Source organism: Pseudomonas corni (assembly GCF_057128765.1).
Genome location: NZ_JBSKHW010000006.1, coordinates 57,672 through 115,342 on the forward strand (window position 1 = coordinate 57,672; position 57,671 = coordinate 115,342).

The window sequence follows — 57,671 nt, forward strand, 5'->3', positions numbered from 1 at the left end:
CACGCCAACCGCGTGCTCCACCTGGAAACCAACCCCGGCAACGCTCGGGCATTGGTCCAGAAGCACGGCGAAGTCGATGTCTGGTTCAATCCGCCACCGATTCCCATGACCACCGAAGAAATGGACTACGTGTTCGGCATGCCGTACGCACGTGTCCCGCATCCTGCGTACGGCAAGGAAAAAATCCCTGCCTACGACATGATCCGTTTCTCGGTGAACATCATGCGCGGCTGCTTCGGCGGCTGTACCTTCTGCTCGATCACTGAGCACGAAGGCCGGATCATCCAGAACCGTTCCGAAGAATCGATCATTCGCGAGATCGAAGAGATCCGCGACAAGGTTCCGGGCTTCACCGGCGTCATTTCCGACCTCGGCGGACCGACCGCGAACATGTATCGCATTGCGTGCAAGAGCCCGGAAATCGAATCCGCCTGCCGCAAGCCATCGTGCGTGTTCCCCGGCATCTGCCCGAACCTGAACACCGATCACTCGTCGTTGATTCAGTTGTACCGCAGCGCCCGTGCCTTGCCTGGGGTGAAAAAGATTCTGATCGCCTCCGGTCTGCGTTACGACCTTGCCGTCGAGTCACCGGAATACGTGAAAGAGCTGGTAACCCACCATGTTGGTGGTTACTTGAAGATCGCCCCGGAACACACCGAGGAAGGTCCGCTCAATCAGATGATGAAGCCGGGCATTGGCAGCTATGACAAGTTCAAGCGCATGTTCGAGAAGTACACCAAGGAAGCAGGCAAAGAGCAGTACCTGATTCCTTACTTCATCGCGGCCCACCCGGGTACTACCGACGAGGACATGATGAACCTCGCGCTGTGGCTCAAGGGCAATGGCTTCCGTGCTGACCAAGTGCAGGCGTTCTATCCGTCGCCGATGGCCACGGCCACTGCGATGTACCACTCGGGTAAAAACCCGCTGCGCAAGGTCACGTACAAAAGTGATTCGGTCACCATCGTCAAGAGTGAAGAGCAGCGCCGTCTGCACAAGGCTTTCCTGCGCTATCACGATCCGAAAGGCTGGCCGATGCTGCGTGAGGCTCTTGTACGCATGGGCCGTTCCGACCTGATCGGCTCGGGCAAGAATCAGCTGATCCCGCAGCATCAGCCAGAAACCGACAGCTACCAGAGCGCTCGTCGCAAGAACTCCACGCCATCCGGTAGCCACAAGGTCGGCAAGACCACGCTGATTCAAACCCAGCACACCGGCCTGCCACCGCGCGCCAGCGACGGCAGCAAACCGTGGGACAAGCGCGAAGAAGCAAAAGCTGCGGCGATGGCCCGTAACAAGCAAGCCGCCAAAGAGCGCATGGACGCGGCAAAGGGAGGCAAACCCAACGGCAAGCCTCCGCGTAAGCCGGTCTTCCCGCGCTAAACCTTCAAGCAGTAAATAAAAACGCCAACTTACGAGTTGGCGTTTTGCTTTTCGGATTTTGAAGTTGATCCAGGGCACTACAGGAAGAAGGGGAGCAATCCTACGTAGTACCGAACCTTTTCCTACAGTTCTTGGGTCGCCGACTACCTATTCTCTCTGCTCCACGATTCAGCAAGGAACAGGGATGAACTCGGTAAACGTGCAAACGGATGCGGTTGCGGTATGCGAGGCGGTGAGCCAGTCATGAGGCCGTTAGAGTACTTGTTATTCTCGCGACACTACTTCCCGACCTTCATGGGCGGGATATTTTTGACGCTTCTCTCACTAGTCACTGCCGAATCACTGGTTCTTGATGCTTATTTCATAGATGTACCTATAGAAGTCAGCGCGATTTGGCTATTCGCAGTGCTGATGGGTGTGACAGTTGTGATATGCACCTGCCATTTTTTTCTGGTGTATGGACGACCGCAGTGGGTCTGGGGCGTAATTTTCGTTTTCCTTGGTTGCCTGCTGGCGGTACTGCCAACCATTGAGCACAGGCCGCACAAAGTCCTCTATACCTTGGGTGTGCTTTTTCCGCTGCTTGGGTTGCTGAACCTAAATTCAAATCGCCATCGGGAATTCCGTAAAATTGTTGTCGTCGTCCGTTATAAACGCGAGCGTTACCTAGGAATTCGCAGAGCGCGAATACGCCGCATAAAACGTGAACGCTGCAAATAACCCCACCCGCCTCATTTCCGTGCGACCCTTGCACGGTCGGTCGCCGCTGGCGCGATTTTGGTGCTGTGCTTAGCTGAGCGGGCAGCATCTTTGCCGGAGCCGCAGGTGCTTTGCCCGGATGGCATAAGTCTTGCGCGGCTCCGTTACCGTTTAGGCTCGCAGGAGGCACGCCGTGTCGATTCATATTGCCTTGCACCACGTTACGCATTACCGCTATGAACGAGCGGTAGAACTGGGTCCGCAAATCGTACGCCTGCGTCCAGCGGCGCACAGCCGCACGCGCGTTCTGTCCTATTCGCTGAAAGTCCTGCCTGAAAACCACTTCATCAACTGGCAGCAAGACCCGCAGGGTAATTATCTGGCGCGGTTGGTCTTCCCTGAAAAGACCACCGAATTTCGGGTCGAAGTTGATTTGGTCGCCGAGATGGCGGTTTTCAATCCGTTCGACTTTTTCCTCGAGCCCTACGCCGACAAGATTCCGTTCACTTACGCCAGTGAAGAGCAGCGCGAGCTTGCGCCGTACCTGGAAAAGCTGCCGCTGACGCCTAAATTTCAGGCGTATCTGAACAGCATCGACCGCACCCCGATTCCCGCAATTGATTTCCTCGTCGGGCTCAACCAGCGTCTGGCGGCGGACATCGGCTACCTGATCCGGATGGAACCGGGCATTCAGACGCCGGAATTCACGTTGGAAAACGCCTCTGGCTCATGCCGTGACTCGGCGTGGCTGCTAGTGCAATTGCTACGGCATCTCGGGATGGCGGCGCGTTTCGTGTCAGGTTATCTGGTGCAGCTCAAAGCCGATGTTCAGGCCCTCGATGGGCCGTCCGGCACCGATGTTGACTTCACTGATCTGCACGCCTGGTGCGAAGTGTATTTGCCCGGCGCAGGCTGGGTAGGTCTTGACGCGACTTCAGGTCTGTTCGCGGGCGAGGGGCACATTCCGCTTGCCTGCAGCCCTGATCCTTCTTCTGCCGCGCCAATCAGCGGGCTGGTTGAGCCGTGCGAAACCGAGTTCAGCCATGAGATGTCGGTAGAACGGATTTGGGAAGCGCCACGCGTCACCAAGCCGTACACCGAAGAGCAATGGCTGGAAATCCAGGCCCTCGGCCGACAGATCGACAGCGATCTGGTGCGCGACGACGTGCGCCTGACCATGGGTGGCGAACCGACGTTTGTGTCCATCGATGATCGCGATGGCGACGAATGGAACACCGCCGCGCTGGGCCCGAAGAAACGCATTCTCTCTGCCGAATTGTTCCAGCGCATGCGCAAGCATTACGCGCCACAGGGGCTGGTGCATTTCGGTCAGGGCAAGTGGTACCCCGGCGAACAATTGCCGCGTTGGTCGCTGAACTGTTTCTGGCGTCGCGACGGTCAGCCGGTGTGGCGAAATACCGCGCTGATCGCTGACGAGCAGCAAGATTACGGCACCGACAGCGAGATGGCCGGGCGTTTTCTGCGCAGCGTCGCCGAGCGCCTGAAGCTGCCGTCGCGATATGTGTTCCCGGCCTTCGAAGATAACTTCTACTACTTGTGGCGCGAAGGTGCGCTGCCGGCAAACGTCAGCGCTCAGGATTCGCGTCTGGAAGACGAACTGGAGCGCGCGCGTCTGCGCAAAGTGTTCTCTCAGGGGCTGGATAAGGTCATCGGTTACGTCATGCCGTTGGCCCGCGATGCCGGTGATGAACACTGGCAAACCGGCCGCTGGTACTTGCGTGATGAGCACTGCCGTCTGGTCCCGGGCGATTCGCCGCTGGGCTATCGCCTGCCGCTGGCGTCCCAGCCGTGGGTCAAGGCTGCTGAGTATCCCTACATCCATCCGACCGATTTCAATCAGGACTTCGCTGACCTGCCCGGTCGTGATGAGCTTAACGCTCAAGTCGATGCACTGACTGAACGTACTGACACCAATGCAGACCGTACTCCGGAAATCGACGAATCTGCCGAGTGGCTGACCCGCACGGCGCTGGGCGCAGAAGTGCGTGGCGGGCGCCTGTACCTGTTCATGCCCCCTCTGGAGGGAGTTGAGGCATATCTGGAGCTGGTCGCTGCTATCGAAGCAACCGCCGAGGAACTGCACTGTCCTGTGCTGCTTGAAGGGTACGAACCGCCACATGATCCGCGCATTTCCAACTTCCGCATCACCCCGGATCCGGGCGTGATCGAAGTCAACGTGCAGCCGTCCGCGACGTGGGACGAGCTGGTTGAGCGCACCGAGTTTCTGTACGAAGAAGCGCGACTGACGCGGCTGACCACGGAAAAATTCATGATTGACGGCCGCCACACCGGCACCGGCGGCGGCAACCACTTCGTCTTGGGTGGCGCGACGCCTGGCGATTCGCCGTTTCTGCGCAGGCCCGATCTACTGCGCAGTCTGCTCAGCTACTGGCACAACCATCCTTCGCTGTCGTACCTGTTTTCCGGCTTGTTCATCGGGCCAACCTCACAGGCGCCACGGGTCGATGAGGCGCGTAACGACTCCTTGTACGAGCTGGAAATCGCCTTCTCGCAAATGCCCAAACCGGGTGAAGAATGTGCGCCTTGGTTGGTGGACCGTCTGCTGCGCAACCTGCTGATCGACGTGACGGGCAATACCCACCGCGCCGAGTTCTGCATCGACAAACTGTATTCGCCGGATGGCGCAACGGGGCGTCTGGGCTTGCTGGAGCTGCGTGCTTTCGAAATGCCGCCCCATGCGCGCATGAGTCTGGCGCAGCAGTTATTACTGCGCGCACTGGTCGCCAAATTCTGGCGCGAACCTTATGCGCCGGCCAAGCTGGCACGCTGGGGTACTGAGCTGCACGACCGCTTCATGCTGCCGCACTTCATCGATCAGGATTTCGCCGACGTCATCACTGACCTTAACGCAGCGGGTTATCCGGTGCGTGCCGAATGGTTCGCGGCGCACCTGGAATTCCGTTTCCCGAAAGTCGGCGACTACGCGGTCAGCGGCATCGAACTTGAGCTGCGTCAGGCCCTCGAGCCTTGGCACGTGCTGGGTGAGGAGGGCGCTGCGGGCGGCGCCGTGCGCTATGTGGATTCATCGCTTGAGCGTTTGCAGTTGAAGGTCAACGGCCTGCCGCCACAACGTTATCAACTGACGTGCAACGGCATTCCGGTGCCATTGCAGCCAACAGGGCGTGTCGGAGAGTTCGTGGCTGGCGTGCGATATCGCGCCTGGCAGCCAGCCAATTGTCTGCAACCGACCATTCCCGTACATGCGCCGTTGATTTTCGACATCGTTGACACCTGGATGCATCGATCTCTGGGCGGCTGCGAGTATCATGTCGCGCATCCAGGTGGTCGCAACTATGAAACGCTGCCGGTCAACGCCAACGAAGCCGAAAGCCGGCGCCTGTCGCGGTTCTTCCGCGTGGGCCACACGCCTGGCAAGTTGGTGATCGAGCCCGTTTCGATCAATGACGAGTTGCCCATGACGCTGGACATGCGTCTGCATTAAAACCGGCCCAGGCAGCCGTCTGAAGTCTTTAAGCTTCAGGCGGCGTGACCCTATGGATGCCGCAAGGAAGCGCTTGAGTCCGTATGTCATTTGCCTGCGCTAACCTGAAGTCTTAATCAGTCGTCTGCCGAGCCCTCCATGCCCGACCTGCTTGACCGCTATCCGCTTTCAGCGGGTACTTACCACGAGATGCTCGATGCCAGCGGCGCTGTCCGCCCGCATTGGCTGCGTCTGTACGAGCACTTGCAACGCAGCACCCCCTCGCAATTGATTCAACGTCAGGCGCTGTTGACCCGGCAAATCCAGGAAAACGGCGTCACTTACAACGTTTATGCCGATCCCAAGGGTGCAGACCGCCCGTGGGAACTGGACCTGCTGCCGCACATGATTCCAGCGCAGGAGTGGCAGCAAGTGTCGGCGGGCATTGCCCAGCGTGCGCGCTTGCTCAACGCCGTTCTGGCTGATCTTTACGGCCCGCAGACGCTGATCGCCGAAGGTCTGCTGCCCGCTGAGCTGGTGTTCGGACATAACAACTTTCTGTGGCCGTGTCAGGGAATGACGCCACCGGAAGGTATTTTTCTGCATATGTACGCCGTGGATCTGGCGCGCACGCCGGATGGTCGTTGGTGGGTCACCGCAGACCGCACACAGGCGCCATCGGGTGCTGGCTATGCGCTGGAGAACCGCCTGATCGTCTCCCGCGCCTTCCCTGAGCTGTATCGCGATCTGGAAGTGCAGCATTTGTCGGGCTTCTTCCGTTCTCTGCAAGAGACGCTGATTCGTCAGGCGCCGAGCAGCAACGAGGCGCCGCTGGTGGTGTTGCTGACGCCGGGGCGTTTCAACGAGAGCTATTTCGAGCATTTGTATCTCGCCGGGCAGCTAGGTTATCCCCTGGTTGAAGGCGGAGACCTGACTGTTCGCGATGCCACGGTTTATCTGAAAACCTTGAGCGGCCTGCGCCGGGTACACGCGATCATGCGCCGGCTTGACGACGACTTCTGCGACCCGCTGGAGCTGCGTACCGATTCGGCGCTCGGCGTGCCTGGCTTGCTGGAAGCCGTGCGCCAGGGCCGGGTGCTGGTGGCGAACGCGCTGGGCAGCGGGGTGCTGGAATCCCCCGGATTGCTGGGCTTCCTGCCTAAGATCAACGAATTTTTGTTCGGCGAAGAACTGATCCTGCCGTCCGTGGCGACTTGGTGGTGCGGGGAACCGCCGGTGCTGGCGCAAGCGCTGGAGAAAATGCCCGAATTGCTGATCAAGCCAGCCTTTCCGTCACAGAGTTTCGCCCCGGTGTTCGGCCGTGATTTAACGGAAGAACAACGTAAGGCGCTGGCCTCTCGCATGCAAGCACGCCCCTACGCCTACGTGGCGCAGGAACTGGCGCAGCTGTCTCAGGCGCCGATCTGGCAATCCAACGACGGCCAGTTGCAACCCCGCGCCATTGGCATGCGGGTCTATGCAGTCGCGGGCGCCGAGGGCTATCGCGTGCTGCCGGGTGGTCTAACCCGCGTGGCGGCAGAAGCTGACGCCGATGTGGTGTCGATGCAGCGAGGCGGTGCGAGTAAGGACACCTGGATTCTCGGTGAGCGTTCCGTTGGCAGCGAGCCGTGGAAGGGGCAGCGCGCACTGGGCGTTCATGATTTGATCCGCCGCGACCCCTATTTGCCGTCGCGGGTGGTGGAAAACCTGTTCTGGTTTGGTCGTTATTGCGAGCGTTGCGATGACGCCGCGCGGCTGCTGCGCATCATGCTGTCGCGCTACGTGGACGGCGACGATGCCCTGGCGCTGCAAGCGGCGGTCGAGCTCGGTGAGCGTCTGCATCTGCTGCCGATGGAAGACGAAAAAGAAGAGGGCCAAGAGCTCAGTGATCGCCTGTTGGAGGCCTTGCTGGGGGACGACTGGCCCTCGAGCTTGCGCTCCAATCTGCAACGTTTGCAGTGGGCGGCGTCGCAGGTGCGTGGCAAGTTGTCCCGGGAAAACTGGCAAGCGCTTGTCGAGCTGCAACGTGAGGCTATGGCGCTGGAAACCGAGGAGCCCGATTTCGGTGAGCTGCTGGATTTCCTCAACCGTCTGGTCATGTCTCTGGCGGCGTTGTCAGGTTTTGCGCTGGATGACATGACTCGCGACGAGGGCTGGCGCTTTTTGATGATCGGTCGGCGCATTGAGCGGCTGCAATTTCTCAGCACCAGCCTGGCGGCGTTTTTGCGCAGCGACGCCGCGCTGGATCAGGCAGGCCTTGAGTGGCTGCTTGAACTGGGCAACAGCAGCATCACCTATCGCTCGCGTTACTTAGCGGTTCCGCAACTGATTCCGGTCCTCGACCTGCTGCTGCTCGATGAGCAAAACCCCCACGCGGTGTTGTTTCAGCTCAAATTGGTGTCGCGTTCGTTGAACCGTTTGAATGAAGACTTCGGCGCGCCACGCGATGCCAGCCTCTCGACGCTGAGTCGGCGCTTGTCAGCGTTCGATCTCGGGACGCTGGAGAATCCGCTGTTTGGCGAAAGCAGTGTGAAGGCGGTACTCGAAGGCTTGGCGGACTTGCTGCAAAACATTGGTGAGGCCAGTGGCTCGGTGTCCGATCGGTTGGCCTTGCGCCACTTTGCTCATGTCGATGACATCAGCCAACGCACGGTGTCTGTCTGATGAGCGCGTATTACCAGATTCTTCACGACACCCATTACCGCTATGACAGCCCGGTTTCTCTGGCGCAGCAGTTGGCGCATCTATGGCCGCGGCAAAGTCCGTGGCAGGTGTGTACTGAGCGCCAATTGCTGATTAATCCCATGCCGACCTGCCGCCGGGATGAGCTGGATGTTTTCGGCAACCCGCTGACGCGACTTGCCTTCGAGCGCCCGCACGATGAGTTGCAGGTCAATGCGCGCATTAGGGTACAAGTGCTCGAGCGTCCGCTGCTCGACTTCAATGAATCGCAGTCCTGGAACAGCACTCAGAGCGCGCTGACGTACAGCGCAAAGCGGGTGTCGGCAGACATTCTCGAGGCGTGTCGTTATCGCTTCGAGTCGCCTTACGTGCATCTCAAACAGTCGTTCGTAGAGTTTTCCGAAAGCTGTTTTCCGCAGGGGCGGCCCGTGCTGCTATGCGCCCAGGCGTTGATGGAAAAAATCTTCAGCGAATTCACTTTCGATGATGAGGCGACCCAGGTAGCGACGCCGTTGGTGGAGGTGCTGGAAACCCGACGTGGCGTGTGTCAGGACTTCGCGCATCTGATGCTGGCCTGCCTGCGTTCGCGGGGGCTGGCGGCGCGATACATCAGCGGCTATCTGCTGACTCAGCCACCGCCCGGTCAACCACGACTGATCGGCGCCGACGCGTCCCATGCATGGGTTTCGGTATTTTGTCCGGTGTTGGGCTGGGTCGATTTCGACCCGACCAATAACATCCAGCCTGCGCTTGAGCACATCAGCCTGGCATGGGGACGGGATTTTTCGGACGTATCGCCGTTGCGGGGGGTGATTCTCGGAGGTGGCAGTCACGACCCGGAAGTGCGGGTGACGGTGATGCCTATAGCAGTATAGCGATGCACCCTTGTAGGAGCGCGCTTGCCCGCGATTGCGGTGTATCAGTCGCCAGTGATGTTGGCTGTGCTGATGTCATCGCGGGCAAGCACGCTCCTACAGTGCAATACGGCCGGTTTTAAGTTCGACCCATGAGCAAAATCAGTTAGGCGTTGTCTCGTCCGGGGTGGTTTCGACCTGACCTTCAACGGTCTCGCCTTCGACAGCCGCTTCGTCCTGCACTGCTTGCTGTTTACGCTGCAGCTTCTCTTCTTTCTTCTGCTCTTTGGCCAAATCTCTCTGACGTTTCGCGAAGGAATAGTTGGGTTTGGCCATGGGCAATCCTCTGGGCAGTAGTGAAGTGTGCTCATTCTGCCTGAGAAAGGCGTTCGGCACACTTAAACGCTGGCAAACGGCACATGGATACTGCTTCGTAAACTGTCAGACAGCCCGCGCCAGACGCCTGTATTCACTGTACGACTGAGGCTCCCTGGCGTAACTTCCGCTCGCGCCACAGGCGTAGGCTGCGAGCAAACTGCGAAAAAGACTACTAAGTTCCATGGCCACTACTCCTAAATGATGATGTCGCCATGGTAGTGCCAGCCCGTAATCTGGGCTGCTTGATTGTCTCGATGGGCCCGATAGAGCACGTCGTAAGTCGGCAATCTTAAATTAGGCGTTGGAAATTGTCTGGAGTTGAGGCAGTCTTTGTATACAAAAATCAAAAGTAACCTTTGGAGATACATGATGATTCGTAAACTGGTAGCTGCATCCCTGCTCACCCTGGTCAGTGGTCACTTGCTGGCAGCAGAATGCTCGGTCGACGTCGACTCGACGGACCAGATGACTTTCAACACCAAAGCTATCGAGATCGACAAAAGCTGCAAGACCTTCACCGTCAACCTCGGACACTCGGGCAGTCTGCCGAAAAACGTCATGGGCCATAACTGGGTCCTGAGCAAAACCGCAGACGCCCAACCCATTGCGACTGACGGTTCGTCCGCCGGGATCGAAAAAAGCTATCTGAAAGAGGGCGATACCCGCGTCATCGCTCACACCAAGATCATCGGTGCTGGGGAAAAGGATTCAGTGAGTTTCGATGTGTCGAAGCTGGAAGCGGGCCAGGATTACACGTTCTTCTGCTCGTTCCCTGGGCACATCAGCATGATGAAAGGTGCTGTGACGCTGAAGTAAAAGAGAGTTCCATTGTCACTTGTGGGAGCGGACTCGTCCGCGAATGCAATTTATCAGACGCAAGATTTGCATCGGACTCGCTGGCCTCTTCGCGGACGAGTCCGCTCCCACAGTTAGTCATAGATTGCAGGCAATCAGCGCTTTGAATCCGTCATTTTGAAAATCCCCTGCGCGTTGCTGCTGTCAAAATTCAGGTCGATCTTCCCACTCTCCGGGTCGACTTTGCGCTGAATGAACTCAACGAACGAGCCCGGCACTTGATGCGGCTGAAGGGTTCCGTTTTCGTCAGCCAATGACCGGGTGACAGTGCAGGCCTTGTACGCCGTCTGCATGACGCGGCCCGACGTCGACACCTCGATGCTGTCTTTCATGGACCGCTCAAGACGAATTTGCTCCTCCACCACGGCTTCCAGATCCACGACACGGTCGGTCAGGTGATTGAAGCTGTTGCCTTCGGTGGCGATCCACGCCATTTCCGCGCTTTCCCCCAATAGCACGCGATAGTCGGTTTCCCGCACGACGCCATGCTGACGGCCAAATGCCCAATAGACCGCCGGGAGCAAGAGCGTGGCTTCTGCCAAGCTGCAATGGCGGGTCAGTTGCAGGCGTTGGAGGATGCTCAGGTGTTCAGCGGCCAAAGGATCGCGGCTTGAGCCAACTACGCGGCTGACAGCGTTCTGGAACGATTCACTCAAGCGACCGGGATGCAGTTCGGAGACGAAGAACTGCGAGATGTCTTCCGGTAGATCCAGCTGGCGATAGCCCCAGCCGGTCATGTTGAGTTTGGTCAGTGGATAAGTGCGCACGTCGGTGAAGCCCAGCGGCTCCAGAATTCGCGAGAACGCTTGGCGACCACGGGGCAATTCGCCGTTTGCGGCCCAGTCCACGGTGCGGATGGCGCCATGATCAAACACCACTTTCCTGCCGTTCTGCGCCTGTTCATCGACATAGCGACGGCCGTCCGGCACCGCTTCAACCAGCTTGTGGAACAGACACAGGTTCAGCGCTTCGGCCAGCCACACGCGATGGATAGCGTCTTCGCTCCAGGCAAAAGAGTGCAAGCCGTCCGGGACTTCGACGTGATCGTATAGCCAATCGGCCGCAGGCTGGCCGACGGTCGATGCAACAAGAGAAAACAGGCCTTGGAAAGACGGCATGGGCAGCGGCTCTGACTATGAAAGTTAGGCCGCTATCTAAGCCCCGAAGACGAACCTCGACAAGCGAAAAAAATCGACGGGGTCATTCCAATTTCTATTGAACCGCGTGTTACCTCTGTAGGAGCGCGCTTGCCCGCGATTGCAATTGGTCAGACACCATAGATGTGACCGGCGAACCGCAATCGCGGGCAAGCGCGCTCCTACAAAAGGGAGCTCTCTTCACGGGGCGTACGGCAAATCCCGCTTGTGCTGGGTCTTGCGGTACGTATTGACGATGATGTCGAACGCTTCCTGGCGCAACGGCTCGCCATGCAGGAAGGCATCGATCTCAGCGTAGGTCACACCGTGGGAGGCTTCGTCCGGTTTGCCGGGAACCAGGTCTTCCAGGTCAGCAGTCGGAATTTTCTCAACCAGGTTCTCGGGGGCGCCAAAACTGCGAGCAATTGCGCGGACCTGGTTCTTCACCAGGCCGCTCAGTGGTGCGAGGTCGCAAGCGCCGTCACCGAACTTGGTGAAGAAGCCCATCACCGCTTCCGCTGCATGATCCGTCCCGATCACCAACCCGCCGCGTACACCCGCGATGGTGTACTGCGCGACCATGCGCGTACGCGCCTTAATATTGCCTTTGACGAAATCGACAGCAGCGTCTGACTGGCCCTCGAAAGCCTTCACCTGCTCCACCAGCCCTTTGACTGACGGCGCGATGTCCACGGTGTGGCGCTCGTCCGGGTTAATGAAGTCAACCGAAGCGGTAGCCTCATGTTCGTCGTGCTGAATGTGATACGGCAGGCGCACGGCGATGAACTGATAGCCCTTGTCGCCGGTACTCTCGCGCAGTTCGTTCACCGCACGTTGCGCCAGCAGGCCTGCGGTCAGCGAATCGACGCCGCCGCTGATGCCCAATACCAGCACCTTCAGGCGAGAAGCCTGCAGGCGCTCCTTGATGAACTGGATGCGACGTGCGACCTCGGCTTCAAGCTCGCCTGGATTGGCAAACGGCGCCTGAACGTTGAGCTCTTTTGCGATCTCGAGCTGTACGGCTTGCATGATTTACTCCTTATGCAGAAGAAGAAAAATAGGCATATCAAAAGGGTGGGCGGGGTGCTCGACTCAGGCTGGCACCTTGAACACATGACGCAGGTAAGACACGAAATTGGGATCTTTGCATTGGGTCTTGCCGGGCTCATCGGAGATTTTCGCCACCGGCTGACCCGCGCAGGCGGTCATTTTCAGCACAATGTTCATGGGCGTGACACCAGGCACGTCGGCAGTCAGATTGGTGCCGATGCCGAAGCTGACATTGATCCGACCCCGCAACGCGCGGAATATTTCCAGTGCCTTGGGTAGGTTCAGGCCGTCTGAGAACACCAGGGTCTTGCTCATCGGATCGATGCCAAGGCGTTGGTAGTGGACGATGCATTTTTCAGCCCACTGCACAGGATCACCCGAGTCGTGACGCAAGCCGTCAAAGAGCTTGGCGAAAAACAGATCGAAATCCCGCAGAAAGGCGTCGGTGGTGATGCAGTCGGTGAGCGCAATGCCCAGTAGCCCGCGGTATTCGCGAACCCAGCAATCAAGCGCGGCGATCTGGCTGTCGATCAGGCGCGGGCCGAGTTGCTGATGGGCCATGATCCATTCGTGGGCCATGGTTCCCAGCGGTTTGAGGTTGAACTTGCGCGCCAGATGCACGTTGCTGGTGCCGACGAACTGCCCGGGGAAATCAGCCTTAAGCACCGACACCACTTCTTCCTGCACAGCAAAGGAAAACCGCCTGCGCGTGCCGAAATCGGCCACTTTCAGCTCAGCCAATTCGTCGGGGGTGGCGGTGGCGGTCAGCCAGTCGAACTTGCTGTAGAGCTGGTCCCGCGCGGCGCTGAGCAGAGTGTCTGGGTGGCAGTGGCGATTGCGCACTTCGCTGACGATGGCCAGCAGAGGCACTTCAAACATGATGACGTGCAGCCACGGGCCGCGAAGGCGAATGCACAGCTGGTCATCTTCGATACTGGTCTGGACGTAGCGCATGTTGAAGCGGAACAGGCCGAGAAAGCGCAGGAAGTCGGGCTTCATGAAGGTGATGTTTTCGAGAAAACCCATCTCTTCGGTGCTCAGCGACAGTTCGCACAGTTGCTCGATCTGGTGACGGATCTCCGTGAGATAGGGGCGAAGGTCCTCGCCGTTGCGGCAGCGAAATTCCCACTCCACCTCTACGTTTGGGTAGTTGTGCAGCACAGCCTGCATCATGGTCAGTTTGTAGAGGTCGGTGTCGAGCAGGTTTTGCACGATGCGTTCGGAGAAAGCGCTCTCGCTCATGGTGTCGCTCCAGCCAGCAGCGGCCTTCAGACGTGGCCACTGGATATCAAGTCGGTGTCGCGTACGGCCTGCGTCAGAGCGGCAGCGGTACGTCCGGATTGTTTTTGACGATGCCCGACATAATGCCAGCGGAGGGCGGGTTGGGGCAGATTTGTTTGGATATCGATTTAACACCGACCCTGTAGGAGCGCGCTTGCCCGCGATTTTCGGTATGTCAGACACATAGTGGCGGCAGGCAGATGGTCATCGCGGGCAAGCGCGCTCCTACAGGTCGTCTACCTGCTCCATCATCCACGCCACAAAATCCCGAATCTTCGGCACGTCCGCCGCATGCTCGGGGAACGCCAGGTAATACGCGTCGCGACTGGGCAATGCATGCGCCCAGGGAATGACCAGCTTGCCGTCAGCTAATTCCTCTTCCACCAGGAACCTCGGCAGCAGCGCCACACCGCAACCCACTTGTGCGGCGCGAATGCACATATAGAACGTCTCAAAGCGCGGCCCGTGATAACTGTGCTCGGTCTGATAACCCTGACTTTCGAACCAGTCGTGCCACGCCTGCGGGCGCGATGCGCTCTGTAGCAACACCAAGTCGCTCAACTGCGTTGGCTCGGTGAAGGGCGTATCCGGCAGGCTACTTGGCGAACATACCGGGATCAGCTCTTCACTGAAGAGCTTCATGCTTTCGGCGCCGGGTCTGGCGCCCTGGCCGAAATAAAAGCTCATGTCGCAACGGCCCTGGGCCAGATCGTCGGTTTCCTGCTCGTCAATCAAGTCCAGATGAATGTGCGGATGGCGCAATCGCCAGCCTTTGAGACGTGGGACCAGCCAACGGGCACCAAAAGTCGATGGCGTCGACACGCGCAGGACTTCAGTCTCGCCGCCGTAGGAGCGCAGGAAGTGCGTCGACATCTCCACCTGACTCAGAATCTTGCGCACTTCGCCCAGATACAACGCGCCGGCCGGCGTCAGTTGCAAGCGACGACGCACCCGACGAAACAGCAGGTGCTGGACCAGTTCTTCCAACTGCGCCACTTGCTTGCTGACCGCGCTTTGCGTCAGATTCAGCTCCTCGGCGGCGCGGGTAAAACTCAGGTGCCGAGAGACGGCCTCAAAACATTGCAGGGCGGTGATCGAGGGCAAGTGGCGTTTGTTCAACATGTTCAGGCCAGTCCACGTCAGCATGAAAAAACGGAATGATATCTCGCCTAATGGTCGTTTGTGGCAGAGCTTGAGGCCAGCTATTACTACACGCTGACGAAATCACCCTGTTTCAGCATTCCGCATTCGCTGCTCAGCTTACGAAACTCTGGAGAAACCATGCTTACCGACCTGCTTACCCGCCTTGGTGTCGAACCCGCGATGTATCAGAACGGCGACAAGCCGGTGCATACCCCAATCGATGGCAGCAAAGTGGCGGCCGTTCATTGGGAAGGTGCCGCCGAAGTCGAGCAGCGCATCACCCGCGCCGACCACGCGTTCGAAGCCTGGCGCAAAGTGCCGGCACCGCGTCGCGGGGAGCTGATTCGTTTGTTTGGCGAAGCATTGCGTACGCACAAGGCTGACCTCGGCGAGCTGGTGTCGTGGGAAGCGGGCAAGATCACTCAGGAAGGCCTGGGTGAAGTACAAGAAATGATCGACATCTGCGACTTCGCAGTCGGTCTGTCGCGCCAGATGTACGGCTTGACCATCGCCTCCGAGCGTCCCGGCCACCACATGCGTGAAACTTGGCACCCGCTCGGCGTGGTTGGCGTGATCAGCGCGTTCAACTTCCCGGTGGCGGTCTGGTCGTGGAACACCGCGCTGGCGCTTGTCTGCGGCAACTCTGTGATCTGGAAGCCTTCTGAAAAGACCCCGCTGACCGGTCTGGCCTGCCAGGCGCTGTTCGATCGCGTCGCCAAGGGTTTTGCTGATGCGCCGCAATACCTGACCCAGGTGGTCATCGGTGGCCGCGATGCTGGCGAAGCGTTGGTCGATGACACCCGTGTCGCCCTTATCAGCGCCACCGGCAGCACGCGCATGGGCCGCGAAGTGGCGCCGAAAGTCGCTGCACGTTTTGCTCGCAGTATTCTCGAACTGGGCGGCAACAACGCGATGATTCTCGCGCCAAGTGCTGATCTGGATCTGGCTGTGCGTGGCGTTTTGTTCAGCGCCGTCGGTACGGCTGGCCAGCGTTGCACCACCCTGCGTCGCTTGATCGCGCATAACTCGGTGAAGGCCGATTTCGTCGAACGCCTGAAAACCGCTTACGCCAAAGTCCGCATCGGCCACCCGCTGGAGGGCAATCTGATCGGTCCGCTGATCGACAAAGCCAGCTTCGAGAACATGCAGGACGCGCTGGAACAGGCCCTGAGCGAAGGCGGCAAAGTGTTTGGTGGCAAGCGTCAGCTGGAAGATCAGTTCCCGAATGCTTATTACGTCTCGCCAGCCATCGTCGAGATGCCTGAGCAGAGCGATGTGGTGCGCACCGAAACCTTCGCGCCGATTCTTTACGTCGTCGGTTACGACGACTTCGCCGAAGCCGTGCGCTTGAACAACGACGTGCCGCAGGGCCTGTCTTCATGCGTCTTCACCACGGACGTGCGTGAAGCCGAGCAGTTCATCTCTGCGCTGGGCAGTGATTGCGGGATTGCCAACGTCAACATCGGCCCGAGCGGCGCGGAAATCGGCGGCGCGTTTGGCGGCGAGAAGGAAACTGGCGGTGGTCGTGAGTCCGGTTCCGACGCGTGGAAAGGCTACATGCGTCGCCAGACCGCGACCGTCAACTACTCCCGCGAGCTGCCGTTGGCGCAGGGCATTACGTTTGATTGATGTGTAAGGCAGGCGCCGTTCCCCTGTAGGAGCGCGCTTGCCCGCGAATGCGGTGTATCAGGCCCATACAAGGTGGCTGGCAGGTCGCAATCGCGGGCAAGCGCGCTCCTACAGTGTGTTGTCATGGTATTCGTCTCTTTCCGAGGTTTTGCGATGCCGCTACGCGAAGAATGTCTGTGGGAAACGCTGACACCGCAAAGGCCTGAGGCCCCAGCGTTGAACGGCGAGGTTAAAGTGGATGTCTGCGTCATCGGCGCGGGCATTACCGGATTGTCGGCGGCGATTCACTTGCTTGAACAAGGCAAAAGCGTCGCCGTTATCGAAGCCCACCGCACGGGGCAGGGCGGATCAGGGCGAAACGTGGGGCTGGTGAACGCTGGAATGTGGATTCCACCCGACGAAATCGAAGCCGGTTTCGGCGAAGCGGTCGGCAGCCAGCTCAACAAGATGCTCGGTGACGCGCCGTCGCTGGTGTTCAGCCTGATCGAAAAATACGGCATCGATTGCCAGGCCCAGCGCAAAGGCACGCTTCACATGGCGCACAACGCCCGTGGCCAAGCCGACTTGCGCAGCCGCGAAGAGCAATGGAAGCGCCGTGGCGCACCGGTTGAACTGCTCACCGGCAAAGCCTGCCAGGACGCCACCGGCACCCAAGAAATCACCTCCGCCTTGCTTGACCTGCGTGCTGGCACCATCAATCCGATGGCCTACACCAGCGGATTGGCCGAAGTCGTCACCCGGCTTGGCGGCCAACGCTACGACCACTCACCGGTACAAAAGCTCGAACGCCAAGGCGACCGCTGGTGCGTCATCACCGCGCACGGCGCTGTGTTGGCCGAGCAAGTAGTGATCGCCTCTAACGCCTACACCGAAGGCGAATGGACTGAGTTGCGTCGTCATTTCTTCCCCGGTTATTACTACCAGGTCGCCTCGGCGCCCTTGACCGAGGACGCGGCGAAACAGATCTTGCCGGGCGGTCAGGGCTCATGGGATACCCGCCAAGTGCTAAGCAGCATTCGCCGCGACGCCGATGGCCGCCTGTTGCTCGGCAGCTTGGGCAATGGCAATCAAAAGCCAGCCTGGTTCTTGAAAGCCTGGGCCGATCGCGTCCAGCAGCATTACTTCCCGTATTTGAAGAAGGTCGAGTGGGAATGCACCTGGACCGGCTGCATCGCATTTACGCCCGATCACCTGCTGCGCATGTTCGAGCCTGCCCCGGGATTGGTCGCGGTGACCGGTTACAACGGTCGTGGCAACACAACAGGCACGGTTGTGGGCAAGGCCTTCGCCGATTATCTCTGTACAGGCAACGCTAAAGCGCTTCCGATTCCCTTCGCAGACATGCAGCCGCTGTCTGCAATCAATTTGCGCAGCTCTTTATATGAGGCTGGCTTTTCGCTATACCATGCAGGCCAGTGCCTTCGCATCGTGATTTGAGGAGAAATTTCCCTCAATCCCCGGCGCTTTTTTCGCGCATCCACTAACCTCAAATGGTGCGTCCCGTAGCGTCACCGCACCGCCGGTGTGCAGTTCGGTGACGCACGCTGTAACAACAGGGTTGTACAGCTTGCGGCAGCGTGGTTGCGCACGTTCCGGGAGAGGGTTGCTCTTTTTAAGGTGCAGGGTTGCACCTTGTGCGGTTTAGACGGTTGCACGCCCAGTCAAAAAGGGCTCGAAACGGTCGAATAACAACAAGATGGCGACTTTTTTCAGAATAAAAAACCGATGGCACGCCACTTGCTCTGAGCTTCGGGTGGTCGCAGTGCTAATTAAAAAACCTAGGAGCACCAACTCATGTCGCAGACGTTTTACAGGAAAGGCTTTCTGGCACTCGCAGTGGCTAGCGCACTGGGTGCAGCTTCTTTTGCACAAGCTGATGTGAAGATCGGCGTTGCCGGCCCAATGACTGGCGCCAACGCCTCGTTCGGCGAGCAGTACATGAAGGGCGCACAGGCCGCTGCCGACGCAATCAACGCTGCGGGCGGCATCAACGGCGAAAAAATCGCACTGACCGCCTACGACGATGCTTGCGAGCCTAAACAGGCTGTCGCCGTTGCCAACAAGGCAGCGTCGGACAAAGTCGCTGGCGTGGTTGGTCACTTCTGCTCTTCCTCGACCATTCCTGCTTCGGAAGTCTATGACGAAGCCGGCATCATCGCGATCACTCCAGGCTCCACCAACCCGACCGTTACCGAGCGTGGCCTGAACGCCATGTTCCGTATGTGCGGCCGTGATGACCAGCAGGGTATCGTCGCTGGTGACTACATCGTTGACGTGCTCAAAGGCAAGAAAATCGCCGTCATCAACGACAAAGACACCTACGGCAAAGGTCTGGCTGACGCGACCTCCAAGCAACTCACCAAACGCGGCGTGAAACCAGTCCTGGAAGAAGGCCTGACCCGGGGCGAGAAAGACTTCAGTGCCCTGGTTACCAAGATCCGCTCTGTGGGCGCTGACGTCGTTTACTTCGGCGGTCTGCACCCGGAAGCCGGTCCACTGGTTCGCCAACTGCGTGAGCAAGGCCTGAAAGACGTGAAATTCATGTCTGACGATGGCGTTGTAACCGACGAGTTGGTCACCACCGCTGGCGGCGCCCAATACGTTGATGGCGTTTACATGACCTTCGGCGCTGACCCTCGCATGCTGCCAGACAGCAAGGCTGTGGTAGACCAGTTCCGCAAGTCCGGCTACGAGCCTGAAGGCTACACCTTGTACGCATACGCTTCGGTTCAGGCTCTGGCCGCCGGCTTCAACGGCGCCAAGTCGAACAAAGGCGAAGACGCTTCCAAGTTCCTTAAATCCCACCCGGTCAAAACTGTCATGGGCGAGAAATCCTGGGACAGCAAAGGCGACCTGAAAGTCTCTGACTACGTGGTTTACCAGTGGGACAAAGACGGTAAATACCACCAGCTTGAAAAGCAGAAGTAAGTTGAGCGCTTAGTCGGACAGCAGATGGCGCGAGGTTGGACTCGCGCAATCAGCCGTTCGGTTAATGGGGTTCGTCATCATGGCGGCCCCGGATTTCTTCTGTTGCCATACGCGTCCGGCCCGCCACACCTCACGAGGGTGTACGCGGGTCGGTACCACCGTGGCCTTTCAAGTTCGTGAGCGTGCGTGATGGATGGTATTTTCCTGCAACAAATGATCAACGGCCTGACCCTCGGTTCGGTCTACGGCCTGATCGCCATCGGATACACGATGGTTTACGGCATCATTGGCATGATCAACTTCGCCCACGGCGACGTGTACATGATCTCCGCTTACCTGGCGGCAATCGGCCTTGCGGTCTTGTCGTTCTTCGGTGTTGAGTCCTTCCCTTTCCTGATTCTCGGCACGCTGATATTCACCATCGTGGTGACCGGTGTGTATGGCTTTGTCATCGAGCGCGTGGCCTATAAACCGCTGCGTAACTCGACCCGTCTGGCACCGCTGATCAGTGCCATCGGTATTTCCCTGATCCTGCAGAACTACGCGCAAATCGCCCAAGGCCCACGGCAGCAGGGTGTTCCGACGATGCTCGAAGGCGCATTGCGCTTTGATATCGGCAGCGGTTTCGTGCAGATCACCTACACCAAAATCTTCATTCTCATCGCCGCGTTCGTCGGCATGGGTGTGCTGACGTACATCATCAAGTACACCAAGCTGGGCCGGATGTGCCGCGCCACGCAGCAGGACCGCAAGATGGCGTCGATCCTGGGGATCAACACTGACCGGGTCATTTCCTACGTGTTCATCATCGGCGCGGCGATGGCTGCATTGGCTGGCGTACTGATCACCATGAACTACGGCACCTTCGACTTCTTCGCTGGTTTCGTGATTGGCATCAAGGCGTTCACCGCTGCGGTACTGGGCGGGATTGGTTCGTTGCCGGGCGCTATGCTCGGGGGCTTGATTCTCGGGGTTGCCGAATCGCAATTCTCCGGCTTGATCAACTCCGATTACAAAGACGTGTTCAGTTTCGGCCTGCTGGTAGTGATCCTGATTTTCCGTCCTCAAGGCCTGCTGGGTCGCCCACTCGTGGCGAAGGTATAAGTATGTCCGCACCTATCAAACCCATCGACATCAAACAAAGCCTCATCGATGCCGTCATCGCCGGATTGCTGGCGCTGATTGTTTTCGGCCCCATCGTCGGCGTTGTGCTCGACGGCTACGGCTTCAACCTGCAACCCACCCGCGTAGCCGTGCTGGTCGGCGTGGTGATGGTCGGTCGCCTTGTGCTTAGTCTGTTCATGCAGACCCCCAAAGGCGTGGCCATCGCGCAGAGTTTCGAAAGCTCAGGCTCTGGCGTGCATGTATTGGCGCCGGATTACAAATCGCGCCTGCGCTACATCATCCCGATCATGATCGTCATCGCCATTGTGTTCCCGGTGTTTGCCGACAAGTACGTGCTGACGGTTGTGATTCTCGGGCTGATCTACGTGTTGCTGGGCCTTGGCTTGAACATCGTGGTCGGTCTGGCCGGGCTGCTCGATCTGGGTTACGTGGCTTTCTATGCCATCGGCGCTTACGGTCTGGCGCTGGGGTATCAGTATCTGGGCCTGGGTTTCTGGTCGGCATTGCCGTTGGCCGCGATTGCCGCTGCGCTCGCCGGCTGCATCCTGGGCTTTCCGGTGTTGCGCATGCATGGCGACTACCTGGCCATCGTGACCCTTGGTTTCGGTGAAATCATTCGTCTGGTGCTCAACAACTGGCTGTCGTTCACCGGTGGCCCGAACGGCGTAGCAGTGCCAGCACCGACGATCTTCGGCCTGGAATTTGGCCGTCGCGCCAAAGATGGCGGCATTCCGATTCATGAATACTTCGGCTTCGATTACAACCCGGACCTGAAATTCATCTTCATCTATGCCGTGCTGTTCCTGGTGGTATTGGCCGTGCTGTACATCAAGCATCGCCTGACCCGCATGCCGGTCGGCCGCGCCTGGGAAGCCCTGCGCGAAGATGAAATCGCCTGCCGCTCCATGGGCCTGAACCACGTGCTGGTCAAGCTTTCGGCGTTCACCATCGGCGCGTCGACGGCTGGATTGGCTGGTGTGTTTTTCGCCAGCTACCAGGGTTTCATCAACCCGACCTCGTTCACCTTTTTCGAATCGGCACTGATTCTCGCCATCGTCGTGCTCGGCGGCATGGGCTCGACAGTGGGCGTGGTCATCGCAGCGTTCGTGCTGACCGTAGCGCCTGAATTGTTGCGCAGCTTCGCCGAATACCGCGTGTTGCTGTTCGGCATTCTGATGGTGTTGATGATGATCTGGCGCCCACGTGGCTTGATCCGCATCAGCCGTACCGGCGTGCGTCCACGCAAAGGCGTGCTGGTCAAAGCGGAGGGCGTGCAATGAGCGAAGAAATCGTTCTGTCTGTCGAGAAACTGGCGATGCACTTCGGGGGCATCAAGGCCCTGAGCGACGTCAGCCTGAAAGTGCGTCGTAACTCGATCTTTGCGTTGATCGGCCCTAACGGCGCGGGCAAGACCACGGTCTTCAACTGCTTGACCGGGTTTTACAAAGCCACGGGCGGCCGCATCAATCTGCACACTCGCGGCACCACCACAAACGTGATCAAGCTGTTGGGTGAGCCGTTTCAAGCCACTGACTTTGTGTCCCCGCGCAGCTTTGCTAGCCGGGTGTTCTACAAAATGTTCGGTGGCACGCACCTGGTGAACCGGGCAGGGCTGGCGCGCACGTTCCAGAACATTCGTCTGTTCAAGGAAATGTCCGTCATCGAGAACCTGCTGGTGGCGCAGCACATGTGGGTCAACCGCAACATGCTCGCCGGCATCCTCAACACCAAGGGCTATCGCAAGGCCGAAGAAGACGCCATGAGCACAGCCTTCTACTGGCTGGAAGTGGTGGACCTGGTGGACTGCGCCAACCGTCTGGCCGGAGAACTGTCTTACGGCCAGCAACGCCGTCTGGAAATCGCTCGCGCCATGTGTACGCGTCCGCAGGTGATCTGCCTGGACGAACCGGCGGCAGGTCTGAACCCGCAGGAAACCGAAGCGCTGAGCGGCATGATCCGCCTGCTTCGCGACGAACATGACATGACCATCGTGCTGATCGAGCACGACATGGGCATGGTCATGGGCATTTCCGACGATATCGTCGTGCTCGATCACGGCAACGTTATCGCCATGGGCGGGCCGGAGCAGATTCGCAACGATCCAAAGGTGATCGCCGCGTACCTGGGCGCTGATGAAGAGGAGTTGGTATGAGTAAGCCGATCCTCGAATTGAAAGAGATCGACGTGTATTACGGGCCGATCCAGGCCCTGAAGAAAGTCTCGCTGCACATTGATGAAGGCGAAACCGTCAGCCTGATCGGCTCCAACGGCGCGGGCAAATCCACGCTGCTGATGTCGATCTTCGGCCAGCCGCGCGCGGCCAGCGGGCAAATCATCTACCAGGGCATCGACATCACCCAGAAGTCGTCGCACTACATCGCGTCAAACGGCATTGCGCAGTCGCCTGAAGGGCGCCGCGTGTTCCCCGACATGTCGGTGGAAGAAAACCTGTTGATGGGCACCATTCCGATCGGTGACAAGTTTGCCAGCGAAGACATGCAGCGCATGTTCGACCTGTTCCCGCGCCTCAAGGAGCGTCGCAATCAGCGCGCCATGACCATGTCGGGCGGCGAGCAGCAAATGCTGGCCATCGCACGCGCGCTGATGAGTCGCCCCAAGCTGCTGTTGCTGGACGAACCGAGCCTGGGCCTGGCGCCGATCATCGTGAAGCAGATCTTCTCGACGCTGCGCGAGCTGGCCAAGAGCGGGATGACCATCTTCCTCGTCGAGCAGAACGCCAACCACGCCCTCAAGCTGTCGGACCGCGCCTACGTGATGGTCAACGGCGAGATTCGTCTCACAGGCACTGGTCAGGAACTGCTGACCAACGATGAAGTAAGGAACGCGTACCTAGGCGGGCATTGATACTCCGAACCTTCGATTGCGGCATTGGCGCCCCGGGTGTTTTTCACTCGGGGCGCCTTGATTTGGAATTGTGGAAAACAATTTTGAAGAGGTGCCAAAGCGCGACATAAAGTCGCTGCAAATGGTTGTTTTGTCACGGTTTTGACTTGTTCAGTTTTACTGTGGAACTGGCTGTGAGTAAGTTGGGAGTACTTGGCTGAAGCCCTTGTAAAACGTGGCCTGTAGCGTGTTGGTCAAATCTTGATCAGTGGTTTTGGCCGTTATTTTCCATAGGTTTGTCAACGTGTCTCGGGCTGGTTTTTTATACAGGCTCCGGCCTTCTTGATCCTGTGGATAACTCTGTGTGCAACCGTTGGAAAGACCTCCGCAGGTAGCGCAATCTCTGGTGTCTCAGGGCAGATCCTGTCCAACCGAACAACTGCTCGGGCGATTTCCTTACAGATACGTTTCGGCAGGTCAAGCGATATCGGCAAATAACGCGCTGCAAAGCCCCGTATGGCGCGGCCTGCGCTTTTTTGAGTTGCCCCCAGAGATTGTGGGTCTGACTGTGGATAACGTGGGCAAAAGTACCTACAACCCTGATGGCATAAGGCTTTAAGCGAGCTGTGCATTTTTTGAACAGGCGCAGCAGGTTTCTGCGGTGTTCTTACAACTACTTGCCCCTTGATGCCGTGCGCGGGCATTCTCCAGAACTTTCCTAGGCGTGACTTCGGTCGCATCACCTTTCATTGCGAACAAAGTGCTTATTTCCATAAGCCCGCAGCCCTTAGTCAGGAGAACGAGATGACTTCTACCGTGTTCATTACCGGCGCAACGTCCGGATTTGGCGAAGCCTGCGCACGTCGTTTTGCCGAGGCCGGCTGGTCGCTGGTACTGACGGGCCGTCGTGAAGACCGCCTGAATGCCCTCAGCGCTGAATTGTCCAAGCAAACGAAGGTGCACACGCTGGTGCTGGACGTGCGCGATCGCGCAGCCATGGAGAGCGCGATTGATAGCCTGCCTGAGGAGTTCGCGAAGATTCGTGGCCTGATCAATAACGCAGGCTTGGCGCTTGGCATCGATCCAGCGCCTAAATGCGATCTGGACGATTGGGACACCATGATCGACACCAACGTCAAAGGGCTGGTCTACACCACGCGTTTGCTGCTTTCGCGCCTGATTGCTCATGGTCGCGGCGCCAGCATCGTCAACCTCGGTTCGGTGGCGGGCAACTATCCGTATCCGGGCGGTAACGTGTATGGCGGCACCAAGGCGTTTGTCGGTCAGTTCTCGCTGAACCTGCGCAACGACCTGGTCGGCACCGGCGTGCGCGTGACCAACCTGGAGCCAGGCTTGTGCGAAAGCGAGTTTTCACTGGTGCGCTTCGGTGGGGACAAGTCTAAGTACGACGCGACCTACGCCGGCGCCGAGCCTATCCAGCCACAAGACATCGCCGACACGATCTTCTGGATCATGAACACCCCGGCGCACGTCAACATCAACAGCCTGGAGCTGATGCCGGTAAGTCAGACCTGGGCCGGGTTTGCGATTGATCGTAGCCGCGGTTGATCCACCGCACTGCGTTCGCGGCTTGCGCCTCCACTGTAGGAGCGCGCTTACCCGCGATAGCGTTCTGTCATTCATCACATCTATCGCAGATGCACCGCGATCGCGGGCAAGCGCGCTCCTACAAGGGATGCTGCGTCAACGATAACGGCGGCTCGCGAACAAGTTCGCTCCTACAGGCCGTGCAAAGCTGTTGGAGCGAGGCTTGCCCGCGAAGCTGTGGTTGCGGCGTGTCAGGTTCACCGCGATCGCGGGCAAGCGCGCTCCTACAAGGGATGCTGCGTCAACGATAACGGCGGCTCGCGAACAAGTTCGCTCCTACAGGCCGTGCAAAGCTGTTGGAGCGAGGCTTGCCCGCGAAGCTGTGGTTGCGGCGTGTCAGGTTCACCGCGATCGCGGGCCAGCTCGCTCCTACAAGGGGATGCCGCGTTAACGATAGCGGCGGCTCGCGAACAAGTTCGCTCCTACAGGCCGTGCAAACCTGTTGGAGCGAGGCTTGCCCGCGAAGCTGTGGTTGCGGCGTGTCAGGTTCACCGCGATCGCGGGCAAGCGCGCTCCTACAAGGGATGCTGCGTCAACGATAACGGCGGCTCGCGAACAAGTTCGCTCCTACAGGGGAGCGGCGGTGTCTTTGAAATACTGCGCGAGGCCGATGTAGCAGGTCGCGAGGTGGTAAGGGGTGGTGGATGGCATGTCGCTGCGGCTGACTTTGCCATCGCTGTCCAGGCATTCGTGCCAGCCGGTGGGGTGCAAAAAGCGCTGCTGTAGCGCGGTCAGTTGTCGAGCCAGCAGGGCTTGGCTGTCAGGCCGCAAGGTCAGCGCGCGCAGGTATTCGGCTTGGGCCCAGATACGTTGCGTGCCGTCCTTCATCGATCCATCCACCTCCAGCATCGCCGCGACAGCGCCCGTCGTTTGATCGACGCCTTGGGCCTGGGCGTGGGCAAAAGCCGTCTTCAGCGAGCAATGCAGCAGGCTGCCGCGCAAATGCTCGGATGACTCCAGCAAATAGAACCACTCAAACTGATGCCCGGGCTCGGACCAGTTATCCACAGCGCCCAGCGGTTTTTCCAGCATTACCCCGTGTTCGATATCCACGAAGCGACGTTGCATGCCAGCGACCAATGCATCCAGCGCCGCCAGCGTCTGGGCATCCTCACGCACTTCCACGGTCACTAGAAAGGCTTCGGCCAAATGCATCAGCGGGTTCTGCAATGGCCCGGCGTCAAGTGATGACCAGTCTTCCGCCAGCACCGACTCGTACAAGCCCTCGCCGTCGGCAAAGCGCTTGGCGATCACATTCAGCGCGGCATTGAGGGTCGACTCAACCAACGGCTCGCGCACTTTGGCCCAGTAATGGGCGCACGCAAACACGATGAATGCGTGGGTGTAGAGGTCTTTGCGGCGGTCCAGTGGCGCGCCTTGAGGGTCGATACTGTAAAACCAGCCGCCGTATTCAGCATCGTGGAAATGCTGCTGCAACGAGCGAAACAAGGCTGCCGCGCGAGCGCTTGCTTCAGACACGGAGGGATCATCGATCAGGCTGGAAAACAGAAACAACTGCCGCGCGCAGGCCATGGCTCGGTAGCGCTGGGGCGGCAGCGGCTGATGCGTTGCGTCGACCGCTTCGTAAGGCAATGCCATCTCGCCATTCCAGCCCGATTGCAGCCACATTGGCACGATCACCTGCATAAAATGCTGGCGCACGGTAGCAAATACGGCGTTCAGAGTGGACTTGTCGGCAGGGCGAGTGTCAGGCATCGAGTTGGCGTCACGGCAGTGGCAAATTGCGCGACATGGTAGCAGGAGCAGAAGAGTGAATGTGATGGACCGCGTCAGGCCACTTCCCGAGCAAGCTCCCTACCACGGCCTGCGGCCAGAATCATATCTGGGCGACGACATGGTCCTGTGGAGGGGGCTTGCTCGCGATAGCGTTGGGTCATTCAACGGATACGTCACAGACACACCGCAATCGCGGGCAAGCGCGCTCCTACAATGTCAGCCGGCGAACAACCAGACGCCCGTCGCGGCGGCCAGTGCGCCAGCAACTCGGACCATTGGCGCCGCAGCAGCAGGCAGGAACCGGACAACCGCATAACCCGCAGCATGCAGCGCTGCCGTCGCACCGACAAATCCTGCCGCGTAACCCCAAGGGCTGGACATCTCTGGCAGTTCAAGACCATGGGCCACGCCGTGGAACATCGCGAACAGCGCCGTCGCCGTCACGGCCATGAACAACGGTGGACGCACCGCCAGCGCAACTGCCAGCCCCAACGCAAACACCGACGCCGCAATGCCGCTTTCCAGACCTGGCAAATCCAGCCCTTCAAACCCGAGCAAGCCACCGATCAGCATGGTGCCGACAAACGTGCACGGCAGTGCCCAACGCGCCGCGCCTTTCTGCTGCGCCGCCCAGAGGCCTACGGCCACCATCGCAAGCAAGTGATCCAGGCCACCCAATGGGTGCGAGATACCCGCCACCAAACCGCTTTCGTCATGACCGGGATGGGCAAAGGCCAACGCAGGGACCAACAACAGGGCCAGCGCGCTGACGGCTTTTTTGTAATTCATGAATACACTCCTTGGGAAAATGACTCAGGCCGCCTCGGTCAGCAGACCCTGACGCTCAATGAAGGCAATAATCGCTTCCAGGCCTTGCCCGGTTTTCTGATTGCTGAACACGAATGGCTTGTCGCCGCGCATCTTCTTGGTGTCACGGTCCATCATCTCCAGCGACGCGCCCACCAGCGGGGCCAGGTCGATTTTGTTGATCACCAGCAAATCGGATTTACAGATGCCCGGCCCGCCTTTGCGCGGCAGCTTGTCTCCTGCCGAGACGTCGATCACGTAAAGGGTCAGGTCTGACAGTTCCGGGCTGAAAGTGGCCGAAAGGTTGTCGCCGCCCGATTCCACGATGATCAGATCCAGCCCCGGAAAGCGGCGATTGAGCTGGTCAACGGCTTCCAGATTGATCGAGGCGTCTTCACGAATCGCCGTGTGCGGGCAGCCGCCGGTTTCCACGCCGATGATGCGTTCCGGCGCCAGGGCTTCGTTGCGCACCAGAAAATCGGCGTCTTCGCGGGTGTAGATGTCGTTGGTGACGACTGCCAGGTTGTAACGGTCGCGCAGCGCCAGGCACAGGGCCAGGGTCAGGGCGGTCTTGCCCGACCCGACCGGGCCGCCGATACCGATGCGCAATGGTTGGCTGTTCATTGAGTGTTCTCCGTTGATCTTTTATTCACAGAAGTCAGGACCGAAACAGACGGCTGTATTGGCGTTCGTGAGCCATGCTCGCTAGGGCCAGGCCGAACGGCGCGCTGCCGATGTGGCGTGGATTCTGGGTCGTGGCGTGTTGCTGGGCGCGTTGCAGCAGCGGGAGCAATTCGCTGGTGAGTCGTTGTGCGGCCTGCTGCCCCAGCGGCAAGGTTTTCATCAAGACCGCGAGTTGGTTTTCCAGCCAGCTCCAGAGCCAGGCGGCCAGCGCATCCTGCGGGCTGATGTGCCAGGCACGCGCGGCCAACGCCCAGCACAGGGCCAGATGCGGCTCGTCCAATTGTTCGAGAAAGTCTTTGGCGGGTTGATCCATTTCCGGTAATCCGAGCAGCAATTGCTTGAGCGAGTAGCCCATCTGCCGGCTTTCCAGGTGCAGCTCACGGGTTTCGCGACTGGCGCGGTGTTCGTGGCTCAGTTTGAGTAGCTGCGGCCAATCGTTTTCGGCAGCAGCCGTACAGTGGGCCAGTAACAGCGGAGCTTCGAAGCGAGCCAGATTGAGCAACAGTTGATCGCCGATCCAACGCCCGGCACTCGTCGGATCAGTGACGATCGATTGCTCGACCGCCATCTCAAGCCCCTGTGAATAGCTGTAGCCGCCGATAGGCAACTGCGGGCTGGCCAGACGCAAAAGCGCCCAGGCGCTGTTCATATGCGTACGCCGAAATGGTGAATCTTCGGGGCGTAGTTGAAATCTTCTTCACCGGCTCGGGAGTGGTGATGCCCGCCGCCGTACGCGCCATGTTCAGGCGAGAAGGGCGCTTCGATGGATTCGGTGGTGGCGCCCAACTGATCGAGCATGGCCTTGAGCACGTAGTCATCAAGCAAGCGCAGCCAGCCATCGCCCACTTGTAGCGCAACGTGGCGATTGCCCAAGTGATATGCGGCGCGGGTAAGTTCGTAGGTACTGGAGCAGGTGACGTGCATAAGTTGCTCAGGGCGGGCGCAGACGCGCACGACGCGGCCGTCTTCGGCCTTGAGAAACTCACCGTCGCGCAACGGAGGTTGTCCGCGCTCCAGGAACAGCCCGACGTCTTCGCCTTCTGCACTGAAGCAGCGCAGACGGCTTTTGCTGCGCGCTTCGAAATTCAGATGCAGCTCGGCGGCCCATTCGGCGCAGGGTTCGACTTTTTGGTGAATCACCAACATGAGAAAGCTTCCAGCTAGTGCGATGCATTAGCCAGAGCAAGGGGCTTGCCAACAGAGCGGGCTGTAGGAAATTGCCTACATTCGGTGCGTGGTCGGCCGGAATAACCGTGCTACTCGATCGTTTCTGGTGCGCAATCATGTGCGGTGCGCGATTTTGGGGCGGCGGACTTTCTGTAGGAGCGAATTTATTCGCGAGAGATAGTTGGATAGAGGAATTGGGACAGGAACACAGGCCCCTCGCGAATAAATTCGCTCCTACAGGAGCAGTGCCTACTCCGTACTCCCCAACCCCTGCCAGCGTTTGGCGCCGATAAAGATAAAGCGCAGCTGCTGGGTGATTTTCGCGCGTGGTGTCAGGTGCTCGGCCAGCGAGGGCGGGGGCGGGTCGATCAGTTCAGGGAGCATGGCGAACACGCTCTTGACCACAAGGTCTGCCATGACCGCCAGATCGTTGGTGTTCAAGTGCTGAAATTTGGGCATCGAGGCCAGGTCAGTGGCCAAGTCAGCGATGATCGCTTCGCGCAATGCGCCCAACGCCTGACGCACTTTAAGCGAGCCGCCGTATTGCTCTCGCGCCAGAAACAAAAACTGCGAGCGGTTGGCCGCCACGTCATCAAGAAATATCCGCACCGAAGCGTCGATGATGCCAGTCGCCAGGGAGTCAGTGCGTCTGACGCGGCGAATGGTCTGGCGAAAGGTCTGGCCGACTTCGCTGACCAGTGCCAGGCCCAGATGATCCATGTCGTCGAAGTGGCGATAGAAACCCGTCGGGACAATGCCTGCGGCTTTCGCCACTTCACGCAGGCTGAGACTGCCGAACCCTCTCCCACTGTCCATCAAGCCCTTGGCTGCGTCGAGCAAGGCGTGTCGGGTTTGCTGTTTTTGTTCGGCGCGGGGCAGCATCGGGCGGATGTGGTTCTGACTGGGCATTGCGCTGCACTCTAACAAATGCACTCGCGCAACGTCGAACCGGTTTTCTCAGGGCCCATATCAGGGGGAGCAGCGCTAAAAACGAAAAAGCCCGACGCATTGGCCGGGCTTTGTCAGCAACGATAGATCAGATCAAGACACCCGCTGATACTGCTGGATAACGCGATCAGGACCGTTGTCGGCGACGCGCTGGTACTGGCGAGCAAGGTTGGTGGCGGCGCCGTCAGCGGCGACACGTTGGTATTGCTGAATCAGCTTGCCGTCCTGAGCGACGGTAGGCAGCACTGCTTGCTGAGTGGCTTTCATCTCACCGAGGATCGGTTGCTCGCTGGCAGGCAGGGCGAACGCGCTCGTGGCAAGAAGCGAAAGAGTCAGGCTAAGCAGCAGTTGGCGTTTCATGATTAGGTGCTCCCCGGAAGGGCGTTTAAAGAACATGAAGCCGATAATACAGGGGGTTCGTCGATACAAAAGTTCATAGATGTGATGGTAACAATCGACAGAAATGATTCTGCGGGCAAAGCCACGTCAATCAAGGCCTCCAGCAGGGAAATCCTGCCCCGGCACGGGGGTTTCAAACCCCTCGCTGCGCCATCGTGGAACCGACGAACAATCCTGCGGTATCGAAAACTTTCGAGATCAATCAAACCCACAGGGTTTTTGTCAGTCGAAGCGCTAAGACGTTTGCGATGCGCCTCGGATGGCGCATCGGTATTTGGGGAGAACACGCAATGACGCGTAGCCGTAAGATTTTTGCCTGGACGGGCGCCATCCTGGTGCTGTTGATAGCCATATTGATCATCGTGATCGCCACCTTCGACTGGAATCGCATCAAGCCAACGCTGAACGAAAAAGTGTCCGAAGCACTGCATCGACCGTTTGCCATCAATGGCAATCTCGCCGTCGAATGGAGTCGCGAGCCCAATGAAGGCGGCTGGCGTGCCTGGGTGCCATGGCCGCACATGTCGGCCGAAGACATTACGCTGGGCAACCCGGAGTGGTCGAAGAACCCGCAAATGGTGACCCTCAAGCGCGTCGACTTCCGGCTGTCACCGCTGCCTCTTCTGACGCAAACCATCTCCATTCCCCGGATCAATCTGACTGAACCCAACGCCAAACTTGAGCGGCTGGCAGACGGTCGCGCCAATTGGGCGTTCGATCTGCCCAAAAGCGATCCCAATGCAGAGCCGTCCAAGTGGGTGATGGACATTGGCTCCATAGGCTTTGACAAAGGGTTTGTGGGCTACAGCGACCAGAAGATCAACACACAGGTAGATGTGGTGATCGATCTGCTGGGCAAGCCGATTCCCTTCAGCGACATCGTTGGCAGCGGTGAAGCCAAGAAAGTGCAGGACAAAGGTGCTTCGGCCCAGGATTACGCTTTCGGCTTCACGGCCAAAGGTCAGTATCACGGCGAGAAACTCAACGGCAGCGGCAAAGTGGGCGGGCTGCTGGCACTCAAGGATGCTTCCCAGCCGTTTCCGGTGCAGGCGGATGTCAGCGCTGGTAATACAAAAGTTGCCATCGCAGGCACTGTCACTGACCCGCAGAATCTGGGCGAACTTGATTTGCGCCTAAAGCTGTCCGGCGACAGCCTGGGTAATTTGTATCCGCTGACCGGCGTCACGCTGCCGGATTCGCCTCCTTACTCAACGGATGGCCGACTGATTGCGCACCTGCATGACGCGGCAGGCGCCTCGTTCAAATATCAGGGCTTTAACGGCAAGATCGGCAGTAGCGACATCCACGGCGACCTGAGTTTTGTCGCCAGCCAACCGCGTCCTAAATTGACGGGCGCGCTGGTCTCCAATCAGCTGCTGATGGCTGACCTCAAACCGCTGATTGGTGCGGACTCCAACGCCGAGCAGAAAACTCGCGGCGGCGAGAGCAAGCAGCCGACCAATAAAGTATTGCCAGTGGAAGAATTCAAGACCGATCGTTGGAGCGCGATGGACGCCGATGTCGAGTTCACTGGCAAAAAGATCGTGCAGAGTGCCGAGCTGCCGTTTACCGATCTGTACACCCACGTGGTGCTCAACGATGGGCAGTTGAGCTTGCAGCCGCTGCGTTTTGGTGTGGCGGGAGGCAAGCTGGATGCCGATATACGCTTGAACGGTCACGCTCATCCGCTCGAAGGCCGGGCGAAGCTGAGCGCGCGTAATTTCAAACTCAAGCAGCTGTTCCCGACCTTTGAACCGATGAAAACCAGTTTCGGCGAATTGAATGGCGACGCTGACATCAGCGGCAAGGGCAACTCGGTTGCCGCGCTGCTGGGTACCTCAAACGGTGAATTGAAGCTGCTGATCAACGATGGCGCGATCAGCCGCAGTTTGATGGAGATTGCGGGCCTGAACGTGGGTAACTATGTCGTAGGCCGGCTGTTCGGTGACAAGGACGTGAAGATCAACTGTGCTGCGACCGCGCTGGAGATCAAGGACGGTCTGGCGAGCACCAAGCTTTCGGTGTTCGATACCGAGAACGCGATCATTTACATCGACGGTACCGCTAACTTCAAGACCGAGCAGCTGGACATGAAGATCACCCCGGAATCCAAGGGCTTCCGCGTGTTCTCGCTGCGCTCGCCGCTGTATGTGCGAGGTGCGTTTGCCAAGCCGAGTGCAGGCGTGCAGTCCGGGCCGTTGCTGCTGCGTGGTGCGGGGATGGTGCTGTTGGGCGCCGTCGCCGGACCTGCTGCAGGCCTGTTGGCCCTGGTTGCGCCTAGCGGTGGCGAGCCTAACCAGTGCGCGCCGTTGCTTGAGCAAATGCGTTCGGGCAAGGCGCCGAAGACGGTTCAGTAGTCGTTAACGCGCGAGGGGTTAACGCTGATCCTGTAGGAGCGAACTTGTTCGCGAGGCGGTGCACCAGATTCATCGCAGGTGCAAAGCTCGCCAACAAGTTGGCTCCTACAGAAAGGCGGGACAAGGCGCCGAAGACGGTTCAGTAATTCGCTATGTGATCGGGCCGCGATCCGTGGGAGCGGACTTGTCCGCGAAGAGGGCGGTGCATTCGACAGATATCTGTCGGCACTTATGAAGCTTTCGCGGACAGGTCCGCTCCCACGGTGATCTGCGAATGAGACAAATGTGTCATCCACAAAAAAGCCAGGACATACGCCCTGGCTTTTTCGTTACCGCGACGTCAATCAGATGCCGTCGAGCAGATCCGCCATGTCGTCGGCGTGTTCCTCTTCCTGCTCCAGGATCTCTTCGAACAGGCGACGGGTTGTCGGGTCTTTGTCGCCGATGTACTGAATGATTTCGCGGTAGCTGTCGATCGCAATGCGCTCGGCCACCAGGTCTTCAGTCACCATTTCTTTGAGCGTATTGCCCGCAACATACTGTGCATGGGAGTTCTTCGACAGCAGGTCCGGGTTGAATTCCGGCTCGCCGCCCAGTTGCACAATGCGTTCGGCCAGCTTGTCGGCGTGCTGGGCTTCCTGGGTCGCGTGCTCCAGAAACTCCTCGGCGGCAACGTGGGCTTTTACGCCCTTGGCCATGAAATAGTGGCGTTTGTAGCGCAGCACGCAGACCAGTTCAGTGGCCAGCGATTCGTTGAGCAGGCGGATCACCGTCTCAATGTCGGCGCTGTAGGATTCGGTCACAGCCCCGTTTTCCACGTTACGACGTGCGCGTTCACGCAGTTCGGTCACACTCGATAGTTCGGTCATCACAATTCTCCAGGGCTAATCCGGTTATCCCGTCGCGCTCTAAATGCGGCAGTCGGCTACGGCAGTGACTGACGCCCGGCATGATCGGGTCTTAACCTGTGAGTGGCGGGGGAACTGAAAAGTTTTATTTGATTTGCCCACAAGAGCAGATGGAAAAAATCAACGAAACGAGCGCGCCTCGTTGCGGTCCCAGCCTTGAGACTGAAATTATCAATGGAGAGAACCAATGCTGAAGTTTCTTGGTGGCACCGTCGGAATCATTTTTATTATCGGCCTGATCGTGGTGATTGCCCTGTTCAAGCTGGTGTTCTAATCGAAGACCGAAACAACGCACATGAAAAAGCCCGATTGATTCGGGCTTTTTTGGGTCTCGAAAACGTGTCGCTTACATCGCGCGTTCGTTGGTGTCGCGCTGCTCGCAGGTCATGAAACCCTTGCTGTTGACGCGGCCATTGCTGTCGAACGTGATGTAGTAAGGCTGCTGATGGCCTTCGCGATTAAGCACGTAGTTGTTGCAAGTGCCTGGGTGCGCTTTGCGCTGTACTGTCGTGGACGGCGTGCCGCCAATGGTCAGGACCTGTTCTTTGGTCATGCCTTCTTCGACTTGCTTGACCAGCGGCTGATTGCGGTAGGTCACGTAGTCCACCGGGTTGGCCGGTGTAGTCGACGTACAACCCGCCAACGCGGCTACCACACACGCTACTGCCAAGGATTGCTTGTACATAAGGTCACTCCAGAGAATGAGCCATTGTTGGCCCGTTGCTCTTATGAGCATTGGACGGGTAAAAGAGTTCTATCGGATTGATGGCGATGGGGCATTACGTTTGTTTGTCATATTCACCGGTCTCAATGGTTTGTCTCGGCGGATGGTGATTCTGTAGGAGCCAACTTGTTGGCGAGCAGGAGTGACATCAGGTCTGATGCCTCGCCAACAAGTTGGCTCCTACAGGTCTTCCTGTCTGCCGCTCACAAGGAACCGCCACATGATCCAAGCCACGCGTTACCCCATCGTTCTGGTGCCGGGATTGTTGGGTTTTGTGAATCTGGTGATTTACCCCTACTGGTACGGCATCGTGCCAAGTCTGCGTCGCGGCGGCGCCACAGTGATTCCGGTAATGGTCTCGGCGATGAATTCGTCGGAAATTCGCGGCGAGCAACTGCTGGGTCGTATCGAAGAGATCCTGCGGGAAACCGGCGCCGAGAAGGTCAACCTGATCGGCCACAGTCAGGGCGCGCTGACCATTCGCTACGCTGCCGCCAAACGTCCGGATCTGGTGGCGTCGGTGACTTCCGTCGCCGGCCCGAACCATGGCTCTGAGCTTGCGGACTTCATCGAGTCACGTTTCCCCCGTCACACGGCACGCGGCCGCTTGCTCAACGCTGCACTGCTGCTGGTCGGCTGGACGATGCATGTGCTCGACACCGGCTATCGCGGCACCCGCCTGCCAACGGATTTGGACGCCGCTCACCATTCGCTGACCACCCAGGGGGTCGCGGCTTTCAACCAGAAATATCCCCAGGGCCTGCCAATTAGCTGGGGCGGGCAGGGGCCGGAACTGGTCAATGGCGTGCGTTATTACTCTTGGTCCGGAACCCTGCAAAAAGGGCGAACCAATCGCGGTTTAAACCTTTTCGACGGCACCAATATCACTTGCCGAATATTCGCTCGCACGTTCACAAAAGAGCGAGGTCAATCTGATGGCATGGTCGGGAGATTCAGCTCTCACTTGGGCACGGTCATCAGGGATGACTATCCGCTCGACCATTTCGACATCGTCAATCAGAGCCTCGGCCTGGTCGGCAAAGGAGCCAATCCTGTCGGGCTGTTCCTGGAACATGCCGAGCGTCTTAAAGCCGCCGGTCTTTAACTTTATGAGCCGAAGTTCGTAGTCAGTCGGCGCCAAGATGGTCGTTGAGGAAGTGATGCGATGAGCGATAAAGAACTGTATGAAATCGAGTACACCCTGGCAGGTGAGCACCACGTAGACGTCATTGAAGACCTCGATGTGCCCATCATCGAAGTGGTTCACGAGCTGGCGCTCAAGCACCATGTTGCTGTGGATGATCATCCACTGGGATCAGGTGAACCGCACCTTGGAATGCCTCATGTTGCGGGCATCACCGATGTATCGATTCACAGCGTTGAGGGCACTGAAAACGCCTGATGCTGGCGCACATTCAAATGGTTGTGACCGATCGCACAGGCGTGGTCCAGCGTTCAGCGAGGATCACGCCCAGTAGCGTCAATGCACCGCCCAGCAAGTGATACAGGGCAAGCTGCTCACCTAATGCAACCGAGGCAATAAGTGCGGTCAGCAAAGGGATGAGGTTGAAAAACAGCGTCGTGCGGCTTGGGCCCAGGACGCTGATAGCTTTCATCCACAGCAGCGGCGCCAGCATCGATGTCGGGATGCAGGCGTACAGCACCAGCGGGATATTGCTCAGGTTCAGCCCGGTTTTCTGCGACAGCAAAAACAGCGGCAGCAGGACCACTATCGCCACCAGAATTTGCAGATACAGCAAGTGCAGCGGTGGCAAACCCAGTTTCCATTTCTTCAGCAGCGTGCTGTAGACCGCGTAGGCCGTGGTTGCGATCAACATCATCAGGTCACCCAGGTTAACGCCGTGGGCCAGCAGTACCGCCAGGCTGCCCTGAGAGACCACAAATAAAACCCCGATGAAAGACAACATCGCGCCCACTAGTGCCCCCATCGTCAGACGATTGCCCAGGGTCACGATCGACATCACCAAGGTGACGATGGGCACCAACGACAAGATGATGCCCATGTTGGTGGCGGTGGTGATCGTCGCTGCGAAGTACGCCAGGCTTTGGTAAATCGCCATCCCCAGTACTGCGAGAATGGCTATTTTGCCAAGATTGGGCTTGATGATCGGCCAGTTCTTCAGCACCGGACGCAGCAGGAAAGGGGTAAACAGAATACCCGCCAGCACCCATCGGTAAAACCCGATCTCGGCAGGAAAGATCCGCCCTGCAGCCGCTTTGGTGATCACGTTGTTGCCCGCCCAGATGAACACGGTCAGTAGCGGATAGAGGTATTGCATGGGAGCTGCCGTTTGAAGATGAGCGCGCATTATCCGCTTGTCGGTGGTGGCGTCTACAGGATGACCACATTCAGCCGTAGGAGCGCGCTTGCCCGCGATGGCGTCTGGTCAGATGGCGAACTATCAGCTGAAAGAACGCTATCGCGGGCAAGCGCGCTCCTACAGGTCAACACGTGACATATGCCGCAACAATCCTTGGCTACACTCCACCCAACGCCGCCGGTCGTGCGGCGATCCCGGAGATGAGTCGATGAAGATGCTTCGTGTTCCTCTATTGGTCGTGGGTCTGTTGATGTGCGCCCAGGGTTTTGCCGCCACTGCGCAACAGAACAAAATGACCACCTGCAACGCCGACGCTAGCGCAAAGTCCCTTAAAGGCGATGAACGCAAAACCTTCATGAGCACCTGTCTGAAAGCCGCCCCAGCACCCGCCGCAACGCAGCAGGACAAAATGAAAACCTGCAACGCCACCGCTGGCACACAGGCCCTCAAAGGCGACGCACGTAAAGCGTTCATGAGCGATTGTCTCAAGAAGAAATAGTTTTCTCGCGGCCGTTCGAGCATCGAAAGCACTCGGACAGTGCTGTACGCCACTGGGAAAAGCAGGGTGATTACAGCCGTTGTTCGGGTTGCAGTCGCAGTGTCTGGATGCGCAGGCTGGCGCTAGCTTTCTGACCGCTGGTTCTGGACCCGGAACGCTGGCAGACTGCCCACCTCTTCAGGCCGCTTGTTTTGAGGCTGTATGCCAACGTTTTCTCCACGTCACGTTTTCCTGGCCAGCTGGATTCTCGTCTTCGGCGGCCTGCTGTTGGTCCTTCCGCTGAACCTTTTGCCGAGCCTGCTCGCCGGTTTGCTGGTGTACGAGCTCGTCGACATGCTCACGCCTCAGCTTCAACGGCTGATCGCAGGCGAACGTGCGCGCTGGCTGGCGGTGGCCTTGCTCGGCACGCTGGTGGTCACTGTACTGGCGCTGCTGTTTGCCGGCGCAATCAGCTTTTTGCTGCACGAGGCGGAAAACCCCGGAGCGTCGCTGGATAAATTCATGATTCTGGTGGATCGCGCCCGTGGTCAGTTGCCGCCTTTCATCGACAGCTATTTGCCTGCCAGCGCGACCGAGTTCCGAGTGTCGCTGGGCGCCTGGCTGACCAAACACGTCGGCGAGCTGCAGTTGCTGGGCAAAGGCGCGGCGCACATGTTCGTGACGTTGCTGATCGGCATGGTGCTTGGTGCGATCATTGCACTACAGCGCGTGCCGGACGTCACCAAGCGCAAGCCACTGGCAGCGGCGTTGTTCGAGCGTCTGCACCTGCTGAGTCAGGCCTTTCGCAACATCGTGTTCGCGCAGATTAAAATCTCGCTGCTGAACACGGCGTTCACTTCCATCTTTCTCGCCGTGGTCCTGCCGTTGTGCGGCGTTCACCTGCCACTGACCAAGACCCTGATCGTGCTGACCTTCTTGCTGGGATTGCTGCCGGTGGTGGGAAATCTGATGTCGAACACGCTGATCTTCATCGTCGGCATGTCGCTGTCGATCTGGGTGGCGCTGGCGGCGTTGGGTTATCTGATCGTGATCCACAAGGTCGAGTACTTCCTCAACGCGCGGATCGTCGGCGGGCAGATCAGTGCCAAATCGTGGGAATTGTTGCTGGCGATGCTGATATTCGAGGCGGCATTCGGCCTGCCGGGAGTGGTGGCAGGGCCGATTTATTATGCGTATCTCAAGAGCGAGCTAAGACGGGCTGATTTGGTCTAATAGGGGGACTACCGCCGCTGGTTCTGGATTCTGGCCGAAGGCCGTAGGAGTCTGGCTTGCCGACGATCTGCCGGGAACCGGCAGTGAAACCAGGCACCGCAGTGTGTCAGCTTAAACCGAGGCCGCTGGGTTTAGGGCTGCTTCGCAACCCATCGTCAGCAAGCTGGACTCCTACGCCCTTCGGGCAGAAGCCATCAGCCATACCGCTTCTTCGCTTCAATCGCCAAGCCACTGCCGATGCTGCCGAAGATGTTGCCTTCAACATGCCGAGCATTGGGCAGCATCGCCGCGACGCCATTACGCAAGGCCGGGATGCCGCTTGAACCGCCGGTAAAGAACACCGTGTCGACATCCGTCACCGCCGCACCCGCATCTTTGAGCAGTGCCGTCACGCTGTTGCGTACGCGTTCGAGCAGTGCGTCGATGGCCGACTCGAACAACACGCGGGTCAGATCAACGCTCAAGCCGCTCTCGACCCGATCCATTTCCACCACGCGGTTTGCGGCGTGGGTCAGCTGGATCTTGGTTTCTTCCACTTCCATCGCCAGCCAGTGCCCGGCACGCTGATCGATCAGCTTGAACAATCGGTCGATGCCTTGGGTGTCTTCTATGTCGTAGCGCATGCTGCCCAGCGCTAGTTGGGACTTTTGCGAGTACACCGAGTTGATGGTGTGCCAGGTCGCCAGGTTCATGTGCGTACTGGTGGGCATATACGCGCCGCTTTTCATCCGGCTGCCGTAGCCAAACAACGGCATCACGCCCTGCAAACTCAGTTGTTTGTCGAAGTCCGTACCACCGATGTGCACACCGCCTGTGGCAAGAATGTCCTCGTGGCGATCGTCATAGAAACGGCGATCCGGTGACAGACGCACCAGCGAGAAGTCCGACGTACCCCCGCCGATATCGACGATCAGCACCAGTTCTTCGCGCTCAAGCGTCGACTCGTAGTCGAATGCGGCAGCGATAGGTTCGTACTGGAACGACACGTCCTTGAAGCCGATCTTGCGTGCGACTTCAGCGAGGGTGTCCTCGGCTTCCTGGTCGGCCATGATGTCGTCATCGACAAAATGCACTGGACGGCCCAACACCACTTCTTCGAATTCGCGACCGGCAGTCGCTTCAGCGCGCTTTTTCAGCTCGCCGATGAACAGAGCGAGCAAATCCTTGAAGGGCATGGCCGTACCCAGCACGCTGGTGTCGTGCTTGATCAGCTTGGAACCCAGCAAGCTCTTGAGCGAGCGCATCAGCCGGCCTTCGTAGCCTTCGAGGTATTCGTGCAGCGCAAGGCGGCCGTAAACCGGACGGCGTTCTTCCATGTTGAAGAACACCACCGAAGGCAGGGTGATTTTGTCGTCCTCCAGCGCGATCATGGTGTCCATCCCCGGTCGCAGCCAGCCGACGGTGGAGTTGGATGTGCCAAAGTCGATACCACAGGCACGGGCTGGAGTTTGCTTACTCATGTTCTTTACGTTCCAGTCAAAAAACGGCCGCGCAGTGTATGCGAGTGTGCGACGGATGCGTAGGGCGAGACGTCGGTTTATACGCCCTTATGCGTCTATTTGAGCCGTTTGGCTTGAACTGGCGGGATAAGCCCCCATTCACCGTGTAATTCCTTACATTACGTAGCGACTTTGAGCGATGCTTCGGGCATGCGAAGTCGCGGCCCGACAATATTGCAACATCCAGCGCTCCAGGCGATCTCAATTGAGGACGCTGTTCGGAGCGGGGCTGGAAAATCCGGAATGGGTGATCGTTAGATGGATTTCAAAGACTATTACAAGATTCTTGGCGTGGAGCCGACGGCGGACGACAAGGTCATCAAGACCGCCTACCGCAAGCTGGCGCGTAAATATCATCCTGACGTCAGCAAAGAAACCGGCGCCGAGGACAAATTCAAAGAGGCCAACGAGGCTTACGAAGTGCTCAGTAACGCGGAAAAGCGTGCCGAGTATGACGACATTCGCAAGTACGGCGAGCAAGGCCGCCCGTTCCAGGGGCCGCCGGGCTGGCAAAGCCGTGGCGGTGCGGGCGCTGGTGATGGCGGGTTTGACTCCACCGGTGATTTTTCCGAATTTTTCAGCTCGATATTTGGTAATCGTGCTCAACAGGGCGGTCGTGCGTACAGCAGCGGCCGTCGAGGACAAGATGTGGAAATGGAATTGCCGGTCTTTCTCGAAGAAACCCTGTCGGCCGAGTCCAAGCAGGTCAGCTTCAAGGTGCCGCAACACAACGCAAGCGGCCAGCGATTGGCCGATGTCACCAAGACCCTTAACGTGAAAATCCCCGCAGGCGTGACGGACGGGGAACGTATTCGCCTCAAAGGGCAGGGCGCGCCCGGTATTGGGGGCGCGGAAAATGGTGATCTCTACCTGATACTGCGTCTGGCGCCGCACCCCAAGTTCGATGTGGAAGGCCACGATTTGATCATCACCGTGCCGCTGGCCCCTTGGGAGGCGGCGCTGGGCGCGAAAATCGCAGTCCCGACCCTGACCGGCAAGATCAGCTTGACCATTAGGCCCGACAGCCAGACCGGCCTGCGTCTGAGGGTCAAAGGCAATGGCCTGATGAACAAGCAAGGGCAGCGTGGCGATTTGTATGCTCAACTCAAAGTTGTGATGCCCAAGGCAACCGATGAAGCCGCCAAGGCCTTGTGGGAAAAGCTGGCCGAAACCGCCGCCTTTGATCCGAGGGCCCAATGGAGTAACTGATCATGAGTACCCTGGTTGTAGAACTGGATATGAAGGAGTTTTGTCAGGTGGTCGAGATGTCGCCCGCCTATGTGATCGAGATCGTCGAACACGGCATTCTCGAACCTCAGGGTCAGCGGCCCGACGAGTGGCTGTTCGATGCCTATTCGCTGTCAGTGGCCAAACGCGCCGCCAGGTTGCATCACGAACTGGCAATGGAGTGGGACGGCGTTGCCTTGGCGCTGGAATTGCTCGATGAACTGGAGCACGTACGCGCAGAGAACCGCATGCTCAAGCAGCGGTTGGGGCGGTTTTTGCTGGATTGAGGCGAGGACGACCTTCTGTAGGAGCCAACTTGTTGCCGAGGCTTGATGCTGTGAGTCAGGCACACCGCCTCGCGAACAAGTTCGCTCCTACAGGGGCCTTGGTTCGATGCCGCTAGTCAGGCGAGGACGACCTTCTGTAGGAGCCAACTTGTTGGCGAGGCTTGATGCTGTGAGTCAGGCACATCGCCTCGCGAACAAGTTCGCTCCTACAGGGTAATGGTCAGCCCGTGAGTTCGGAGCAGAAGTCACGTTGGTCCTTGATCTTGTGGGAGCGGACCTGTCCGCGAAGACGTTACCGCAGGCGATGCATTGTAGTCAGATTCACGAGAGCCTTCGCGGACAGGTCCGCTCCCACGAAACCAGGCCGTCTTCAGGCCTTCTTAGGCAGCACCACCGTAAACGTGGTCCCGTCACCAAAGTTCGAAGTAACGGTAATGCTGCCGCCGTGTGAATTGACCACTTCTTTGACGATAAATAGCCCAAGCCCAAGGCTGGTCGACGGGTTGTGATTGCCGACTTTCTCGTTTGCACTTCTTACCAATGGATCGAAAATACTGCCGATGGCTTCCTGCGCTATGGGCTCTCCGCCATTGTGAACAGACAACGTGACGTAGCTTTCGCCGCCGGTCAGGGTCACGGTGATCTTGTGACTGGAGGCGCCGTGCTGCAGCGCATTGCCAATCAGGTTGCGCAAAAGTTGATCAATGCGGTTGCGATCCCACTCCCCCTGAGTGTCCCCGGAGTAGTTGAAATCCGGGTTGCAATCGGGATGGCCTGCGCTGGCTTCATCAATGGCCTCGCGGCAGGCAATAACCATTTCCATCGGCTGGCGCTCGACGGGTAACGATACGCCGAGACGGCTACGCACGAACTCCAGTAAATCGCTGACCATCGTCGCCATCTGGCGGCTGCTGCTGTTGATTCTGCTTGCATAGGCCTGCGCCGCCGCGTCCAGCCCTGTTTTACGCATCAGCACTTCCGAAGACATGCTCACCGCTTGCAGAGGCGCCCGCAGGTCATGCCCCAGGATTGCCAGAAAGATATCCCGCGAGCGATTGACTCGCTCGGCGTACGCCGCCGTCGACTCCGCGAGGGCTTCGTCGATGGCTTCATTGAAGCGGATCATGTCCTGGAAAGACGCCATGTCCGGTGCCTTCATGCTCTCGACCCAGAAACGGATCACGGTTGCGCGTAAATGACGAAATTCCGAGGTCATTTGCACCAGGTCAAAGCCTACCGTGTGCCGCAACTCGCCATGGCTGGCGGCCGCTTCGTCGAGCGTCGGTGTCTTGTTCAGCTCCTCCCCTTGCGCCTTGGCGATCTGCTCGGCCTTGGTCTGCGCGGTGTTCATGTCCCGTGCGGCAGCCAGCAGTATGGCTTTCGAATGGTCGCGCAGCTCGACGGAGTTCATGGACTCAGCCGCAGGCGTAAGCGTCGCGGCGAAGTTTTCCCATTCATCGACGATTCGATCGACTTGCTCAACGATGAAGTCGGAAAGACGCATGGACGAATACCTTGCTGGCATGGCTTTGGGGAAGATGGCGCATCTTAACGCCTAAGGAATTTTTTCGGGGATTGGATTTTTCTAGCTCACCTGTAGGAGCGAACTTGTTCGCGAAGCGGCGTGTCTGGCACGCCGCATCAATCGCTCGCCAATAAGTTGGCTCCTACAGAGGCGTTTTGGATTAAAACAAGAAATACCGCTGCGCCATGGGCAGTTCATCCGCCGGTTCGCACCACAACAGCACGCCGTCGGCCTTGACCTGATAGGTCTGCGGGTCGACGTCGATGTGCGGCAGGTAATCGTTGTGGATGAGGTCTGCCTTGGTCACATTGCGGCAGCCCTTGACCACGGCGATCTGCTTTTTCAGCCCTAAGGTTTGCGGTACGCCTGCGTCCATGGCCGCCTGGCTGATGAAAGTCAGGCTGCTGGCGTGCAACGAACTGCCGTAGCTGGCGAACATCGGGCGGTAGTGGACCGGCTGCGGGGTCGGGATCGAGGCGTTGGCGTCGCCCATCAAGCTGGCCGCGATGGAGCCGCCCTTGAGGATCAGCGTCGGTTTTACGCCGAAGAACGCCGGACGCCACAGCACCAGGTCCGCCCACTTGCCGACTTCGATGGAGCCCACTTCATGGCTGATGCCGTGGGTAATCGCCGGATTGATGGTGTATTTGGCGATGTAGCGTTTGGCGCGGAAGTTGTCGTTGCCTTCGCCGTCTTCCGGCAGCGGGCCGCGTTGCTTCTTCATTTTGTCAGCGGTCTGCCAGGTGCGGATGATCACCTCACCCACGCGTCCCATAGCCTGGCTATCGGAGCTGAGCATCGAGAACGCGCCCAGGTCGTGCAGGATGTCTTCGGCAGCGATGGTCTCGCGACGGATGCGGCTTTCAGCGAACGCGACGTCTTCGGCGATGCTTGGGTCCAGATGATGGCAGACCATCAGCATGTCCAGGTGTTCGTCGATGGTGTTGCGGGTGAATGGTCGCGTCGGGTTGGTCGAGCTGGGCAACACGTTGGGGAAGCCGCAGGCCTTGATGATGTCCGGCGCGTGTCCGCCACCGGCACCTTCGGTGTGGTAAGTGTGGATCGTACGATTCTTGAACGCCGCCAGTGTGGTTTCGACGAATCCGGACTCGTTCAGCGTGTCGGTGTGAATCGCCACTTGCACGTCGTACAGATCGGCAACGCTCAGGCAGTTATCGATGGCCGCAGGCGTGGTGCCCCAGTCTTCGTGCAGCTTGAGGCCGATGGCCCCGGCTTTCACTTGTTCGATCAACGGCTCGGGCAAGCTGACGTTGCCCTTGCCGGTGAAACCGATGTTCATCGGGAACGCTTCGGCGGCCTGAAGCATGCGCGCCATGTGCCATGGACCGGGCGTCACGGTGGTGGCATTGGTGCCTGTCGCAGGACCGGTGCCGCCACCGATCATGGTGGTCACGCCGCTCATCAGCGCTTCTTCGATCTGTTGAGGGCAAATGAAGTGGATGTGCGTGTCGACGCCGCCTGCGGTGAGGATCATGCCTTCACCGGCGATGATTTCTGTGGCCGCACCGATGGCGATGGTGACGTCGGGCTGGATGTCCGGATTGCCCGCCTTGCCGATGGCGGCGATGCGGCCGTCCTTGATGCCGACGTCGGCTTTCACGATGCCCCAGTGATCTACGATCAGCGCGTTGGTGATCAGCGTGTCGACCACTTCGGCGGCCAGCCCTTGGCCTTGGCCCATGCCGTCACGAATGACTTTGCCACCGCCGAACTTCACTTCTTCGCCGTAGGTGGTGAAGTCTTTCTCGACCTCGATCCACAACTCTGTGTCCGCCAGACGCACACGGTCGCCGACGGTTGGGCCGAACATGTCGGCGTAGGCTTGTCTGGAGATCTTCATTGGGATTCCTTGAATTCAGTTATCTGTCGCGGGCAGCGCATCCTCTGTAGGAGCGCGCTTGCCCGCGAATTGCGATGTTCCTGTGACGGAGATGTTGCTGATCGGACGCTATCGCGGGCAAGCGCGCTCCTACAGGAGATCGCTCCGCCTTTTAATCCAGCTCACCCATGACTCTGCCGGCAAACCCAAACACCCGCCGCGCACCGGCCAGATCCACCAATTCCACATCCCGCGACTGCCCTGGCTCGAAGCGCACCGCCGTACCCGCAGGAATGTTCAGGCGCATGCCGCGGCTGGCGGCGCGATCAAAAGTGAGCGCGTCGTTGGTTTCGAAAAAGTGAAAGTGCGAGCCCACCTGAATCGGCCGGTCTCCGCTATTGGCCACATTCAGGGTGATCGTGCGGCGGCCTGCGTTGAGTTCGATTTCGCCGGGCTGGATCTGGTACTGACCTGGAATCATGCGGTTTTCCTCGACAAAACTTTGTAATAAATGACGGTGGCCCGGTACTCACCATCCGGGTTGCAGGCGTAGTCCGGGATTTTCCCGGAGAACTGATAGCCCATCGACCGATAGAAATCTTCAGCGGCTGAACCATCCAGCGTGTCCAGATGCAACATGCCACGCTTGAGTTGATGCGCAGCCTGCTCGACCGTGTGCATCAGTTGCGACGCCAAGCCACGACGACGGGCGCCGTGCAGTACCAACAGCTTTTGCACCTCGGCGCGGTTCAGTCCGTTGGCCTTTTGACAAAGTGCCAACTGCACCGTGGCCAGCACTTGTTCTTCCTGCACCACGACCCACAGCAACAGCCGGCCTTGTTCGATTTCGGCCTTGACGCTGTCGCTCCAGGCAAGTGCCTGCGTGATATCCACGTCGGCCATGAACCCTAATGACGCCCCGCGATGAACCGCATCCAGCAACAACTCCGCCAGGCCCTCGCGATAGTGCGCAAAGCTCTCGGTGGTGACGCGTCGAATCTGAGCAGCGTTCATCGTTGGGGCATCCTTTCAGAAAGTGAAGCTCAGGCCATGTTCAGGATTTGGGCGCTTGTGACGGTGGAGCGTCGGCACCGGGGGACAGATCAAGCTGCATGAAGGTGAGGTCCAGCCAGCGACCGAACTTGGTGCCGACCTGTGGCATCTGCCCGGTAATGACAAAACCGAGTTTCTGATGCAGATGAATCGACGCTGCGTTACCGCTTTCGATGGCGGCCACCATCATGTGTTTGTTGCACGTTTTGGCGCGTTCAATCAGGGCGCCCATGAGTCGTGGGCCCAGGCCATTGCCGCGCTGATCGGCGCGCACGTACACCGAATGCTCGACGGTGTGGCGAAAGCCTTCAAAAGGGCGCCAGTCACCGAACGAGGCATAACCCACGACTTCGTTCTCTGCATTGACGGCCACCAGAATCGGGTAAGCCTGTGCGGCACGGGCGTTGAACCACGCCTCGCGATTGGCCAGATCCACCGGTTGTTCGTTCCAGATCGCCGTAGTGTTGAGCACGGCGTCGTTGTAGATGGCGAGCACTGCCCTCATGTCGGCAGGCAGTGCGTCGCGAATCAGGTCGGTCATGTTCGTTCCACTTCTTCTCGAGTGTCAGGCGATCGGTTGATGCACGGTTACAAGCTTTGTGCCGTCGGGGAACGTGGCCTCGACCTGAATCTCCGGGATCATTTCCGGTATGCCTTCCATCACTTGTTCACGGGTCAGCAGCGTGGTGCCGAAGTGCATCAGGTCAGCGACCGTCTGGCCGTCTCGCGCGCCTTCCAGGAGGGCTGCCGAGATGAAGGCCATGGCTTCGGGGTAATTGAGTTTCAAACCCCGTGCCAATCGCCGCTCGGCAACGAGGCCGGCGGTGAAGATCAGCATTTTGTCTTTTTCGCGTGGCGTCAGGTCCATGTGTTCTTCCGTTTCAAATTAACCAATTAGATCGACGCCGCCGTTGTAGGAGCGCGCTTGCCCGCGATTGCGGTAGGCCTGCGACTTTAACGGTTGCTGACACACCGATATCGCGGGCAAGCGCGCTCCTACAAAGATCACAGCGCTACGTACTCCAAATCCTCGGCGCGACGGCTTCGCGGCCCAGCAACGCCGGGCGCAGCAGCTTCCATAATTCGATCAGCCAGGCTCGTGCATGTAGTGCCTCTTCAGCCAGGCAGCGCGCTACCACCAGTCCCGGCAATTGCGTGACATCCCCACGCACCGGCGAATGCTCAGCCAGGTTGCGACAGGCCTCCATCAACTCGGCATCGATCTCGCCGGTCACGATCATCGTTGCGAACACTGGTTTACCGCCCAAGCCAATCGGCGACTCCAGCAAACCGTCGTTGCCGACAATGCGCTGGCGTTCGTGCCAGAGCAATTGGCCGTCGCGACGAATGTCCAGATGCGCTTGAAAATGCCCCAGATCAAAGCGCTCGCCACTGGCAGGGCGACCCAGCGCAACCACGTCCCAATAGAGCAGTCGCGCGTCGCCTTGCAGCTCGATGGTGGTGCTGAGTTCGGCCTTGGCATCACTGAAGACAATTGTCTCCTGAGGCAGCCATTCCAGGGTGCCACCGGAGTCGACTTGTAGATTCAGCTGCTGAAAGGCAGGCCCGGCAGCGCGATACCACTTGGCGGCGCCGGGGCTGGTCAGCTGCGCCCAAGCATTGGCGCCGACGCTGACATCTATGTCCAGGCGATCACCGCCAGCAATGCCGCCGGGGGGGTGGACGATGATGTGCTGGCAGACTTCAGGGCCTTCGGCGTACAGATGCTTTTGCACCCGCAGCGGGCCTTTGTGTCGGCGTTGCGTCGGGCGAGTGCTGTCGCCGAAGCGCCCATAGCCCAGTTCCAACTCGGCATGCCAGCTGGGGGTGAATAGAGCGGTGTGGGCAGGAAGATTCATAACGTTCTTTATCGTGTTTCGAAGGAAGGCACCTTACCGGATTCAGCGTCAGATGGTCACCAGACCGCGTACGCCTTCGGCTTCCATATTCTCGCCTCGGCCTTGCTGCACGATCTCGCCACGGGACATGACGATGTACTGATCGGCCAGCTCGGCGGCGAAATCGTAGAACTGCTCGACCAGCAAAATCGCCATGTCACCGCGTGCAGCCAGCTTTTTGATGACCGCGCCGATTTCCTTGATCACCGAAGGCTGAATGCCCTCGGTCGGTTCGTCGAGAATCAGCAGGCGAGGGCGGCTGGCCAGTGCGCGACCAATCGCTAGTTGTTGCTGCTGGCCACCGGACAAGTCGCCGCCACGGCGTTGCTTCATCTGCAACAGCACCGGGAACAGCTCGTAGATGAACGCCGGGACTTCCTTGGCTTCGGAACCAGGGAATCGCGACAGTCCCATCAACAGGTTTTCTTCCACGGTCAGGCGCCCGAAAATTTCCCGGCCCTGGGGCACATAGGCGATACCCGCATGCACCCGCTGATGGGGCTTGAAGGTGGTGATCGGCTTGCCTTCCCACTGCACCGCGCCTTCCTTGGAAGGCAGCAGGCCCATGAGCACTTTGAGCAGCGTGGTTTTGCCAACGCCGTTACGGCCCAACAGGCACGTGACTTCACCGACCTTCACATCAAAAGACAGGCCCCGAAGGATGTGGCTGCCGCCGTAGTACTGGTGAAGCTTTTCGACTTGGAGCATGTTCAGATCCCAGGCAAATAAATGACCAACCTGTAGGAGCGAATTTATTCGCGAGGCGGTGTATCAGGCACACCGCGTTGTTCTTCTCGCCAACAAGTTGGCTCCTACAGGGGTTGTTTCAACGCCCTAAATAAACCTCGATAACTCTTTCATCCGCCTGCACATCTTCAAGCGAACCCTCGGCCAGCACGCTGCCTTGGTGCAGCACGGTCACGTGGTCGGCGATGGAGCCGACGAACCCCATGTCGTGCTCAACCACCATCAGCGAATGCTTGCCGGCCAATGTCTTGAACAGCTCGGCGGTAAATTCGGTTTCGGCATCGGTCATGCCCGCAACGGGCTCGTCGAGCAGCAGCAATTGCGGGTCTTGAACCAGCAACATGCCGATCTCCAGAAACTGTTTCTGCCCGTGGGACAGCAAGCCAGCGGGGCGATGCATCGAAGCGGTCAAGCGAATGGTGTTCAGCACTTCCTCGATGCGGTCGCGCTGCTCGCCATTCAGTTTCGCGCGCAGGCTGGCCCACACCGATTTGTCGGTTTTCTGCGCCAGCTCAAGGTTCTCGAACACGCTCAGCGCCTCGAACACGGTGGGCTTCTGAAACTTGCGACCGATGCCAGCCTGAGCGATTTGCACCTCGCTCATCAGCGTCAGGTCCAGGGTTTCGCCGAACCAGGCTTTGCCGTGGCTGGGGCGAGTCTTGCCGGTGATCACGTCCATCAGCGTGGTCTTGCCCGCGCCGTTGGGGCCGATGATGCAGCGCAGCTCGCCGACGCTGATGTACAGATTCAAATCGTTGAGGGCTTTGAAGCCATCGAAACTGACGCTGATGTCTTCCAGCGTGAGGATCGTGCCGTGCCGGGTGTTCAGGCCTTTGCCGGCAACCTGACCCAGACCGATGGCGTCGCGGCTGGTGCCGGCATCGCTGTTCGGGTCCAGACCAGGTTCGAGCGCCGGATCGAAGGCAGGAGTGGGAGTGACTTTCATTGTTCGCCCCTTTTCTTCAGCAGGCCGATCACGCCTTTGGGCAGATACAGCGTCACCACGATGAACAGCGCGCCCAAAAAGAACAGCCAGTATTCAGGGAAGGCCACGGTGAACCAGCTCTTCATGCCGTTGACGACGCCTGCGCCCAGCAACGGACCGATCAGCGTGCCACGCCCGCCTAAGGCGACCCACACAGCCGCTTCGATGGAGTTGGTCGGCGACATTTCGCTCGGATTGATGATGCCGACCTGCGGCACGTACAACGCACCTGCCAAACCGCACAACACCGCGCTCAAGACCCAGACGAACAGCTTGAAACCCCGAGGATCGTAGCCGCAGAACATCAGGCGATTTTCCGCGTCGCGCAGCGCAGTCAGCACTCGCCCGAACTTGCTCTGCGCCAGACGCCAGCCCACATACAAACTGCCCACCAGCAGAGTCACGGTCAGCAAAAACAGCACTGCCCGTGTGCCTTGGGACGTGATGCTGAAACCCAGAATGCTGCGAAAGTTGGTAAAGCCGTTGTTGCCGCCAAACCCGGTTTCGTTGCGGAAGAACAACAGCATCCCGGCGAAGGTCAGCGCTTGGGTCATGATCGAAAAATACACGCCCTTGATCCGCGAGCGGAAGGCGAAGAAACCAAACACCAGCGCCAGCAAACCAGGTGCGAGCACCACCAGACACATGGCCCAGAGGAAGTGCTGCGTACCGACCCAGTACCACGGAATCTCAGTCCACGACAGAAAGGTCATGAACGCCGGCAAGCCATCGCCTGCCGCTTCGCGCATCAGATACATGCCCATGGCATAGCCGCCGAGGGCGAAGAACAGGCCGTGGCCCAGGGACAGCAATCCGGCGTAACCCCAGACCAGATCCAGCGCCAGCGCGACGATGGCGTAACACAGAATCTTGCCCACCAGCGTCAGGGTGTAAGCCGAGACTTGCAGGCTGTTGCTTTCCGGCAGCAGCGACAAAAGGGGCAGGGCGATCAGCAGCGCGAGAACAATAACGCCGACGCCGATCGTGACTTTGGTGCCAGCGCGTTGCGCGGCAGTGACCATCAAGGGTTGGTTCATCAGTCGATCACCCGTCCTTTGAGTGCGAAGAGGCCTTGCGGACGTTTCTGAATGAACAGAATGATCAGCGCCAGGATCAGGATTTTGCCGAGTACGGCGCCGATCTGAGGTTCAAGAATCTTGTTGGCGATGCCCAGTCCGAAGGCTGCCATCACGCTACCAGCCAGTTGGCCGACACCGCCGAGCACCACCACCAGGAACGAGTCGATGATGTAGCTCTGGCCCAGGTCCGGGCCGACGTTGCCGATCTGGCTCAGCGCCACGCCGCCCAGCCCGGCGATGCCGGAACCCAGCCCGAAAGCCATCATGTCGATGCGCCCGGTAGGCACGCCGCAGCACGCCGCCATGTTGCGGTTCTGCGTGACCGCGCGCACGTTCAGGCCAAGGCGCGTCTTGTTCAGCAGCAGCCAGGTCAGCACCACCACGAACAGCGCAAACGCGATTATCACGATGCGGTTGTAAGGCAGCACCAGATTGGGCAGCACTTGAATCCCGCCGGACAGCCATTCCGGGTTGGCAACTTCGACGTTCTGGGCGCCGAACACCACGCGAATCAGCTGGATCAGCATCAGGCTGATACCCCAAGTGGCGAGCAGGGTTTCCAGCGGACGGCCATACAAATGGCGAATGATCGTGCGCTCCAGCGCCATGCCGATGCAGGCGGTGACGAAGAAGGCCACCGGCAACGCGATCAGTGGATAGAACTCGATGGCACCCGGTGCGTAGCGCTGAAACATCAGTTGCACGACGTAGGTCGAGTACGCACCGAGCATCAGCATTTCGCCGTGGGCCATGTTGATCACGCCCAGCAGGCCGAACGTGATTGCCAGGCCCAGCGCGGCGAGCAACAGGATCGAACCCAAGGACATACCGCTGAAGGCCTGACCGAGGATCTCGCCGATCATTAATTTGCGTTTCACCTGAGCCAGGCTGGTTTCAGCGGCCAGGCGCACAGTGGCGTCGGTTTCGACGTTGGGTTCGAGCAGGGTTTCGAGTCGGGTGCGGGCCAGCGGGTCGCCGGTTTCGCCCAGCAAACGGACGGCGGCCAGGCGCACGGACGGGCTGGTGTCGACCAGTTGCAGATTGGCCAGTGCCAGGCTCAGTGCTGAACGCACGGTGTCGTCTTGTTCACTCGCCACTTGTTGAGTGAGGAGCGGCAGTTGCGCGGGGCGAGCGCTCTTTTGCAGTTGTTGTGCGGCGGCCAGGCGCAGCTTGTCATCGGCGGCCAGCAGTTGGTGACTGGCGAGGGCGGTATCGACCAGCCCGCGCAGTCGGTTGTTCAGGCGCAGTTTGCGCGGTTCGTCCGGAGTAGGTGCATCAGCAGCGGCGGGGGCGTCAGGGTCGACAGCCACCAGCTTGTCGCCGGTTTCGATGAAGGCGCGTTTGCTGCTGTCGGCGGCGACGCGGCCGTCTTGCAGGGCAATGATCAGCTCGATGCGCGCAGGATCTGGCTTGGCGGACCAGGCCTCCAGCAAATCGGCTTGTTTGGCGGAACTGGCCGCAACGAAATCACCGGCATCGCTGGCGTGTGCCGCGAGGGGCAGTAGCAGGCTGATGGCGACGATGAAGCGGTAGAGAAGTTTGGGCATGTCAGGTGTCCTGAAAGCGTCCGCAGTCTGGTGCGGATTCTGTAGGAGCGCGCTTGCCCGCGATTGGGGTGGGTCAGTCGACAACTAAGTCACAGACAAACCGTCATCGCGGGCAAGCGCGCTCCTACAGGGATGTGTTCAGCCAGACGATTTCATCTGGCGTGGCACCTCGTTTCCTTAGTTACTCTTCACCGGCGTATCAGGCTTCTTGTCGTTGCCAGGGATGTACGGACTCCACGGCTGGGCGCGGATCGGTTCCTTGGTTTGCCACACGACGTTGAACTGACCGTCGTCCTGGATTTCGCCGATCATCACCGGCTTGTGCAGGTGGTGGTTGGTTTTGTCCATGGTCAGGGTGAAGCCCGACGGCGCCGCGAATGTCTGACCGGCAAGGGCCTCACGCACTTTGTCGACGTCGGTGGATTTGGCTTTCTCAGCAGCCTGCGCCCACATGTGGATGCCGACATAGGTGGCTTCCATCGGGTCGTTGGTCACAGCCTTGTCGGCGCCTGGGAGGTTGTGTTTCTTGGCGTAGGCTTTCCAGTCAGCGACGAACTTCTTGTTGACCGGGTTCTCGACTGACTGGAAGTAGTTCCACGCGGCCAGGTTGCCCACCAGTGGTTTGGTGTCGATGCCGCGCAGTTCTTCTTCGCCAACCGAGAACGCAACGACTGGAACGTCGGTGGCTTTCAGGCCCTGGTTCGCCAGCTCTTTGTAGAACGGCACATTGGAGTCGCCGTTCACGGTAGAGATCACAGCGGTTTTGCCGCCAGCGGAGAACTTCTTGATGTTCGCTACGATGGTTTGATAGTCAGCATGGCCGAACGGGGTGTAGACCTCTTCGATGTCGCTGTCCTTCACGCCCTTGGAGTGCAGGAACGAGCGCAGAATCTTGTTGGTGGTGCGCGGGTAAACGTAGTCGGTGCCCAGCAGGAAGAAGCGCTTGGCGGCGCCGCCGTCTTCGCTCATCAAATACTCAACCGCAGGAATCGCCTGCTGGTTAGGCGCCGCGCCGGTGTAGAACACGTTCGGCGACATCTCTTCACCTTCGTACTGCACCGGGTAGAACAGCAGGCCGTTCAGTTCTTCGAAGACCGGCAATACCGATTTACGCGACACCGAAGTCCAGCAGCCGAACACCACGGCAACTTTGTCCTGGGTCAGCAGTTGACGGCCTTTCTCGGCGAACAGCGGCCAGTTGGAGGCAGGGTCCACGACCACAGGTTCCAGCATCTTGCCGTTGACGCCGCCCTTGGCGTTGATTTCGTCGATGGTCATCAACGCCATGTCTTTGAGCGAAGTCTCCGAGATCGCCATGGTGCCGGACAAAGAATGCAGAATGCCGACCTTGATGGTCTCAGCGGCCTGGACGGTCCAGGTCAAACCCATTGCGGCGATCGATGCGGACAAGGTGAACGCTTTAATCAGACTGCGACGCTTCATTGGCTAGCTCCATTCTTTGATTTTTTTGAAATGACTTCTTCGGTCGGTGCAGGCGTTGTGTTGGGAAGGCTTTAGCAAAGGCTGGGCCAACGACGCAACGTCGCAAAATAGAATGAATGTGTCGCCTGAAATCGATGGCGCGCACCATGTTGGCCGCTTATGGGCCAAGCGGTGCGCGACACGCTCTGATCTGGTGCGCCACTGAGCTGGAAGATTGTCACAGCCTTGGAGTGGCGGCGTGTGCAGGCAGCAGGTAGCTCTTCATGCGCTTATAGCATCAGTTTTTTCTCACCCGAAAACAGGTCATAAATCTCTCCCGATACCGTGGGTGTCGCCGAGAAATAGGCGTACCAGCTCCCGCGCACTTGTCGAATGGCGCGTAGTTGCATTGGCGTTGCGGGCGGCACGGCCACGTGGTCACCGAGAAAATTGCAGAACATGTTTTTCTTATGGATCGAGCGATCGAAGACGAAAAATATGGGGGTTTTTTCGGCGGTCGCGTGACGTGTCACAAAGCTGTCCTTGCTCCAGCGGGAGGCGTTGGCCCGACTGATCGAAGCAGACTGCACTCCACTGTCTGCGAACACTTCACCGATCTGTTGCTGCAAGGTTTCCAGACCGGCATTGGATACGTACGCCGCCCGGAAGGCAGCACCGTCGTACTCGTGGAGCCGATAGAACTGCTCAAGAAAGTTGCGGGTGTGCGCGTCCAGCGTTCCCGTTCGGAGCACATCGTTGACGTGTTCAGATCCGCCTTCGCTGTAGGCAAGTATTTCGGGCATCTCTTCAGCGTTCGAAGTGCGGCTCAGGATTGTGTAGCGAGTAACGAATGTGGATTTTTCTTCCACGCCGCTGAGTCTCGGCGTTTGCGGCCAGCCTGCGATGATCGTGTCGAGCTCTTTGCTCGCGGCATCCCGTGCGGTGAGGCTCAGGCGTGGGGCAAGCCCGCCGGCGGCGACCCAGATGCCTTTATTGCTTAGCGTCACATACTCGTCAGCGTGCGTTAGCGTGTTGTCTATAGCGTTCAGCCGGTACAGCCGTGAATGGCCAAACAGATTGAACCGGGACCTGACGTAGCAGCGCTCATTGTTGAAGTCGATGGCTTTAAACCGCAGTGGATCGGGGACGACGCTGACGCCTGCATCTGGAAGACGAGGAGGCCTTTTGGGCGATAACAGATAGCCGATCTGCGGCTGCCCGTCCCGGCCCACAGTGCGCACCAGATGCGGGCGCGGAGTTTGTTCCTCGACCGGCTCAAACGGCTGCTCGCTCGGCCCCGGTGATCCTGGGCTCAGGTCGGCGGACATTTGCGCTGTCGCCAGATAGCTGAGCGAATTCAGGAATTCGCCGGTCGCGCCCTCGAAATCGTCGGCGTCGTATTGGCTGAAACCATTCCAGGCGCTGTAAAAACCAAGACCCAATGCCAGGGGCAGCATGATCGGGGGTGGTAGAAACAGCAGGGCAATACTGGCGACCATCTCAAACGATTTACCCTCAGCGGTGCTGGTCATGGTTTTGAGCGTGGCGTTGGCTTCCTTGATCAAGTGAGCGATTTTTATCTCGTGATTTTCCTCATAGAAACTTTTCTGTTGCGGGTCGAACGTCACCGGATTGAAAGCCATGTCGGGTATGGGCAGCGGCTGCGCAAGGAAGCGCATCGCGTCTGGCAGTCGCCAGTATTTAAGCCACTTATCGTATTCCAGTACCCCCAGCGTGTCGGCGCGAAGTGACCCCGGAATCTGATGGGCCAGATACGGGCGGAATTGTGCTTTCTCCAGAAACATCGACTTCAATCGATGCAGACTGTCGAACCAGCGCAGCACCACTCCGTCTGGCGCGCCAAAGGTGCAGAGCACCACCGGACCGCTATCGAGTTTACCGGCGGGGGCCACTACCAGGACGTTGCTCAAGCGGGTGTGGCTGATTTTGAGAAAGCGCACCTCGATATCATCGGCGCCGACTTTGCGTCGCGTCGCAGGGTTTGGGGAGTCCAGAACGGCTTCGAGCCACTGGCGCGCCCAGACCGGAAACTCTTGATGCTCGACTTCCAGCAGCGCCATGCGTAGTTGCGCATGCATCATCTGATTCTGGGCTTTACGCAAGTGCTGCGCGAAAGACGACGTGATCAGTTGGGCTTTCAGGAAGTTATCGAAGGCCGCAGGGATGGCGAGCTCGGTCAGTAATGTGTGGACAAACTCCTGGTTGATTTCGGTTATAGCCGCGCCCAGCTCATCGGTCGCCATGATTGCGCCTGCGAAGTCCAGTTTCAGTGACTCCACCGGCTGGTACATCAGTGTTCTCAACGAATAGCGTTTGAACTCCTCGGGCCGTGGCGGCAGGTTCAGCGCGAAGGTTGGGCCCTGCAGTTGCTCGGGGTAGTAGACAGTGATCTGGATGTTTTCCGGTGACAGCGTAACGGCAATTTTTTTCAAAGCCGTTGCAAGGTGCAGATCGATGTACCTGCGCACGAATGTGTCGGGATTGAACTCCTCGCCCTTGAACCGCGCCGAGCATTGGCGGTGAACGGTAATGATTTGCTCGCCCAGTGTTTTCGCATGGCTAAGCCACTGGCTGCGCTGTTGGTGATTCATGCTTTTCCACCAGCCGGGCAGATGCGTCTGGATCAGCGCCGAATCGTGGCGTTCCAGGTGCTTTGCGTCGTCCAGATGCATTTTCGGAGCGAGCAGGTGCGGGACAAGCCGTTCAAATGAGCGGTGGTCCATTTCAAGTGATCTGCCGAGCATGACGGCGTGCTTGAAGTGCGATTTTTGCCGCTCAAGCTGCTGAGTGAACAACAGGCCAATGAAATCTGCACTCAGCGGTGTGTAGTGCCATTGCAGGGAGGAGGCGGGGTTGTCGGCATCAAAATTGGCCGGCAGTTTTGACCGGTCTTTGTGGTCGAGGGCTGAGAGTAATGAAGTCTTGCTTTCGGCAGTCAGCAAACGTTTATCCAATGCCTGCGTCTGTTGCTTGAGGCTCTGAAAATTCTGTAGCCCTTGATCGAGCGTGTACAGCAGGGCCTGGCCCAGTGTTTGGTTATCGTTGGACGGAGATTGAAGGCTTCGCACGCAAGTCACTGCAAAGGCCCCGGCCAGCGGCATGGGCGAGCCGCCCTTCCAGACCAGCGACAGGCTAAACACGCCATGCTCGGGTACGCGCGCCTGAGAGGTTGGCACGCACCCTTTGAGCGTGCGCTCAAGCATGTAATACATATCCGAAGGCATGTTGCCCTCGTCTACAAGCATTTGCGCCTCAAGCTCCAGCGCGCGGACCCTCCGCTCGATGAATGCTTTTCGCCGGGTTTCGCCACCGGCCAGAGTCTGATTCCAATATTGATCTATCGCGCTGATAAAACGACTTTCAAGCGTTTGGTGCGCGCTGGCATACAAGTTGATCAGCTCGACGCGGCCCATCCCCTCTATCGCTTGCGCGTCAGGTGTCGAGGCGGACGAGGTATAGAGGCCCTGCACCTCGGTTTCGGTCCAGGTCAAAGCGCCAGTGAAGTAATTGATGATGCTGTCGAGCAGGGCCTGGATCTTCGGCGGATTCGGCAGGTGCGGCGGCACGCGGCTGTCGCGGCAATACAGCCACGTCGCGTCGACATCGATGATGAGGTCCGGGTGATGAGTGCTGAGATACTCGCTTGTAAATGTCCGGGCTACGTCGGCAAAACTGGGTGGATAGTGACCGCCCTGCGCG

51 protein-coding genes (2 of these 51 cut by a window edge) are annotated in these 57,671 nt (G+C 58.8%); 22 read left to right on the forward strand and 29 right to left on the reverse strand.

Translation table 11 applies throughout. The annotated features are described in order from the left end of the window. From ACWKV9_RS11600 to ACWKV9_RS11620, 5 genes are all read left to right on the forward strand, one after another. Positions 1-1,383, forward strand: partial view of a YgiQ family radical SAM protein gene (locus ACWKV9_RS11600; RefSeq protein WP_483836251.1) — the 3' portion only. It extends 921 nt beyond the left edge of the window; only the last 1,383 of its 2,304 coding nucleotides appear in the window; its start codon lies off the left edge, out of view; the stop codon is at positions 1,381-1,383. 243 nt (positions 1,384-1,626) lie between these two features. Next, complete coding sequence (locus ACWKV9_RS11605) at positions 1,627-2,103, forward strand: hypothetical protein (RefSeq protein ID WP_483836252.1); 477 nt, start codon at positions 1,627-1,629, stop codon at positions 2,101-2,103. Positions 2,104-2,275: 172 nt separating this feature from the next. Continuing rightward, positions 2,276-5,566, forward strand: a complete 3,291-nt coding sequence (locus ACWKV9_RS11610; protein WP_483836253.1) for a transglutaminase family protein — start codon at positions 2,276-2,278, stop codon at positions 5,564-5,566. 138 nt (positions 5,567-5,704) lie between these two features. Continuing rightward, positions 5,705-8,209: a circularly permuted type 2 ATP-grasp protein gene (locus ACWKV9_RS11615; protein ID WP_483836254.1), complete on the forward strand. Its 2,505-nt coding sequence runs from the start codon at positions 5,705-5,707 to the stop codon at positions 8,207-8,209. Then, positions 8,209-9,102: a transglutaminase family protein gene (locus ACWKV9_RS11620; RefSeq protein WP_483836255.1), complete on the forward strand. Its 894-nt coding sequence runs from the start codon at positions 8,209-8,211 to the stop codon at positions 9,100-9,102. Before ACWKV9_RS11615 ends, ACWKV9_RS11620 begins: the two co-directional genes overlap by 1 nt. A 141-nt stretch (positions 9,103-9,243) precedes the next feature. On the opposite strand, the gene ACWKV9_RS11625 is transcribed toward ACWKV9_RS11620, so the two are convergent. After that, on the reverse strand, positions 9,244-9,417 hold the full coding sequence (locus tag ACWKV9_RS11625) for a hypothetical protein (protein WP_483836256.1): 174 nt from the start codon (positions 9,415-9,417) through the stop codon (positions 9,244-9,246). A 411-nt stretch (positions 9,418-9,828) separates the two neighbouring features. On the opposite strand from ACWKV9_RS11625, the gene azu reads away from it, so the two are divergent. Next, positions 9,829-10,275 carry an azurin gene (gene azu / locus ACWKV9_RS11630; protein ID WP_483836405.1) on the forward strand — a complete coding sequence of 149 codons (447 nt, stop codon included), beginning with the start codon at positions 9,829-9,831 and terminating at the stop codon, positions 10,273-10,275. Positions 10,276-10,409: 134 nt separating this feature from the next. Here azu and ACWKV9_RS11635 read toward each other — a convergent pair whose 3' ends face one another. The 4 genes from ACWKV9_RS11635 to ACWKV9_RS11650 form a co-directional block, all read right to left on the reverse strand. After that, entirely contained in the window at positions 10,410-11,432 is a 1,023-nt protein-coding gene (locus ACWKV9_RS11635; protein WP_483836257.1) for a 2-oxoadipate dioxygenase/decarboxylase family protein, read from the reverse strand. A gap of 219 nt (positions 11,433-11,651) precedes the next feature. Beyond that, a complete protein-coding gene (gene nadE, locus ACWKV9_RS11640; protein WP_483836258.1) occupies positions 11,652-12,479 on the reverse strand; it encodes an NAD(+) synthase in 828 nt (275 codons plus the stop codon). A 63-nt stretch (positions 12,480-12,542) separates the two neighbouring features. Further along, positions 12,543-13,742 (reverse strand): nicotinate phosphoribosyltransferase, encoded by a 1,200-nt coding sequence (pncB, locus tag ACWKV9_RS11645; RefSeq protein WP_483836259.1) that lies wholly within the window; start codon positions 13,740-13,742, stop codon positions 12,543-12,545. 264 nt (positions 13,743-14,006) lie between these two features. Continuing rightward, entirely contained in the window at positions 14,007-14,903 is an 897-nt protein-coding gene (locus ACWKV9_RS11650; RefSeq protein WP_483836260.1) for a LysR family transcriptional regulator, read from the reverse strand. A gap of 159 nt (positions 14,904-15,062) precedes the next feature. Here ACWKV9_RS11650 and amaB point away from each other — a divergent pair, with 159 nt between their 5' ends. From amaB to ACWKV9_RS11690, 8 genes are all read left to right on the forward strand, one after another. Then, positions 15,063-16,553 (forward strand): L-piperidine-6-carboxylate dehydrogenase, encoded by a 1,491-nt coding sequence (amaB, locus tag ACWKV9_RS11655; protein WP_483836261.1) that lies wholly within the window; start codon positions 15,063-15,065, stop codon positions 16,551-16,553. Between the two features lie 153 nt (positions 16,554-16,706). Beyond that, positions 16,707-17,990: an L-pipecolate oxidase gene (amaA, locus tag ACWKV9_RS11660; protein WP_483836406.1), complete on the forward strand. Its 1,284-nt coding sequence runs from the start codon at positions 16,707-16,709 to the stop codon at positions 17,988-17,990. 357 nt (positions 17,991-18,347) lie between these two features. Further along, positions 18,348-19,481 (forward strand): ABC transporter substrate-binding protein, encoded by a 1,134-nt coding sequence (locus tag ACWKV9_RS11665; protein WP_483836262.1) that lies wholly within the window; start codon positions 18,348-18,350, stop codon positions 19,479-19,481. Positions 19,482-19,670: 189 nt separating this feature from the next. After that, complete coding sequence (locus ACWKV9_RS11670; RefSeq protein WP_483836263.1) at positions 19,671-20,585, forward strand: ABC transporter permease subunit; 915 nt, start codon at positions 19,671-19,673, stop codon at positions 20,583-20,585. Between the two features lie 2 nt (positions 20,586-20,587). After that, complete coding sequence (gene livM / locus ACWKV9_RS11675) at positions 20,588-21,886, forward strand: high-affinity branched-chain amino acid ABC transporter permease LivM (protein WP_483836264.1); 1,299 nt, start codon at positions 20,588-20,590, stop codon at positions 21,884-21,886. Then, the gene (locus ACWKV9_RS11680; RefSeq protein WP_483836265.1) at positions 21,883-22,758 is read left to right on the forward strand and encodes an ATP-binding cassette domain-containing protein; all 876 of its coding nucleotides are present in this window, start codon (positions 21,883-21,885) and stop codon (positions 22,756-22,758) included. The genes livM and ACWKV9_RS11680 overlap by 4 nt, the downstream gene beginning before the upstream one ends. Then, a complete protein-coding gene (locus tag ACWKV9_RS11685) occupies positions 22,755-23,471 on the forward strand; it encodes an ABC transporter ATP-binding protein (protein ID WP_483836266.1) in 717 nt (238 codons plus the stop codon). Before ACWKV9_RS11680 ends, ACWKV9_RS11685 begins: the two co-directional genes overlap by 4 nt. 783 nt (positions 23,472-24,254) lie before the next feature. Beyond that, the gene (locus ACWKV9_RS11690) at positions 24,255-25,019 is read left to right on the forward strand and encodes an SDR family oxidoreductase (RefSeq protein ID WP_483836267.1); all 765 of its coding nucleotides are present in this window, start codon (positions 24,255-24,257) and stop codon (positions 25,017-25,019) included. Positions 25,020-25,625: 606 nt separating this feature from the next. Here the strand turns inward: ACWKV9_RS11690 and ACWKV9_RS11695 are convergent. From ACWKV9_RS11695 to ACWKV9_RS11725, 7 genes are all read right to left on the reverse strand, one after another. Next, the gene (locus ACWKV9_RS11695; RefSeq protein WP_483836268.1) at positions 25,626-26,774 is read right to left on the reverse strand and encodes an AGE family epimerase/isomerase; all 1,149 of its coding nucleotides are present in this window, start codon (positions 26,772-26,774) and stop codon (positions 25,626-25,628) included. A gap of 237 nt (positions 26,775-27,011) precedes the next feature. Continuing rightward, on the reverse strand, positions 27,012-27,584 hold the full coding sequence (locus tag ACWKV9_RS11700) for a HupE/UreJ family protein (RefSeq protein WP_483836269.1): 573 nt from the start codon (positions 27,582-27,584) through the stop codon (positions 27,012-27,014). Positions 27,585-27,608: 24 nt separating this feature from the next. After that, complete coding sequence (gene ureG, locus ACWKV9_RS11705; protein WP_483836270.1) at positions 27,609-28,226, reverse strand: urease accessory protein UreG; 618 nt, start codon at positions 28,224-28,226, stop codon at positions 27,609-27,611. Between the two features lie 34 nt (positions 28,227-28,260). After that, on the reverse strand, positions 28,261-28,935 hold the full coding sequence (locus tag ACWKV9_RS11710; RefSeq protein ID WP_483836271.1) for an urease accessory protein UreF: 675 nt from the start codon (positions 28,933-28,935) through the stop codon (positions 28,261-28,263). After that, positions 28,932-29,432, reverse strand: coding sequence for an urease accessory protein UreE (ureE, locus tag ACWKV9_RS11715; RefSeq protein WP_483836272.1), 501 nt, complete (start codon positions 29,430-29,432; stop codon positions 28,932-28,934). Before ureE ends, ACWKV9_RS11710 begins: the two co-directional genes overlap by 4 nt. 270 nt (positions 29,433-29,702) lie before the next feature. Next, complete coding sequence (locus ACWKV9_RS11720; RefSeq protein ID WP_483836407.1) at positions 29,703-30,335, reverse strand: TetR family transcriptional regulator; 633 nt, start codon at positions 30,333-30,335, stop codon at positions 29,703-29,705. Between the two features lie 159 nt (positions 30,336-30,494). After that, positions 30,495-30,761: a hypothetical protein gene (locus ACWKV9_RS11725; protein ID WP_483836273.1), complete on the reverse strand. Its 267-nt coding sequence runs from the start codon at positions 30,759-30,761 to the stop codon at positions 30,495-30,497. 329 nt (positions 30,762-31,090) lie between these two features. On the opposite strand from ACWKV9_RS11725, the gene ACWKV9_RS11730 reads away from it, so the two are divergent. Next, positions 31,091-33,157, forward strand: coding sequence for an AsmA family protein (locus tag ACWKV9_RS11730; protein ID WP_483836274.1), 2,067 nt, complete (start codon positions 31,091-31,093; stop codon positions 33,155-33,157). 344 nt (positions 33,158-33,501) lie between these two features. On the opposite strand, the gene ACWKV9_RS11735 is transcribed toward ACWKV9_RS11730, so the two are convergent. Then, positions 33,502-34,026: a ferritin-like domain-containing protein gene (locus ACWKV9_RS11735; RefSeq protein ID WP_483836275.1), complete on the reverse strand. Its 525-nt coding sequence runs from the start codon at positions 34,024-34,026 to the stop codon at positions 33,502-33,504. A 226-nt stretch (positions 34,027-34,252) separates the two neighbouring features. On the opposite strand from ACWKV9_RS11735, the gene ACWKV9_RS11740 reads away from it, so the two are divergent. After that, positions 34,253-34,339 (forward strand): small membrane protein YohP, encoded by an 87-nt coding sequence (locus ACWKV9_RS11740; protein ID WP_442793071.1) that lies wholly within the window; start codon positions 34,253-34,255, stop codon positions 34,337-34,339. Positions 34,340-34,411: 72 nt separating this feature from the next. On the opposite strand, the gene osmE is transcribed toward ACWKV9_RS11740, so the two are convergent. Continuing rightward, positions 34,412-34,750 carry an osmotically-inducible lipoprotein OsmE gene (osmE, locus tag ACWKV9_RS11745; protein ID WP_483836276.1) on the reverse strand — a complete coding sequence of 113 codons (339 nt, stop codon included), beginning with the start codon at positions 34,748-34,750 and terminating at the stop codon, positions 34,412-34,414. A gap of 259 nt (positions 34,751-35,009) precedes the next feature. On the opposite strand from osmE, the gene ACWKV9_RS11750 reads away from it, so the two are divergent. Together ACWKV9_RS11750 and ACWKV9_RS11755 are read left to right on the forward strand one after the other, a co-directional pair. Beyond that, positions 35,010-35,894 (forward strand): esterase/lipase family protein, encoded by an 885-nt coding sequence (locus ACWKV9_RS11750; protein WP_483836277.1) that lies wholly within the window; start codon positions 35,010-35,012, stop codon positions 35,892-35,894. Positions 35,895-35,954: 60 nt separating this feature from the next. After that, positions 35,955-36,191: a hypothetical protein gene (locus ACWKV9_RS11755; RefSeq protein WP_483836278.1), complete on the forward strand. Its 237-nt coding sequence runs from the start codon at positions 35,955-35,957 to the stop codon at positions 36,189-36,191. 13 nt (positions 36,192-36,204) lie between these two features. Here ACWKV9_RS11755 and ACWKV9_RS11760 read toward each other — a convergent pair whose 3' ends face one another. After that, a complete protein-coding gene (locus ACWKV9_RS11760; RefSeq protein ID WP_483836279.1) occupies positions 36,205-37,089 on the reverse strand; it encodes a DMT family transporter in 885 nt (294 codons plus the stop codon). Between the two features lie 250 nt (positions 37,090-37,339). Here ACWKV9_RS11760 and ACWKV9_RS11765 point away from each other — a divergent pair, with 250 nt between their 5' ends. Together ACWKV9_RS11765 and ACWKV9_RS11770 are read left to right on the forward strand one after the other, a co-directional pair. Beyond that, on the forward strand, positions 37,340-37,630 hold the full coding sequence (locus tag ACWKV9_RS11765; RefSeq protein ID WP_483836280.1) for a PsiF family protein: 291 nt from the start codon (positions 37,340-37,342) through the stop codon (positions 37,628-37,630). A 201-nt stretch (positions 37,631-37,831) separates the two neighbouring features. Beyond that, entirely contained in the window at positions 37,832-38,842 is a 1,011-nt protein-coding gene (locus tag ACWKV9_RS11770; protein ID WP_349800720.1) for an AI-2E family transporter, read from the forward strand. A 194-nt stretch (positions 38,843-39,036) separates the two neighbouring features. On the opposite strand, the gene ACWKV9_RS11775 is transcribed toward ACWKV9_RS11770, so the two are convergent. Next, complete coding sequence (locus ACWKV9_RS11775; protein ID WP_483836281.1) at positions 39,037-40,302, reverse strand: Hsp70 family protein; 1,266 nt, start codon at positions 40,300-40,302, stop codon at positions 39,037-39,039. Between the two features lie 297 nt (positions 40,303-40,599). Between ACWKV9_RS11775 and cbpA the strand changes: the two genes are divergently transcribed. Continuing rightward, on the forward strand, positions 40,600-41,550 hold the full coding sequence (gene cbpA, locus ACWKV9_RS11780) for a curved DNA-binding protein (RefSeq protein ID WP_483836282.1): 951 nt from the start codon (positions 40,600-40,602) through the stop codon (positions 41,548-41,550). Then, on the forward strand, positions 41,550-41,855 hold the full coding sequence (locus tag ACWKV9_RS11785) for a chaperone modulator CbpM (RefSeq protein WP_483836408.1): 306 nt from the start codon (positions 41,550-41,552) through the stop codon (positions 41,853-41,855). The genes cbpA and ACWKV9_RS11785 overlap by 1 nt, the downstream gene beginning before the upstream one ends. A gap of 370 nt (positions 41,856-42,225) precedes the next feature. On the opposite strand, the gene ACWKV9_RS11790 is transcribed toward ACWKV9_RS11785, so the two are convergent. The 13 genes from ACWKV9_RS11790 to ACWKV9_RS11850 form a co-directional block, all read right to left on the reverse strand. After that, the gene (locus ACWKV9_RS11790; protein ID WP_483836283.1) at positions 42,226-43,359 is read right to left on the reverse strand and encodes a sensor histidine kinase; all 1,134 of its coding nucleotides are present in this window, start codon (positions 43,357-43,359) and stop codon (positions 42,226-42,228) included. A 181-nt stretch (positions 43,360-43,540) separates the two neighbouring features. Next, complete coding sequence (ureC, locus tag ACWKV9_RS11795; protein WP_483836284.1) at positions 43,541-45,241, reverse strand: urease subunit alpha; 1,701 nt, start codon at positions 45,239-45,241, stop codon at positions 43,541-43,543. Positions 45,242-45,392: 151 nt separating this feature from the next. Next, positions 45,393-45,701 (reverse strand): urease subunit beta, encoded by a 309-nt coding sequence (locus ACWKV9_RS11800; RefSeq protein ID WP_483836285.1) that lies wholly within the window; start codon positions 45,699-45,701, stop codon positions 45,393-45,395. After that, entirely contained in the window at positions 45,698-46,234 is a 537-nt protein-coding gene (locus tag ACWKV9_RS11805) for an N-acetyltransferase family protein (protein WP_483836286.1), read from the reverse strand. The genes ACWKV9_RS11800 and ACWKV9_RS11805 overlap by 4 nt, the downstream gene beginning before the upstream one ends. A gap of 40 nt (positions 46,235-46,274) precedes the next feature. Then, positions 46,275-46,814 (reverse strand): N-acetyltransferase family protein, encoded by a 540-nt coding sequence (locus ACWKV9_RS11810; protein WP_483836287.1) that lies wholly within the window; start codon positions 46,812-46,814, stop codon positions 46,275-46,277. A 24-nt stretch (positions 46,815-46,838) separates the two neighbouring features. Continuing rightward, a complete protein-coding gene (locus ACWKV9_RS11815) occupies positions 46,839-47,141 on the reverse strand; it encodes an urease subunit gamma (RefSeq protein WP_483836288.1) in 303 nt (100 codons plus the stop codon). 145 nt (positions 47,142-47,286) lie between these two features. Beyond that, a complete protein-coding gene (locus tag ACWKV9_RS11820) occupies positions 47,287-48,132 on the reverse strand; it encodes an urease accessory protein UreD (RefSeq protein ID WP_483836289.1) in 846 nt (281 codons plus the stop codon). Between the two features lie 48 nt (positions 48,133-48,180). Continuing rightward, a complete protein-coding gene (gene urtE / locus ACWKV9_RS11825; RefSeq protein WP_268799364.1) occupies positions 48,181-48,879 on the reverse strand; it encodes an urea ABC transporter ATP-binding subunit UrtE in 699 nt (232 codons plus the stop codon). 118 nt (positions 48,880-48,997) lie between these two features. Further along, positions 48,998-49,864, reverse strand: a complete 867-nt coding sequence (urtD, locus tag ACWKV9_RS11830; RefSeq protein ID WP_483836290.1) for an urea ABC transporter ATP-binding protein UrtD — start codon at positions 49,862-49,864, stop codon at positions 48,998-49,000. Further along, on the reverse strand, positions 49,861-50,940 hold the full coding sequence (urtC, locus tag ACWKV9_RS11835; protein ID WP_483836291.1) for an urea ABC transporter permease subunit UrtC: 1,080 nt from the start codon (positions 50,938-50,940) through the stop codon (positions 49,861-49,863). The genes urtD and urtC overlap by 4 nt, the downstream gene beginning before the upstream one ends. After that, positions 50,940-52,529, reverse strand: coding sequence for an urea ABC transporter permease subunit UrtB (gene urtB, locus ACWKV9_RS11840; protein WP_483836292.1), 1,590 nt, complete (start codon positions 52,527-52,529; stop codon positions 50,940-50,942). Before urtB ends, urtC begins: the two co-directional genes overlap by 1 nt. Positions 52,530-52,706: 177 nt before the next feature. Continuing rightward, a complete protein-coding gene (urtA, locus tag ACWKV9_RS11845) occupies positions 52,707-53,972 on the reverse strand; it encodes an urea ABC transporter substrate-binding protein (RefSeq protein ID WP_268799368.1) in 1,266 nt (421 codons plus the stop codon). Between the two features lie 269 nt (positions 53,973-54,241). Further along, positions 54,242-57,671 carry the 3' portion of a dermonecrotic toxin domain-containing protein gene (locus ACWKV9_RS11850; protein WP_483836293.1) on the reverse strand. The gene runs 50 nt beyond the window's last position, so only the last 3,430 of its 3,480 coding nucleotides appear in the window; its start codon lies off the right edge, out of view; the stop codon is at positions 54,242-54,244.

Bases quoted from the DNA above. Each gene is read 5' to 3' on its own strand.
- ACWKV9_RS11800 (WP_483836285.1), bottom strand. From the start codon at position 45,701: ATGATTCCAGGTCAGTACCAGATCCAGCCCGGCGAAATCGAACTCAAC.
- ACWKV9_RS11765 (WP_483836280.1), top strand. From the start codon at position 37,340: ATGAAGATGCTTCGTGTTCCTCTATTGGTCGTGGGTCTGTTGATGTGC.
- ACWKV9_RS11770 (WP_349800720.1), top strand. From the start codon at position 37,832: ATGCCAACGTTTTCTCCACGTCACGTTTTCCTGGCCAGCTGGATTCTC.
- ACWKV9_RS11650 (WP_483836260.1), bottom strand. From the start codon at position 14,903: ATGTTGAACAAACGCCACTTGCCCTCGATCACCGCCCTGCAATGTTTT.
- ACWKV9_RS11735 (WP_483836275.1), bottom strand. From the start codon at position 34,026: ATGACCGAACTATCGAGTGTGACCGAACTGCGTGAACGCGCACGTCGT.
- ACWKV9_RS11760 (WP_483836279.1), bottom strand. From the start codon at position 37,089: ATGCAATACCTCTATCCGCTACTGACCGTGTTCATCTGGGCGGGCAAC.
- ACWKV9_RS11750 (WP_483836277.1), top strand. From the start codon at position 35,010: ATGATCCAAGCCACGCGTTACCCCATCGTTCTGGTGCCGGGATTGTTG.
- ureC (WP_483836284.1), bottom strand. From the start codon at position 45,241: ATGAAGATCTCCAGACAAGCCTACGCCGACATGTTCGGCCCAACCGTC.
- ACWKV9_RS11755 (WP_483836278.1), top strand. From the start codon at position 35,955: ATGAGCGATAAAGAACTGTATGAAATCGAGTACACCCTGGCAGGTGAG.
- ACWKV9_RS11615 (WP_483836254.1), top strand. From the start codon at position 5,705: ATGCCCGACCTGCTTGACCGCTATCCGCTTTCAGCGGGTACTTACCAC.
- ureG (WP_483836270.1), bottom strand. From the start codon at position 28,226: ATGAACAGCCAACCATTGCGCATCGGTATCGGCGGCCCGGTCGGGTCG.
- amaA (WP_483836406.1), top strand. From the start codon at position 16,707: ATGCCGCTACGCGAAGAATGTCTGTGGGAAACGCTGACACCGCAAAGG.
- ACWKV9_RS11720 (WP_483836407.1), bottom strand. From the start codon at position 30,335: ATGCTGCCCCGCGCCGAACAAAAACAGCAAACCCGACACGCCTTGCTC.
- ACWKV9_RS11690 (WP_483836267.1), top strand. From the start codon at position 24,255: ATGACTTCTACCGTGTTCATTACCGGCGCAACGTCCGGATTTGGCGAA.
- azu (WP_483836405.1), top strand. From the start codon at position 9,829: ATGATTCGTAAACTGGTAGCTGCATCCCTGCTCACCCTGGTCAGTGGT.
- ACWKV9_RS11680 (WP_483836265.1), top strand. From the start codon at position 21,883: ATGAGCGAAGAAATCGTTCTGTCTGTCGAGAAACTGGCGATGCACTTC.
- ACWKV9_RS11685 (WP_483836266.1), top strand. From the start codon at position 22,755: ATGAGTAAGCCGATCCTCGAATTGAAAGAGATCGACGTGTATTACGGG.
- ACWKV9_RS11775 (WP_483836281.1), bottom strand. From the start codon at position 40,302: ATGAGTAAGCAAACTCCAGCCCGTGCCTGTGGTATCGACTTTGGCACA.
- ACWKV9_RS11665 (WP_483836262.1), top strand. From the start codon at position 18,348: ATGTCGCAGACGTTTTACAGGAAAGGCTTTCTGGCACTCGCAGTGGCT.
- urtC (WP_483836291.1), bottom strand. From the start codon at position 50,940: ATGAACCAACCCTTGATGGTCACTGCCGCGCAACGCGCTGGCACCAAA.
- ACWKV9_RS11790 (WP_483836283.1), bottom strand. From the start codon at position 43,359: ATGCGTCTTTCCGACTTCATCGTTGAGCAAGTCGATCGAATCGTCGAT.
- urtD (WP_483836290.1), bottom strand. From the start codon at position 49,864: ATGAAAGTCACTCCCACTCCTGCCTTCGATCCGGCGCTCGAACCTGGT.
- ureE (WP_483836272.1), bottom strand. From the start codon at position 29,432: ATGTTGGTGATTCACCAAAAAGTCGAACCCTGCGCCGAATGGGCCGCC.
- urtB (WP_483836292.1), bottom strand. From the start codon at position 52,529: ATGCCCAAACTTCTCTACCGCTTCATCGTCGCCATCAGCCTGCTACTG.
- cbpA (WP_483836282.1), top strand. From the start codon at position 40,600: ATGGATTTCAAAGACTATTACAAGATTCTTGGCGTGGAGCCGACGGCG.
- ACWKV9_RS11815 (WP_483836288.1), bottom strand. From the start codon at position 47,141: ATGGACCTGACGCCACGCGAAAAAGACAAAATGCTGATCTTCACCGCC.
- ACWKV9_RS11805 (WP_483836286.1), bottom strand. From the start codon at position 46,234: ATGAACGCTGCTCAGATTCGACGCGTCACCACCGAGAGCTTTGCGCAC.
- urtA (WP_268799368.1), bottom strand. From the start codon at position 53,972: ATGAAGCGTCGCAGTCTGATTAAAGCGTTCACCTTGTCCGCATCGATC.
- pncB (WP_483836259.1), bottom strand. From the start codon at position 13,742: ATGAGCGAGAGCGCTTTCTCCGAACGCATCGTGCAAAACCTGCTCGAC.
- ACWKV9_RS11620 (WP_483836255.1), top strand. From the start codon at position 8,209: ATGAGCGCGTATTACCAGATTCTTCACGACACCCATTACCGCTATGAC.
- amaB (WP_483836261.1), top strand. From the start codon at position 15,063: ATGCTTACCGACCTGCTTACCCGCCTTGGTGTCGAACCCGCGATGTAT.
- ACWKV9_RS11635 (WP_483836257.1), bottom strand. From the start codon at position 11,432: ATGCCGTCTTTCCAAGGCCTGTTTTCTCTTGTTGCATCGACCGTCGGC.
- osmE (WP_483836276.1), bottom strand. From the start codon at position 34,750: ATGTACAAGCAATCCTTGGCAGTAGCGTGTGTGGTAGCCGCGTTGGCG.
- ACWKV9_RS11810 (WP_483836287.1), bottom strand. From the start codon at position 46,814: ATGACCGACCTGATTCGCGACGCACTGCCTGCCGACATGAGGGCAGTG.
- ACWKV9_RS11820 (WP_483836289.1), bottom strand. From the start codon at position 48,132: ATGAATCTTCCTGCCCACACCGCTCTATTCACCCCCAGCTGGCATGCC.
- nadE (WP_483836258.1), bottom strand. From the start codon at position 12,479: ATGCAAGCCGTACAGCTCGAGATCGCAAAAGAGCTCAACGTTCAGGCG.
- ACWKV9_RS11625 (WP_483836256.1), bottom strand. From the start codon at position 9,417: ATGGCCAAACCCAACTATTCCTTCGCGAAACGTCAGAGAGATTTGGCC.
- urtE (WP_268799364.1), bottom strand. From the start codon at position 48,879: ATGCTCCAAGTCGAAAAGCTTCACCAGTACTACGGCGGCAGCCACATC.
- ACWKV9_RS11740 (WP_442793071.1), top strand. From the start codon at position 34,253: ATGCTGAAGTTTCTTGGTGGCACCGTCGGAATCATTTTTATTATCGGC.
- ACWKV9_RS11710 (WP_483836271.1), bottom strand. From the start codon at position 28,935: ATGAACAGCGCCTGGGCGCTTTTGCGTCTGGCCAGCCCGCAGTTGCCT.
- ACWKV9_RS11695 (WP_483836268.1), bottom strand. From the start codon at position 26,774: ATGCCTGACACTCGCCCTGCCGACAAGTCCACTCTGAACGCCGTATTT.
- livM (WP_483836264.1), top strand. From the start codon at position 20,588: ATGTCCGCACCTATCAAACCCATCGACATCAAACAAAGCCTCATCGAT.
- ACWKV9_RS11730 (WP_483836274.1), top strand. From the start codon at position 31,091: ATGACGCGTAGCCGTAAGATTTTTGCCTGGACGGGCGCCATCCTGGTG.
- ACWKV9_RS11700 (WP_483836269.1), bottom strand. From the start codon at position 27,584: ATGAATTACAAAAAAGCCGTCAGCGCGCTGGCCCTGTTGTTGGTCCCT.
- ACWKV9_RS11605 (WP_483836252.1), top strand. From the start codon at position 1,627: ATGAGGCCGTTAGAGTACTTGTTATTCTCGCGACACTACTTCCCGACC.
- ACWKV9_RS11725 (WP_483836273.1), bottom strand. From the start codon at position 30,761: ATGAAACGCCAACTGCTGCTTAGCCTGACTCTTTCGCTTCTTGCCACG.
- ACWKV9_RS11670 (WP_483836263.1), top strand. From the start codon at position 19,671: ATGGATGGTATTTTCCTGCAACAAATGATCAACGGCCTGACCCTCGGT.